The sequence below is a fragment of the Helcobacillus sp. ACRRO genome, from assembly GCF_022347125.1.
Lineage (GTDB): Bacteria > Actinomycetota > Actinomycetes > Actinomycetales > Dermabacteraceae > Helcobacillus > Helcobacillus massiliensis.
Map to the genome: position 1 here is coordinate 1 of NZ_JAKRNG010000012.1, position 57,671 is coordinate 57,671.

Consider the following 57,671-nt stretch of genomic DNA (forward strand, 5'->3'; position numbering starts at 1 on the left):
TCCCTCACCACCCCCACCGGTGAGGACCCCACCGTGGTGGAGCTGCCGAAGGGCGCTGAGATCCTCGGATTCGAAGGCGAGATCGCCCTGGTGATCGGAGAGCGGACCCGCCGCGTCTCCCCCACCGACGCCTGGGGCCGCGTCGCCGCCGTCACCGCCGCGAACGACCTCGGCGCGTTCGACTTCCGCTGGGCCGATAAGGGAGCGAACGTCCGCTCCAAGGGCGGCGACGGCTACGCCCCGATCGGTCCCCGGCTCATCCCCGCGGACCGCCTCGATCCGGCGAACATCGCGATCCGCGTCTGGCTGGACGGCGACCTCGTCCAGGAGGACTCCACGTCCACTCTCCTGTTCCCGCTGCCTCAGATCGTCTCCGACCTCTCGCAGCTGATCACCCTGGAGAAGGGCGATGTCATCCTCACCGGCACGCCCGCCGGCGCCTCCACCTTCGGCCCCGGCCAGGTGGTGGAGGTCGAGGTCACCGCCGGCGGGTCGGAGGACCCCGCCCTCTCCTCCGGCCGCCTCCGCACCCAGGCGGTGCAGGGCACGGTGGACCTCGAGCCGTTCTCCCCGCAGCCGAAGCCCACCGCGCAGCAGTGGGCGGACGCCTCCGGCCGGGACATCAGTGAGTTCTCCGGGGCCGACGGGGGCGCCGGATCCGTCGGCCCGCTCACCGACGACATGCGCGAGCGCATCGAGAAGGTGGCGCTGGCGACCATCTCCTCCGTGATGCGCTCCAAGGGCCTGAACAACGTCTCCATCGACGGGGTGCGCACCACCCAGCCGGGGAAGAAGCTGATCGGCACCGCCCGCACCCTGAGGTACGTGCCGAACCGGGAGGACCTGTTCAAGTCCCACGGCGGCGGCTACAACGCCCAGAAGCGCCTCTTCGACTCCCTGACCAGCGGCGATGTGCTCGTGATGGATGCCCGCGGTGTGGATGACGCCGGCACCCTCGGTGACATCCTCGCCCTGCGCGCGCGTGCTCTCGGCGCCGCCGGCATCGTCACCGACGGCTGCGTCCGCGACCTCGCCGAAGTCACCGAGATCGGCCTGCCCACGTACCACAAGGGCGGGCACCCGGCCGTGCTGGGCCGCCGGCACGTCCCCTGGGGCATCGACGAGACCGTCGCCTGCGGCAGCACGACGGTGCAGCCGGGCGATGTGATCGTCGGCGATGACGACGGCGTCCTCGTGATCCCTCCGTCGATGCTCGAGAACATCATCTCCACGTGCGAGACGAAGGAGGCGGAGGAGGCGTTCATCGCCGCGCGCGTCGCCGAGGGCCACCCGGTGGAGGGCCTGTTCCCGATGAACGCCGAATGGCGGGCGGAGTTCGAGAAGCAGCGATGACCGCCACGAAGTCCGAGCGCGCCTACCGGATGATCCAGCAGCGGATCGTCCAGGGCGACTACCTGCCCGGCGATCGCCTCAAGCTCGAGCACATCGGTGAGGAGATCGGCTCCTCCGTGGTGCCCGTGCGCGAAGCGATCCGCCGCCTGCAGGCCGAAGGGCTCGTGACGTTCGAGAAGTTCGTGGGCGCGCGCGTCGCCGCCATCGACGAGAGCGAGTACGTCCACACGATGGAGACGATGAGCGTCATCGAATCCGCCGCCGTGGCGCTCGCCGCGCCGTCCCTGACGGCCGAACAGGTCGCTGAGGCCCGCGCCGTCAACGAACAGATGCGCGACCTCGCCGCCGCCGGCGACTTCGACGCCGTCGAGTTCACGCACCTGAACGAGCAGTTCCACCGGGCGCTGTCCCACCGGTGTCCGAACCCGCATCTGGTGATGCTGGTGGACCGCGCGTGGAACCGCCTGTCCGCGCTGCGGAACTCCACGTTCAGCTTCGTTCCGGACCGCGCCGCCGCTTCCGTGGAGGAGCACGAGCGGATCCTGCACCTCATCGAGAGCGGCGCCGCCGGCATCGACATCGAACTGGCGATGCGGGAGCACCGCATGACCACCCCGCGCGCCTACCTGGCGCGCATCCACGCCGACCAGCCGCACAGCACGGCCGGCATCGTCCCCGACCGCACAAGACTCGACCGCACGAGACCTGACAGCACGAGCCCCGCGATCACCACCGCGAGCGAAGGAGCACCCGCATGACCACCCGCCCCGAGAACATTCCCGACCTGATCCCCCACTACATCGACGGCGAACGCGTCGAATCGGTCTCCGGGGAGACGTTCGAGGTCCTGGAACCCGTCGGCAACACCGTCTACACCCGCGCCGCCAGCGGCGACAAGGCCGACATCGACCGTGCTGTCGCCGCCGCCGCCCGCGCGTTCGAGGACGGCCCGTGGCCGCGGATGAAGAACCGCGAGCGCGCCCGCGTCCTCAACCGCATCGCCGACATCGTCGAGTCCCGTGACCAGGAGCTCGCCGCCATGGAGTCGTTCGACTCCGGCCTGCCGATCACGCAGGCGAAGGGGCAGGCGCAGCGCGCCGCCGAGAACTTCCGCTTCTTCGCGGACCTGATCGTCGCCCAGCGGGACGACGCCTACAAGGTCCCCGGCATGCAGATGAACTACGTGAACCGCAAGCCCAAGGGCGTGGCCGGTCTCATCACCCCGTGGAACACCCCGTTCATGCTGGAGTCGTGGAAGCTCGGCCCCGCCCTCGCCTCCGGCTGCACCGTGGTGCTGAAGCCCGCCGAGTTCACGCCGCTGAGCGCATCCCTGTGGGCCGGGATCTTCGAAGAGGCGGAACTGCCCGCGGGCGTGTTCAACCTCGTCAACGGCTTCGGTGAGACCGCTGGTGACGCCCTCGTCAAGCACGAGGACGTCCCCCTCATCTCCTTCACCGGCGAGTCCTCCACCGGGCAGCTGATCTTCCGCAACGCCGCCGACCACCTCAAGGGCCTGTCGATGGAGCTCGGCGGCAAGTCCCCCGCCGTGGTGTTCGCCGACGCCGACCTCGACGCCGCCCTGGACTCCACCCTCTTCGGCGTGTTCTCCCTCAACGGTGAGCGCTGCACCGCCTCCAGCCGCATCCTGGTGGAGCGCTCGATCTATGACGAGTTCGTGGAGCGCTACGCCACCCGCGCGAAGGCCGTCATCGTCGGCGACCCGTCCGACCCCGCCACCGAGGTGGGGGCGCTCGTGCACCCCGAGCACTACGACAAGGTGATGAGCTACGTGGAGATCGGCAAGCAGGAGGGACGTCTGGTCGCCGGCGGCGGCCGCCCCGAGGGCTTCAGCGAGGAGGGCAACTTCGTGGCGCCCACGGTGTTCGCCGATGTCCGGCCGGATGCCCGCATCTTCCAGGAGGAGATCTTCGGGCCGGTTGTTGCCATCACCCCGTTCGACACGGAGGAGGAGGCCCTGGAGCTGGCGAACAACACGAAGTACGGCCTCGCCGCCTACATCTGGACCCGGGACGTGCAGCGCGCCCACCTGTTCACCCAGAACGTCAACGCCGGCATGGTGTGGCTGAACAGCCACAACGTGCGCGACCTCCGCTCCCCGTTCGGCGGTGTGAAGGCGTCCGGCCTCGGCCAGGAGGGCGGCTACCGCTCCCTCGACTTCTACTCCGACCAGCAGGCCGTGCACATCACCCTCGGCGATGTGAAGACGAAGCGGTTCGGCGCCAGCGCCTGCTGACGCCGGCACCCGTCGGCCCGCTTCGGCACCCGTCGGCCCCTCCCCCATTCCGCCATCGGCACTCAAAGGAGAGTCCCCATGTCCGCACCCGTCACCGACCTGGCCGCGTCGCGCCGCTTCTACGTGGACGTCCTCGGTCTGCACGTCACCGAGGAAAACGACCAGGTCATCTACCTGCGCTCCTTCGAGGAGTTCATCCACCACAACCTCGTGCTGCGCCAGGGCGATGAGCCGGCCGTCGCCGCCATCTCGTACCGTGTGCGCACCCCCGAGGACGTCGACGCGGCCGAGGCGTACTACCGGGAGATGGGCTGCCGGGTGGAGCGGCGGGCCGACGGGTTCGTGCGCGGCGTCGGCGACACCGTCCGCGTCGAGGACCCGCTCGGCTTCCCGTACGAGTTCTTCCACGAGGTGGAGCACGCCGAGCGCCTCCATATGCGCTACGACCTCATCTCCGCCGGGGAGCTCGTCCGCATCGACCACTTCAACCAGGTCACCCCCGATGTGCCGCGCGGCCGGAAGTACCTCGAGGAGCTCGGCTTCCGCGTCACCGAGGACATCAAGGACGAGGCCGGCACCACCTACGCCGCGTGGATGCACCGCAAGGGCACCGTGCACGACACCGCCCTCACCGGCGGTGACGGGCCCCGCCTGCACCACATCGCGTTCGCCACCCACGAGAAGCACAACATCCTGCAGATCTGCGACAAGCTCGGCGCCCTGCGGCTGTCCGACCAGATCGAACGCGGACCGGGCCGCCACGGCGTCTCCAACGCGTTCTACCTGTACCTGCGGGACCCCGACGGGCACCGCATCGAGGTGTACACGCAGGACTACTACACCGGCGATCCGGACAACCCCGTCATCACCTGGGACGTGCACGACAACCAGCGCCGCGACTGGTGGGGCAACCCCGTGGTGCCGTCCTGGTACACCGACGCCTCCCGCGTCCTCGACCTCGACGGCGCCGTCCAGCCGCTCACCCAGCGCACCGACTCCTCCGAGATGGAGGTGACGATCGGCGCCGACGGGTTCTCCTACACCCGCGAGGGCGACGAGGACGGCACCTACCGGGGCGAGGCGTCCAAGGGCTTCAAACTGGGGAACCAGCTGTGACCGGCGTTCCCCAGACCGGCCGCACCCTCACCGAGGAGCAGACCGTCGCCATCGCGGACGACCTGCTGCGCGCAGCGACCACCGGCGGCACCATCGACCTGATCTCCCCGCGCCACCCCGGCATGACCGTGGAGGACGCCTACGCCGTGCAGCGCGTGTGGCGGCAGCGCCGCGAAGACCAGGGCGGCACTGTGGTGGGCCACAAGATCGGCCTCACCTCGAAGGCGATGCAGGACGCCACCGGCATCACCGAACCGGACTACGGGGTCATCTTCGCCGACCAGGTGATCCGCTCCGGCGAGCGCGTGCGCCACGACCGCTGGTCGAACGTGCGGGTCGAAGTGGAGCTCGCGTTCGTGCTGAAGCACGACCTCGCCGGCACTCCCGGCCGGGAGGACATCGGCGCAGCGGACGTCATCGCCGCCACCGACTACGTGGTGCCGGCGCTGGAGATCCTCGACGCGCACGTGCAGCTGAAGGGCCGCACGATCGTCGACACCATCAGCGACAACGCCGCCCTCGGCGCCATGGTCCTCGGCGGTGAGGACCTCCGCTTCGCGCCGGACGCCCGTGACCTGCGGTGGATCGGTGCTCAGTGCTTCGTCAACGACCAGATCACCGAGACCGGAGTGTCCGGCGGGGTCCTCGGCGACCCGGCGCTGTCCGCGGCGTGGCTGGTCAACAGGATCGCCGGTCACGGCGACGGTCTTCGCGCCGGTGACACCATCCTCGCCGGCTCCTTCACCCGGCCCGTGTGGGCCGAGGTGGGCGATCATTTCCGGGTGGAGTACCAGGACCTGGGGGCAGTGGAGGTGTCCTTCGAATGAGTCACGAGATCAACCGGACCATGGCGGATGCCCGCGCCCGCGGCGTGATCCTGCCGCCGACCTTCCACCAGCGGGTCGATGAGGCCCGCGCCGCCGCCGAGGGGCGGGCCGACGGGTTCCGGCCCCTGGTGGGCCTGTGGAACTCCTCCGGTTCCTCCGTGGCCGGGGAGATCCTCGCCTCCAGCGGGGCGGACTTCCTCATCATCGACGGTGAGCACGGCCCGATGGAGCTCGACGGCATCCTGCGGGTTCTGCAGGCCACCGCCGCCTACCCCGCCACCCCGCTGGTGCGGGTGCCGTGGAACGACACGGTCCGCATCAAGCAGGTGCTGGACATCGGCGCGCAGAACCTCATCATCCCGAAGGTCGGCACCGGTGAGCAGGCCCGCGCCGCTGTTGACGCCGCCCGCTACCCGGGTGAGAAGGGCGGCCGGTACGGCGCCCGCGGCATCGGCGCCGCCCTCGCCCGCTCCTCCCGCTGGGGCCAGGTGCCGGAGTACGTGCACCAGGCCGACCAGCACGTCAACGTGATCGTGCAGATCGAGTCCAGTGCCGGTGTGGAGAACGCCCGTGACATCGCCGGCACCGACGGCGTCTCCGGCATCTTCATCGGTCCCGCCGATCTCGCCGGCTCCATGGGCTACCCGAACAACCCGGGCGCACCCGAGGTGGTGGCCGCGGTGGAGCAGGTGATCGGCATCGCGCAGGAGGCGGGGGTGCCCGTCGGCATCAACGCGTTCGCTCCCGCGGTGGCGGACCGCTGGCGGGACCACGATGTCGACTTCGTGGTGGTGTCCGCAGACGTCACCCTGATGGTGCAGGGCGCGATCGCCGCAGTGGACCGTCACCGCCGCTGGTCCAAGGGCCACCCCGGTGAGCCGCTGGAGCACGCCCCCGGCTCGCCTGACACCCCAGCCGCCTACTGAGACCCCTGCTGCCCACCGGCCGCCCGCCGTCACCCGGCCACCGGCCGCCCCTGTTCACCCGAGAGGACGACCAATGCAGTTCCACCACCACGGGTACGTCATCAGCGACCCCCGCATCGAACCCGCCGCCGGGCGCGGCGTGGACCGCCCGGACGACCTGCCGGACGAGATGGATGTGCTGATCGTCGGCACCGGCCCAGCCGGCATGCTGCTGGCGGCGCAGATGTCGCAGTTCCCAGAGGTCACCTGCCGCATCATCGAGAAGCGCGACCGCCGCCTCGAGATCGGGCAGGCCGACGGGCTCCAGGCCCGCTCCATCGAGACGTTCCAGGCGTTCGGGTTCGCCGACCGCCTCCTGCAGGAGGCGTACGAGATCACCGAGATGTCCTTCTGGCGCCCCTCGAAGGAGAACCGCGACCACATCTACCGCGCCGAGGTCACGAAGGACTCCGCGCATGACCGCGACGGCGTGCTTTCGGAGTTCCCGCACGTCATCTGCAACCAGGCCCGCGTCCAGGACTACTTCGCGGAGTTCGCCGCGAACTCCCCGGCCCGGCTGCGGCCCGACTACGGCTGGGCGCTGGAGCACCTGGAGGTCTCCGCGGACCCGTCGGCCACCCATCCCGTGAAAGCGCACCTGGTCCGCTCCGCCGGCGAGGACGAGGGTGAGAAGCGGACGGTGCGGGCGAAGTACGCCGTGGGCTGCGACGGTGCGCATTCGCAGGTGCGGCGCGACATCGGCGGCAAGATGCACGGCGATTCCCGCAACCACGCGTGGGGCGTCATGGACGTCCTCGCCGACTCCGACTTCCCCGACTACCGCACGAAATGCGCGATCCAGTCCACCTCCGGCTCCATCCTCTACATCCCGCGCGAGGGCAACTCCCTGGTGCGGATCTACGTGGACCTCGGGGAGATCCCGGACGGCGGCAAGGAGAAGGTGCGTGCTACGCCCCTGTCCACGATCGTGGAGACCGCGCAGGCGATCATGCGCCCGTACACCCTGGATGTGCGGCATGTGGCGTGGTGGTCGGTGTACGAGGTGGGGCAGCGCGTCACCGACTCGTTCGATGACGTCCGCCCCGATGAGCGCGGCTCGAAGCATCCGCGCGTGTTCACCGCCGGGGATGCATGCCATACGCATTCGGCGAAGGCGGGGCAGGGCATGAACGTGTCGATGCAGGACGCGTTCAACCTCGGCTGGAAGCTCGGCCATGTCCTCACGGGGCGTGCTGTCCCCGGCCTGCTGGACACGTATTCGCAGGAGCGTCAGGACGTGGCCCGCAAACTCATCGAGTTCGACCGCGAATGGTCCACGCTGATGGGCGCCCGCACGTTCGACCCGGAGCATCCGGAGCTCGGCGGTGTGGACCCCGAGGAGGTCACCGCGCACTATGTGAAGAGCGAGGAGCAGGCGTCCGGGTTCGGGGTGACGTATGTGCGCGGCCAGCTGCTGACGTCGGACCTGTCGGACCAGTCGCTGGCCGACGGGTTCCCGCTCGGCAAGCGCTTCCGCTCCGCACCGGTGCGCCGTCACTGCGACGCGGTGCCGGTGGAGCTCGGTCACCATATGCGGGCCGACGGGCGCTGGCGGATCTACGTGTTCGCGGATTCTGCGCCGGCGGCGTCGGAGGAGTCGGCGGTGCGGGCGTGGGCGCGCTGGTTCGCGGAGGATCCGTCCTCACCGTATGTGCGCACGCAGTCGCCGAACCGCGGTGCCCGCGACGCCGATTGGACGCGTGCCGATGATGCCGGTGCCCTGTTCGACGTCAAGGTCATCTACCAGGACGACCACAACGCATTCGAGCCTCAGGACGTGCCGGATGTGTTCCGTCCCCGGTTCGGCCCGTTCCAGGTGCGGGACCAGGAGCTGGTGTACGCCGCGGAGGAGGGCGATGACATCTTCGACCGCCGCGGTGTGTCGCGTGACGGTGCGGTGATCATCGTGCGGCCGGACATGTACGTGTCGGCGGTGCTGCCGCTGGATCGCCCGGAGCTGGTGGGTGAGTTCTTCGCACCGTTCCTGCTGGATGCGGACGCGCCGGCTGCGGTTGAGGCGCGCCGGGTGCTGGCAGAGGGCCGCGACCTGCTGCGCGAGCGCAGTGCGTCCGGTCAGCCCGCCGGGAAGCCGGGCGGTTTCGGCGGCGGTGCGCATGCGGAGGCGGGGGTCATTTCGACTCTCGGCGGGTCCGCCTCGGACGGCGAGGACGGTGCCGCGCGGGCGGAGATCCGCACCGTGGCCGAGGACGATCAGGTCATCGCAGACATCTGACCCGCGCGGCGCGGGGGCCTGGGCCGGGCGGCGGGCCGTGACCGTCGCCCGACCCCCGGCTCAGGCCGTGGCGGGGCGAGGCGCCGGCTTCCAGGTCTCCCACTCGCCGGACTCTTCGAACTCGGCGTCCAGCGGGATGCCGGGCCGGTCGCGCAGCAGCAGCGCGCCGGTGGTCGCCACCGCGATCGTGACCAGCAGGTACCCGACGATCGCCCACGTGGTGCCGGTCTGCTGCAGAAGGGTCTGCGCGATCGACGGCGCGAACGCACCACCGAGGACCGCACCGATCGCGTACGAGATCGACACGCCGGAGAAGCGGACCGACGCGGGGAACGTCTCGGCGTACCACGCGGACTGCGGTCCGTAGGTGAAGCCGAGGCCCACCGACAGCAGGCAGCAGCCGATGAGGACACCGATCACGCCCATGTCCACGAACAGGAACAGGGGGATGACGGCGGCGGCGAGCAGGGCGTAGCCGATGAGGTAGGTGGGGCGTCGGCCGATGCGGTCGGAGAGGATGCCGGCGATGAAGGTGAAGACCATCCACACCACGGCGGCCACGAGCACCGCCAGCTGGACGTGGGTCGGGTTGTATCCGAGGCCTCCGTCGGACGGCGGGCGGGACGCGAGGCCCTGCACGAAGCCGCCGGTCACCATGTAGCCGACGGCGTTGTTGCCGACGAATACGAGCGCGGCGGTGAGGACGAGCTTCCAGTGGCTCTTCATCAGCACGGCGATCGGCTGGGTCTCGCGCTGCGCGGTCTCACGCATGTGCTCGAACACCGGTGATTCGGACACCTGGGAGCGGATGTACATGCCGACGGCGATCAGCAGGAACGACGCGAGGAACGGCACGCGCCAGCCCCAGGAGAGGAAGGCGTCGCCCGGGGCGATGGTGGTCATGAGGGCGAGGGCGCCGGAGGCGAGGAGCATGCCGGCGGGCACCCCGAGCTGCGGGTACATGCCGAAGCGGCCGCGCTGGCCGGGGCCGGCGTGCTCCACCGACATGAGTGCGGCGCCTCCCCATTCGCCGCCGGCGGCCATGCCCTGCAGGACGCGCAGGAACATCAGCATGATCGGCGCGGCGATGCCGATGGTGGCGTGGGTGGGCAGCAGGCCCACGCAGGTGGTGGCGACGCCCATCAGCAGGAGGGTGATGACGAGCATGGGGCGTCGCCCGATCTTGTCGCCGAAGTGGCCGGTGAGGAACGCGCCGAAGGGTCGGAACAGGAACGACAGGCCGATGGTGAGCAGCGCGAGGACGTGTTTGAGTCCTTCGCCGGCGGGTTCGAAGAAGAGGGTGCCGAACACGAGGTTGGCGGCGAAGGCGTAGATGAAGAAGTCGTACCACTCGATGGTGGTGCCCACGATGGTGGCGCCGATGACGCGTCGGCGCTCCGTGGGGGACACCTCGAAGTGGTCGGGGCTGGTGGTGGCGGCTGCGGCGGACAAGCGGGCCTCCTTGCGGTCCGGGACGCGGGGTCGGGGGTGCGAGCCGAGGGGCCGACGGGTGCCGCCCGTCCACCGCACCGCACACTGAGCGATGTGGTGGCGCTCACATGCGCGGCACTCTACCGGCGTCCGCGGCGGTGCGGGCAGGAATTCGCGGATCGTATATGCCGGCCCGCGGAACCGCGGCCCGCTTCAGTGCGTGCGCGCCCAGATCTGAGGTCGCGGGTCGGGTCGATGCAATCCCCTGGAATGTGACCCAGGCTTCATATACGATCCGAGGAGATCCGCTGCGCCGCCTGCGCCGCGCCACTCAGTGAGGAGAGCGATATGTCCGCCGATTCGAAGCGTCCCGCCGTCACCGAGGAGCGGATCGCCGATCTGCTCGGCCGCATCCCCACCACCTCGTTCGTGGGCGGCGAGTTCATCGAGGCCGGCCGCACGTTCCCGGTGGAGAACCCCGCCACGGAGGAGACCCTCGTGGAGGTGGGCGACGCCGACGCCGCCGAGGTCGGCACCGCCGCACTCGATGCCGCCGTCGCCGCCCAGCGGGACTGGGCGGCCACCGCTCCCCGCACCCGCTCCGACATCCTCCGCCGCGCCTACGACCTCCTCCTGGAGCGCGCTGATGACTTCGCCCTCCTCATGACGCTCGAGATGGGCAAGCCCCTCGAGGAGGCGTACGGCGAGGTCACCTACGGCGCGGAGTTCTTCCGCTGGTACAGCGAGGAGGCAGTGCGCCTGCCCGGGGCGTACGGGCGGGCCCCGTCGGCCGATCACACCATCACGGTGGGCATGCGCCCCGTGGGGCCGGTCCTCGCGATCACGCCGTGGAACTTCCCGCTGTCGATGGGGACGCGGAAGGTGGGGCCGGCGCTGGCCGCGGGCTGCACCGTGGTGGTGAAGCCGGCTGGGCTCACTCCTCTGTCGATGCTGCTGCTGATGCAGACGCTGAAGGACGCGGGCGTGCCCGACGGGGTCGTCAACTGCGTTGTCACGAAGGATTCCGGTGCGCTGTCCTCCACGCTGATGGCGGACCCCCGCCTGCGGAAGGTGTCGTTCACCGGCTCCACGGCTGTGGGCAAGGAGCTGCTGAAGCTGGCGGCCGACGGGGTCCTGAAGTCGTCGATGGAGCTGGGCGGCAATGCGCCGTTCCTCGTGCTGCCCAGTGCGGACATCGACACGGCGGTCGAGGCGGCGATGCCGGCGAAGTTCCGCAACAACGGTGAGGCGTGCACGGCCGCGAACCGGTTCTATGTGCACGCGAGCGTGGCGGAGGAGTTCACGCGCCGCCTCGTGGAGGAGACGAAACACCTCGTGGTGGGCCCCGGCGTGGAGGACGGCACCACGATGGGCCCGATGGTGGAGGCGAAGGCGGTCGACAAGATCGAAGAGCTCGTGCAGGACGCAGTCGACTGCGGCGCTTCTGTTCTCACCGGCGGGGCCCGTGTGGATGGGCCCGGTCACTTCTTCCAGCCGACGGTGCTCGGCGATGTGCCCCGCTCCGCGCGGGTCAACAGGGAGGAGATCTTCGGGCCGGTCGCCCCGATCATCGTGATGGACGATGTTGAGGAGATGATCGCGGCCGCGAACGACACTGAGTTCGGCCTGATGAGCTACGTGATCGGCGAGGACCCCGCCGAGGTCGACGCCGTGGTGCAGAGCATCGAGTCGGGCATGCTGGCGATCAACGTGGGCGTCGCCTCGGATGCGGCGGCGCCGTTCGGCGGTGTGAAGCAGTCCGGCCTGGGGCGCGAGGGCTCGGCTCGGGGTCTCGAGGAGTACCTGGAGCCGTTCTACATGCGGCGCCCCGTCGGCCGCTGAGAAGGAGGCCGACGGGTTCCCTCCCCGGGCCCGTGCCCTGCGCTGTCGCTCGGTTCGCTGTACGGTTGAACAGCAGATCGCCGGCTCGACCCGCGAGCCGCCCCCAGTTGCGAAGCACGGTGAACCGATGACTCCCCCGCACCCGTCCGACCCGTCAGAGCAGTCCACATCAGCCGCCCGCCGCGCCGCTGCGCATCCTGCAGCCCCGGGCACCCCCTCCGCCGGTGCCGCGGCGGCACCCGTCGGCGCCCCCGCCCGGGCGAAACAGGCCGCGGGGCGCTTCTTCAAGGAGATGGACCGCTACCCGCACAACATCCACCCGGCGCTCGTTCCCGGTGTGGATGTGGACGATCAGCGCATCCGCTACGGCATCGACAAGCCGATGCTGATCATCGTGGGCGCCGCCGTCACCGGGTTCGTGCTGTGGGGCGTCATCCAGCCGGACGTGGTGCTCGCCGCGACCACCGCCGCTCTCGGCTGGATCATGACGAACCTCGGCTGGGTGTTCAACAGCCTCGCCATCGGCATGGTGCTGTTCCTGCTGTTCCTTGCGTTCTCGAAGTACGGCCGGATCCCGCTGGGGCTCGAGGGCGACAAGCCGGAGTATTCGACCGTGTCGTGGGCGGCGATGCTGTTCGGCGCGGGCATCGGCATCGGCATCATCTTCTTCGGCCCGTACGAGCCGATGACCTACTACCTGTCTCCGCGACCCGGCGCGTACGAGCCGGCGTCGATGGAGGCGGTGAAGGGTGCGATGGTGCAGGCGGCGCTGCACTGGGGCGTGAACGCGTGGGCAATCTACGCGATCGTCGGCCTCGCGGTCGCCTACGTGTCGTTCCGGCGCGGCCGCGTGCCGCTGATGAGTTCGATCCTCACCCCGCTGTGGGGCGGCGGCACGGACAGTGTGCCGGCGCGCATCATCGACGGACTCGCCATCATCGCCACACTGTTCGGGACGGCCGCCTCGCTCGGCATCGGCGCCCTGCAGATCGGCTCCGGCTTCACGCTCGTGACGGGCTGGTCGCCGGGGGCGAACACTCTCGCGCTGGTGATCATCGTGCTGCTGACGATCGGCACGATCATCTCGGCGGTGTCCGGCGTGGCGAAGGGCATCAAGCGCCTGTCGAACGTGAACCTGATGCTGGCGATGGTGCTGGCGCTGTTCTTCTTCGTGGCGGGGCCGACGGTGTTCCTGGTGAACATCATTCCGGGTGTGATCACGCAGTACTTCTCGCAGCTGCCGGAGATGCTGTCCGCCACGACCGCGGACTCCGAGGAGATGAATGAGTTCCTGTCCACGTGGACCACGTTCTACTGGGCGTGGTGGGTGTCGTGGGCGCCGTTCGTCGGCGTGTTCACCGCGAAGATCTCGAAGGGCCGCACGGTGCGCCAGTTCGTGATCGGTGTGCTGACGATTCCGTCCACGATCATCGTGCTGGCGTTCACGATCCTCGGCGGCACCTCCATCTATCTGCAGCGGCACAACGGGGAGAGGATCGCGCCGGGCAACGACATCGACGCGCTGCCGAAGCCGGAGGACATCTTCTTCGCGGTGCTGGATCAGCTGCCCGGTGCGCAGTTCGTGGCGCCGATCGTGATTGTGATGCTCGCGGTCTTCTTCATCACCACGTCGGATTCGGCGTCGCTGGTGAACTCGCAGCTGTCGCAGAAGGGCAACCCGAACCCGAACCGGTGGGTGACGGCGTTCTGGGCGATCCTGATGGCCGGGATCGCGGTGGTGATCCTGCTGATGGCGGGCAAGGATGCGCTGCAGGGCCTGCAGAACCTGATCACGATCACGGCGCTGCCGTTCGCGGTGGTGCTGGTGCTGATGGCGGTGGCGCTGTTCAAGGAGATGCGCACCGACCCGCTGGTGATCCGCAGCGACTACGAGAAGTCGGCGGTGGCGAACGCGGTGCGGTACGGCATCGAGGAGCACGGCGACAACTTCTCCCTGCGGGTGATCCCGGAGGAGGGCGAGTACGCCGCCGGCGCGGGCTACGACTCGCACGCGGAGGAGCTCACCGACTGGTACGCCCGCACCGATGAGGACGGCAACCCCGTCGCCTACGACTACGAGATCGGTGCCTACCTCGACGAGCACGGCAACCCGGTCGACGAGGACGGCAAGCTGCTGGAAGACGAGGAGCGCCGCGAGCCGCGCGGGGAGGACGGCGAACCGCGCGGCGAGGGGACCGACGGGTCCCACCGCGCCGCGGATTCCGACGCGTAGAACAGTCGCCAGCGCTCGACGGCGAAGCGCGGCGGCTGGGCGCGCCAGCGGCCCGCGGTCAGCTGCGGGTAACGGCCGTGGAGCCCGTGCTCGATCCTCAGACAGTGATGCCGGGGGTGCGCTTCGGGCGCTTCGGCAGCAGGCCGAACGCCTTCCCGGAACCCGAACCGCCGCGCGCAGCGTCATCAGCATCTGCGCCGGCGCCGCCATCGGGGCCGCTGCCCGGCCCCTCCTCCTTGGGCGACTCCTTCAGCTCATGCTTCGAGGCGCGCCCCGGGATCAGCCGCGCCGAGTTCAGGATGAACACCGTCTCGGAGCCCACGTGGATGACCGCCGCAGCGACCGGCGACAGAAGGCCGAAACCGGCGAGGACGATGCCGATGACGTCCACCGCGATCGTGCCGATGAAGTTGGCCATGACGATCGCGCGTGCCCGCTTCGCGATCGCGACAGTGCGGGCCAGATCGTGCAGGTCCGAGCTGATGAGGATGACGTCGGCGCTCTCCTGCGCCACCCCGGTGCCGGACCCCATCGCCACGCCGACGTGCGCGTGGGCGAGCGCGGGCGCGTCGTTGACGCCGTCGCCGATCATGGCGAGGCGGTGCCCCGCTTCCCGCTCCTGACGGATCACCTCGAGCTTCTCGTGCGGCAGCAGTTCGGCGCGCACATCGGTGATGCCGAGTTCGCGGGCCACGGCGCGGGCCGTGGGTTCGGTGTCGCCGGTGATGATGAGCGTGCGGATGCCGCGGCGGGTGAGGTCGCTGATCATCGTCTTCGCGGAGTCGCGGATCGTGTCGGCGAGCAGCACCGTGCCGATGCAGCGCCCGTCGACCGCCACGTGCACCGCGGTCGCCTCCCCCTGGTCGCGGACCACCCGCGGGGCGTCGGGGATGAGGCGGCGGGAGCCGACGGTGACCTCGTGACCATTGATGCGGGCGGCGATGCCGGAGCCGACGCGGTACTCGAAGTCGTCGGCGGGCATGAGGGCGATGCCGAGCTTGCGCGCCAGGTCGACGATCGGTGCGGCGAGGGGATGCTCAGAGAACTGTTCGGCGCTGGCGGCGGTCAGCAGCAGATGCTTTTCGCTGACCCCGTCGGCGGGGCGGAGGCCCACCACGCGCGGGGTGCCGGTGGTGAGGGTGCCGGTCTTGTCGAAGGCGACCACGTCCACCTCGGACAGGGCCTCGAGGTGGGCGCCGCCCTTGACGAACGCGCCGGTGCGGGCGATGCGGGCGATCGCGGCGACCACGGCGAGCGGGGTGCCGGCGGCGACGCCGCACGCCCCGGCCACGATGATCACGGCGATGGTGGAGCGCGGGTCCTGCGTGATGAGGAAGGTGATGACCGCGCCGCCGAGCGCGAGGTACACGAGGTACGAGGCGAGCCGGTCGGCGAGGCGCTGCACGGGCGGCGCCTGCTCCTGTGCGTCCTGCACGGCGGTGACGATCCGGCCGTAGGAGGAGTCGGCGCCGACCTTCTCGGCGCGCACTTCGAGGGCACCGACCTGGTTGATGGAGCCGGCGAACACTTCGCTGCCGGGTACGAGGTCCACGGGGACGGATTCGCCGGTGATGGACGCTTGGTCGGCGGTGGATTCGCCGGCGGTGACGACGCCGTCCACGGCGATGCGCTCACCGGGGGTGACGATGACGGTGTCGCCTTCGGCCAGCTGGTCCAGGGGGATGGTGCGGATGTGGCCGTCGCGGCGCACCTGGACGTCGTCCGGCAGGAACTCCATCAGAGAGGTGAGGGCGCCGCGGCCGCGCTCGAGGGCGAGGTCTTCGAGGATCTCGGCGGCGAGCACGAACACGGTGATGACGAGGGCGGTGGTCCATTCGCCGATCGCTGCGGCGGCGACGATGGCGATCAGCATGGACAGCTCCATGCTCATGCGGCGCCCGCGGATGTCCTGCCACGCTTCGGTGAGGATCGGCCACAGCCCTACGCCGAGGCCGATGACGGCGACGGCGGGGACGGGGGCGGGCCAGCGCAGGCCGGCGAACACGAGGACCGCGCACAGCACCACGAATCCGACTCGGAGGGCGTCCGTCCGGTCGATCTTCTGCCAGACCGTGGGTGCTGTGGTGCTCATGGTTTCAGCGTAGAACACGCTGGTGAGACCGGCTGAGCGTTCCGGGACCGATGCCCCCATGGGGTATGCGCGGGGTTTGCTAGGGTGACGCTATGAATGAGTCCCGCCGCGCTGTTCTGGGGGCCGTGCCGCTGGTCGCGGCCGTCGGCCTGCTCGCCGCATGCTCCCGGAGCGCCACCCCGATGGCGACGGATCCGTCGGCGCCGGCGGACGGGGAGGCCGACGGATCCGTGCTCGCCCCGTTCCGCGGCCGCGATGCGCGCGAGGTCATCGACGAGCTGGAGTCGACGCCCGTGTCGGACCGCTCCCGGGACTTCCTGGCGCAGGTTCAGCACGATCAGCTGCTGCTGACGGATGCGGCAACGGAGGAGACGCTCGCGCTGCCTCTGCCGGAGGGGATGTTCTACGTGTCGGTGGCGCCGTACGCGGCCCAGACGCACGACTGCTTCCTGCATTCGCTGACCACCTGCCGGGGCGAGATGGCGAGCGAGGAGCTGACGGTGACGGTGGAGGCGGCCGACGGGGCCGCGCCGTCCGGTGAGCTGCCGAGCGGTGAGAAGGTCACCACGCATGACAACGGGTTCTTCGGCCTGTGGCTGCCCGCCGGGATGCAGAAGGCGACTCTGCGGATCGAGCATGGGGCGTCCGGGAGGTCCGCGGAGCTGCCGATCTCGACGATGCCGGATTCGCCGACATGTGTGACCACCGCGCAGCTGGAGGGGTGATCGTCAGTTGCGGAGGCTGATCCTCAGCGACGAGGGATGAGCGCGAGCGCTGTCCGATAGCCCCATGCCTTCATTGTTGGAGCGCCGCGCCGGGCACGCCAGGTCATCCGAACGGTCTCCCACCACGGGACCCCGGTGGCTCTGGCTCGGATCGCCAGCTCCCATAGCACCCGCAGCACCCGCGCGTCGAGATCCCGGTCGCGGCCGAGAGCATGCGCGAGGCTCACGTACTGTGCCCGGATGAAGCGCGCGCTCCTCGGGTCGAAGCCGACGGCACCGATCGAGGTCTCCAAGCGGCGCACCGTCACCAGCGGTTCGGCAGTGACAGCGAAGCTGTGGTGCCGAGCCAGCCGCATCAGCAGTTCGAAGTCCTCGTAGAAGAGGTCCTCGTTGTAGCCTCCGCAGCGCCGGAGCTCCGCGGTGCGCATGAACATGGACGCCGCCGGGATCCAGTTCGCCGCCACCAACTGGTCCAGCACGCCCGTTGTGCGACCGTCACCGTCGGGCCACGGGAACTCCTCGCTCGACAGTCCCAGCACGTTCCCCTCGCCGTCCACGACAGTGGCGTCGCTGTAAGCCAACGGCACACCCGCCTCCGCGCTCGCCAGCAGGTCCTCGTGCTTCTCGATGCGGTCCGTGCGCATGAAATCGTCGGCGGCGATGTAGGTGACGAACTCGGTCTCCACCAGCGCCAGCATGCGGTTGAGCGTCCGGGTGAGGCCGATGTTCACCTCGTTGGGATGGAACTCCGCGAAACCGGGATGCTCTGCGCAGTACCGGCGGATCCTGCCCTGGGTGTCGTCCCCGGGCGAGCAGTCATCCGCGATCAGCACCCGGGCGGCCGGCCGGGTCTGATGCAGGATGCTGTCGAGGCATTCTTCGACGAACTGCTCGTGGTTGTACGCCACCACGATGACCGTGGTTCCGGGCAGGGGCGTCGTCTGCCGCGGCGGGGCTCCGAGGAGGGAACGGGCGCGCCGCGGACCGGGGGCGAACCCGCCGGTCACGTGACCGAGGCCGACGGCTGCCGCCACCGCCGCTCGGGTCCCCACCGCCCACCAGTCCTGCTCGGCGCGCGGGCGCAGTGCCATGCGACCTGCTGCCGCACCGGTTCGAGCGAGCGCGGACGGCCAGTTTCGGAAGTGCGACCGGTCCCAGAGGCCGAACCGATTGGCGAGCAGTGCGTGGGTCCGGGCAGCTCGGACGGCGTCCTTCGCCCTGTCTCGGGAGTTCTGCCGCTGGCGGTAGGCGACCCGGGCGACCTTGCAGGAGACGGCCGGGTAGCCGGCGCGAACGGCACGGATGGCGAAGTCGTTGTCCTCACCGCCGGCGGGAATAGTGACGTCGAACCCGCCGATGCGGCGCAGCGCCTCAGCGGTCGCGCCGAAGTCCCCGCCCATCAGGATGGGGAATGAGGTGTGGTCCTGTTCCCGGACGGACGGGATCCATTCCGGGGAGTCGCCGATCATGTCCCGCACCGCATTCACACCGCGGCCGAAGTCGGCATCGGGCACCGGGAGGCAGGATCCGCTCCAGACATCTGCCTCTCGGAACGCCTGGATCCCGTGCGCCACCCACCAGCGGGACACAACATCGTCGGCGTCGCAGAACATCAGCAGGTCAGCCCGAGCAGCAGCCATCCCGACGTTGCGGGCGTAGCCGGCGCCGCCGATGGCGTCAGCATGGACGAGGTGAAGGCTGACTCCTGGCGGGGGCGAGGCCGCTGCGACGACAGCGCCGAGGTCATCGGTGGATCGGTTGTCGACCACGATGATCTCGAACGGCGGCGCGTCCTCCTGGGTGAAGAGCGCCTCCAGCTGCATCGGCAGGGTGGCGGCCGCGTTGAAGCAGGGGATGATGACGCTGACCTCCGGCGTCCGGTCCAGGTGCCCCACTGCAGTCGGAGACGTGGGGTCATCCAGCCAGGTGACGGGCAGACTCTTCCACGACGCGGGGAACCAGGTGGGGGCGTTCCCGTCGGGGCCGCGCTCGTGCTCGGCCGGTCCGATGACCTGAGCGGCAGGGTTGAGGGTGGAGGCGATGAACCCGCCCCAGTAGGAGAAGGTGGAGTTCCCGAGCACGAGGCGCTGTGCTGCAGCGACGGCGGCGAGGTCGTCGAACATGCTCTCGCCCGCCGACCCGTACTCCACCGGGACACCGGGCACCAGGTCGGTGAGGTGCTCGCGGCACCAGGCGACGTCATCCGAGACGAACCGAACGCCGTTGATGGGGCCGTACTGGCGGTGCAGAGCCAGTGCCCGCTCCACGTAGCTGCGGACATCAATGCCGAAGCGTCCCCGGAACTGCGGGGTTTAGTAGTCACCGCGACGGACGTTCACCAGCACCTCCCCCTCGGTGCGCACTGCGTCCGCAGCCGCGAGACGGCGCTGGAAGTGGGGTGATGTGAGCAGGCGGCGGCGGCTGAAGTCGGTGAGGTCCCGTTCGCTGAAGTCGATGCCGATCTTCATCGACCAGAACGGCCAGCGCTCAGCATCGCTCGCCTCACCGGTTCCCGAACCAGTGGTCAGGTCCTGCAGGGCGGGGGAACTCTGCGAGCCAGGCTTCCCTGTTGTCGCGATGTTCCACGACGATCGTCCGCAGCGGGCTCTGGTGGCTGTGCGCCCAGAGCCAGAGGTACAGGTAGTTGCCGCCGCGGACCGCGTCGGGCGCCACCAGGTGAAGGAGGCGCAAGCTGCCGAAGCGCAGCACCTGGTTCCGTTTGGCGATACCGGCTCGGAGGCGCAGTGAGTCGACGGTTGAGCGAATACCCATGGTTGCTCCGATCTGCGGCGGCGGAGCGGGGTTCGGTCAGACGAGCTTCCCGAGCCGAACGAGTTCAGCGAAGTGGTCGTTGACCTCAGCAACATGCTCGAAGGGCCCTTCGGCCACGAGCCGGCCATTGTCCATGAACACGACGGAGTCGACGTTCCGGATCGTACTGAGACGATGCGCGACGAGGATGATGGTGAGTTCTCCGGAGAGCGCTTCGATGGTTTCGGTGATGCGCTTCTCGGTGATGTTGTCGAGGGCGGAGGTGGCTTCGTCCAGGACGAGGAACGCCGGATCGCGGTACAGGGCACGGGCGATCCCGATGCGCTGGCGCTGACCTCCCGAGATCCGCACCCCGCGTTCACCGAGCCGGGTGTCGAGCCCGTCGGGCAGGTCGTCGAGGAGGGAACCGAGTTGGGCGCGGTGCACGGCGTCGAGGATCTTCGCGTCGTCGACGCTGTCCGGCGACTGCCCGAATGCGATGTTGGCGCGGACCGTGTCGTTGACGAGGTAGACGTCCTGACTGACGACACCGACCGACTGCATCCAGGCGCCGGGGGATGCGTGGATCCGGTGGCCGTTCGCGAGCACCTCCCCCTCGGTGGGGTCGAACAGGCCGAGGAGGATGTCCAGCAGGGTCGACTTGCCCGCTCCGGACGCACCGACGAATGCGACGGACGACCCGTAGGCGATGGTGGTGCTGACGTCCTTGACCGAGAACTCCTCCGTGTCGGGGTAATGGAAGCCGACCCCGCGCAGTTCGATGTCGCCGACGAGCTCATCAGCAGGCGCTTCGTCTGGGACGCTGACAAGATCCGCATGCCGGAAGGTGGGAAGAAGGCCCTCCAGCTGGTCGATGCCGACTTCGCTGGACCGAATCGAGCCGAGGGAGGTGCCCAGACGCTGCAGAGTGGGCAGCATGCGGGCAGCCGCTGCGGTGAACACGCCGAGGATCGCGATGATGGTGCCGCCGGAGGACGTCACCGTGAGGATCCCTGCGATCACGCCGATGCCGGCGATCAGGGCGACTTCGAGGACGTACCGGGGCAGCTCGGTGAGGACCAACAGGTTGCGCTGCGCGGCGCTCTGCTCGAGTTTGGCGCGGCGGAAGCTCTGCACATAGTTCTGTTCAGCGCGGGAGAGGCGGACTTCGCGGAAACCGTCAACGATGGGGATCAGCGCACTCCAGGAATCCTTCGCGTGCTCGGAGATGACCTCGCCGGCGCGGCGCTGCTCCCGCCGCACCAGCATCTGCGTGCCTGCGACAGCTCCGCCGAACACGACGAAGGCGGCAAGGGTTGCCCACGGGGAGACGACGACCAGGACGACCAGCGTGAGCAGGAGGGTGAGGATGTCCACAACCAAGGTGATGAAGGCGGCGATGACCCCGGTGAACACCTGCATGACCGACGTGTTGATCTGACGGTGCATGTCCGCTGCGTCGCGTGTGCGGTGAACGGAGTAGGAGGACAGCGCGTACTGCTCGAGCAGACGAGCCGATGCGAGCGCGTTGAGGCGCTCCGACTTGCCGACCACCCAATAGCGGAAGGCGATGGTGAGCACGGATTTGAGGATGAAGATGCAGCCGACCAGCGCCGCGAGGGCGATCAGAGACCCTCCGAGGCTGGTCACGCCGAACGGCTCCAGGACGGCGCTCGTGAGTGTCCCCGGCGGTGCTCCGGTGGCCAGCAGCATCAGCGGCATGGTGGCGGCAACGCCGACCATGTCGAGCGCGGCGACGAGGAGGGAGCCGACCATGGCGAGATACAGCCAACGGGTGCTCTCGGCGGGGAGGATCGCTCGATGGATCCCCATGGCCCTGCGGAAAGTCGTCAGCATACGGCGAACCTAGCAGAATCTGAGGCGCCGCTGATTCAGTTCGACCAACAGAGTGGTCAGTTACGCAGAGGTGGACCCGCCTTTGTCCAGTTCCCGGATGGGCCGGGCGGGAACCCCGGCGATCACCGTGTTCGCCGGCGCATCCTTCGTGACCACCGCTCCAGCACCGACGATGCTGCCGGGGCCGATGGTGACGCCCGGGAAGATGATCGCGCCGGCGCCGATCCAGGTGCCCGCACCCATATGGATGGGCCGGTGTGCTCCGTCGGCTGCGCGGCGGGTAGCGGGGCCGGATGCGACATGAGCAAGCGTCTCCCGGACGCGGTCGCGCAGAACATGGAGGAAGCGAGGCATCACAGAGTCGTCCTTCTAGGAAACAGGCGGTACTGGACCATCCCCTCGAGCGCCCCGATGTGTGCTCTGAGCAGGTAGGCCCACCGGAGCCGCTGGGCTCGTGTGCGCAGCCGGACTGGCGCCGTCAGCACAAGGTGGGCGACGGCGGGCAGGGACGCCTTCAGGCTGGGACCGTTCATTCCGCGGTCCCGGTGGCGGATCCACAGCAGGATCCGCGCGCGCTGCTGGATGCGCTGTTGCCGGAGCGGGCCCCGCATCGTGGTCTGCAGGTCGTAGGCGACCATCGCCCGGCCGCACATCACAACTCGATGCCCGGCTTCTTGGGCTCGCCACGCGAAGTCGGTCTCCTCGGCGCCGCCGGGATAAGAAGGGTCCATCCCGCCAACGGCGAAATAGTCCTGCCGGAGCATCGCGAAGTTTCCACCGGCAACTGTGGGCAGGTATCCAGCGAACCCGCTCGTCGATTCTCTGACGACGGGTTCGTCTGCGGGTGGGTCGAAAGGAGGGTCAGTGGACGGGTCGATGCCGTAGGCGAAGAGAACGTCCGCGTCGTTGTGTCGGGTGTGGTTGAGAAGTCCGCCGGAGATCGCGCCGCCGGATTGCTCGACGGCGCGACGGTGAGCATCGACCCACCCGGGGCTGGTCTCATCGTCGGCGTCGCAGAATGCGAGGATCCTGCCCTCGGCGGCGCTGGCACCCACGTTCCGCGCGTGGGACGCGGAGGCCGGACCAGATGCTTCCACCCACCGCACGGGCAACTCCCCACTGAGGGAGCGGACAACCGCGGCGGTGGCATCGGTGCTGCCGTTGTCGGCAAGAGACGTCAACCGTGCTCACTTATCCGTCTCCGTTCCGGTCATGCCCCGCTGGGTGAGAGCACTGAGTCGGGCGAGGTCGGAGCGCAGCTCATCTGTTTCGGGAAGGCCGATCACAGCGGCGATCGTCCGGACTCGATACCTCCAGTCGATGGCGGCTCGCGCCTGCCTCTGCGTCTCCGCCGCCTTCTGCGGAGTCCACGCGGCGGCGTACTGGGCGATCTGCTCCATGCCGCTCTCGAGGTCGAACGGGTCGACGTCGAGGCACGCGTCGTCCCACAGCGTCCATGAGGCGGCTGCTGGGGCGCGGCCCACCACGGGGGTTCCGGCCGCGAGGGCAGCCATCCACCGACCGGTGATGTATTCGCGGGTGGGGTGTGTATACGTGGAATCGTCGACGAGGTTCGTGTGGGCGAGGGCGAACTTGGCTGCGCGCAGCGCATCCGTGAGCGCCTGTTGGTTCGCGGCGGGGTCCTCGTGGAAGGGAGGCCGCCCGGCGAATACAAGGCCCTGCCGGCGGGCGGCGTCCGCGGTGGCGGCATCGTCATCCCAGGCGGCAGGCTGGCGCCCCGTGCGCAGCAGGTCCACAGGGCGGTCAGCCGACGGATCCGCGGTGGGGACGGCGAGGCAGTCGGCACCCCAGGGGAGCCATGTGACTGTGCCAACGGCATCCTGCCACTCGCCGAGCAGGTCCCGATCGGTGATGAAGACATGGTCGAACCGGCCGGTTCGCCGCGCGAAGCGGGAGATCCGGTCGGTCCAGAAGCTGTCGATCACCCAGGCCGAGACGGATTCATAGCCACGGATCCACAAGTCGCGGCTGCTGGTGTAGACGAGCTGGCCGGGAACCGACGCGAGGACGAGCAGGTGGCGACCGTTCCGCCTTCGAGTCGCCGGCAGGAGGCACGACAGCTGCCGGAGTCGTCCAGGGCGGCCGACGTCGGCGACAACGGTCAAGTTCGCTGGGAGGAGCCTGGCGATGAGGTCCGCGAGCTGGTCAATGGGCCCCCAGCCCACTCCCCCGGTCCGCAGATAGAGCAGATCCACCTGCTGTTCATCAGCTCTCATGCCGCGATCCTACCCGCCGGACCGCCCGCTCAGTCCTCGATCCGGCGCGCCCGTTTGCCGTGCGCGGCCCCGTCGGCCGGTGCGCTCTCGTCCACCCCGCTGGCGGTGGCGTCCCCGTCGGCCTCCCGCAGCCGGCGGCGCTCCCCGAAGCCCTCGGTGATGCGGTACAGCACCGGCACGATCACCAGGGTGAGGACCGTGGAGGAGACGAGGCCGCCGATGACGACCACGGCGAGCGGCTGCGAGATGAAGCCGCCTTCGCCAGTGATGCCGAACGCCATCGGCACGAGCGCGAAGATCGTCGCGGCGGCGGTCATAAGGATCGGCCGCAGACGCTTCTGCGCACCGTCAAGGATCGCCTCCTCGAGGCCCATGCCGTCGCGTCGGCGCTGGTTGACGAGGTCGATCAGCACGATCGCGTTGGTGACCACGATGCCCACGAGCATCAGCAGGCCGATCATGGACGGCAGACCCAACGGCACCTGCGTGAGGATCAGCAGCCCGAACGCGCCGACGGCGGCGAACGGGATGGAGATCAGCAGGATCAGCGGCTGGATCAGCGACTTGAAGATCCACACCAGCAGCACGTACACCAGCAGGATCGCGGCGAGGATCGCGATGCCGAGCTGGGTGAAGGTGTCGTCGATCTCGGCGGAGGCGCCGCCGATCTGGGCGCGGGCCGTCTCCGGCAGGTCGTCCTTGGTGGCGTCGATCGCAGCCTGGGCGCGGGCCACCGCGTCGCGGGTGTCATCGCCCGACGGGGTCACGGAGATCGTCACCGTGTCCTGATTGTCCTTCGAGGAGATCGTGGGCGGAATGTTCTCCTCACGGATCTCAGCGAAGTCGGTGATCGGCTTGCCGGCGATCTCGATCTTCTTCAGATCCTCCAGCGTCTCCGCCTTCTTCTGGTCGGCAAGCTGGATCTCCAGGTCCGCGTCGGCCGTGGAGAGGGTGCCGATGCCCTGCGGCACCAGCTGCTGCGCCACCATCCCGACGATCGCGGAGTCGCTCATGCCCGCCTCAGCGGCCTTCTTCCGGTCCACCGCGACCACGGCGGTCGGCTGGTCGGCTTCGAGGTCACTGGTGACGCGGTCGATGCCGGCCGGCATCTTCCCCTTCGTCAGCTCCTTCATGAGGATGTCGTTCGCCCGCTGACGCTCCTTCGCGGTGGCGGCGGAGATCTCGATGGTGACGTCGTTGGAGCCGGTGGGGCCGCCCATGGCGGTCTCTTCGATCTCCCCGGCGTCCGGCACGGACTGCATCGCCTTCAGAATGTCCTTGCGCAGAGCCTCCTGGTCGGCGTCCACATCGGTGGTGATGGAGTAGGACACTTCGTTCGCGGCGCCGCCCATACCGAAGTCGGAGGCGCCGATGGTGGTCTGCACGGTCTCCACACCGTCAACAGCCATCACCTTCTTCTCCACCTCGCTGGCCTTCTTGCCGGTCGCCTCCAGGCTGGTGCCGTTGGGCAGGGTCTGCGAGTAGGAGGCCATGTTCTGGCCGGAGTCGGACAGCAGGTTGATCTTCATCAGCGGCATCAGGAAGCCGGTGCCGACCAGCACCGCGAGCGCGAGCACCACGGTGATGATGGTGTGCCGCTGCGTCCACACGAGGACGGCGCGGTAGATGCGGGACAGCAGCGGGTCGCGGCGGGTGCCGTCGGCCGGCGCCCCCTCCGGCGTCTCCGCCGCCTGCGCGCTCTGCGCGGCCCGTTCCGCCTTCTTCCGCCCGCGGCGCGACGGGCGCAGGAACCAGTACGCCAGCACCGGCACGATCGTCAGCGACACGAACAGGGAGGCGAGCATCGCGATGGCGACGGTGAGCGCGAACGGGCGGAACAGCTCGCCCGCCATGCCGCTGACCACGGCGACGGGGAGGAACACCAGCACGGTGGCGAGGGTGGATGCGGTGATGGCACCGCCAACCTCGCGCACCGCCACGCCGATGGCGCGCATCCGCTGCGCCGGCGTCGGCTTCTCGGGGCCCTCGTCGAGGTGGCGGGTGATGTTCTCGATGACCACGATGGAGTCGTCGACCACGCGGCCGATGGAGATGGTCAGCGCAGCCATCGTCAGCATGTTGAGCGTGTAGCCGGAGACCATCATCCCGACGAATGCCATCAGCAGCGACAGCGGGATCGAGATGGCGGTGACGATCGTGGGCCGGATCGCCAGCAGGAACAGCAGGATCACCGCGATTGCGAACACCAGGCCGAGCAGGCCCTCTTCAGCGAGCGACGCGATGGACTGCTGAATGAACGGCGCCTGGTCGAACACGGTGGAGATCTCAGCGTCGCCGCCGATGTCGCCGCGCAGGCGGTCCATCGTCGCGTTGACGTCGGTGGACACCTGCACGAGGTTCGCGTCGGAGGTCGGCATCACCATCATGACGAGGGAGTCGCGGCCGTTGGTGCGCGAGATGTTCTCGGCGGTCTTCGTGGTCTCCTCGACCTTCCCGATCTCGGACAGCGCGACCGGCTCAGCGGGTGCCTGCGGGTCCTGACCCGCCTGACCCTGCTGGCCGTCCTGACCCATCTGGCCGTCCTGGCCGGGCTGGCCCTGCTGGCCGTCGGGGCCCGCCGCGCCGCCACCGGCCGACGGGGTCACGGGGATCTCCTTGAGCTTGTCGACCGAATCGATGCTCTCGCCGACCGTCACGTCAAGGGTGCGGGACCCGTCGGCCACCTGCCCGCCGGGGATGGAGAGGCCGTTGTCGTCGATGGCCTTCTGGATGTCACCTGTGGTGAGGCCGTGTTCGTCGAGCTTCGGCTGGTCGGGGGTGATGCGGACGATCCGCTCGGGCCCGCCGACCACCACGACGGAGGCGACGCCGTCGATCCGCTCCAGCTCCGGGATCACCTGCGAGGACAGGCGCGCATTCAGCTTCGCCGGGTCCAGCTCAGAGGACACGGCGAGGATTCCCGCAGGGATGTCACCGGAACCGCCGGCCACCACCTGCGTGTCCATGCCCTCCGGCAGCTGGTCCTTGATCCGGTTGAGGTTCGCCTCCACCTGGTTCGCGGACCGCGCCACGTCCGTGCCGTACTCGAGGTCGATCGTGATGCGGGTCAGCGACGACTGCGACGTGGACGACGTGCCCTCCACGTTCTCCAGCGCCTGCACCGACTGCTCGATCGGCTGCGCGCCCCGCTCCCGCATCTGCTTCGAGGTGGCGCCCGGCTCCGTCGCGATCACCTGCACCTGCGGCAGCTCCACCGACGGGATCAGCTCCTGCCGCATCGTGAGCATCGCGAGGATGCCGAGAATGGTGACGACCACGCCGACCAGCGCGGTGAACGGACGGTTGCGCAGGCTGATGTGGGACAGAAGATGCACGTGTTCTCCCCGAATGCTCGATCTCTGCTCTTACCCTCGCACACGGCGCCCTTCCGGGCCCATGAACAGAAGTCGGTGAGCGCAATTCCACACGCGCAGAACGGCTCGCTGCCCGGTTCCCGTCGGCCGTTACCATGAGCGGCATGCCCGCCTCCCCCGCGCCTGTCGCCGCGCCGCCGTCCAGCCGCATGATCCTCGGCCTCGCCGTGCCCGCTCTCGGCGCCCTCGTCGCCGAGCCCCTGTTCGTGCTCGTGGACTCCGCGTTCGTGGCGTACGTGTCCACGCCGTCCCTTGCCGGCCTCGGTCTCGCGTCCACTGTCCTCACCACGATCGTGGGCCTCGCGATCTTCCTCGCGTACGCGACGACCGCTGATGTGGCGCGCGCGGTCGGCGCCGGGGACATGCGCCGCGCCATCGCGAAGGGCGTGGACGCTTCGTGGCTGGCGCTTCTGATCGGCGCGGTGTGCCTCATCGGCCTGGTGGTGGGCGGCCCGGCGCTGCTGGGCCTGTTCGGGCCGTCGGACGCAGTCATGCGGGAGGCGACCACGTATCTGCGGATCTCGGCGTTCGGGCTGCCGGCGATGCTGATGATCCAGGCGGCGAGCGGGCTGGTGCGCGGCCTGCAGAACACGACGATCACGCTGATCATCGCCGTGGCGGGCGCGGTGGCCAACATTCCGCTGAACTGGGTGCTGATCTTCGCTTTGGATCTCGGCATCGCGGGGTCCGCGGTCGGCACGGTGGTGTGCCAGTGGCTGATGGCCGCGGCGTACATCGTAATCGTGGTGCGCGGCGCCCGGCGCCATGCGTCCCCGCTGCGGCCGCATCTGGGTGGGGTGCGGTCGGTGTGGTCGTCGGCCCGGTGGCTGTTCATCCGGACGCTGACGCTGCGGATCGTGGTGCTCGCGACCACGGCGGCTGCGCTGAAGCTCGGTGATGTGCAACTAGCGGCGCACCAGCTGATGAACACGGTGTTCATGCTGACGTCGTTGGCTCTGGATTCGCTGGCGATTGCTGCGCAGGCGCTGACGGGCAAGTATTTGGGGGCGCGGGATCGGGCGTCGGTCACGACGGTGATGCGGACGCTGATCCGCTGGTCGGTGCTGGGCGGTGCGGTGGTGTCGCTGCTGCTTGCGGCGGCGGTGTTCGTGGTGCCGGGCGTGTTCACGCCGGATCCGGAGGTGCAGGTGGTGCTGTTCTGGACGATGGTGGTGCTCCTTCTGGCGCAGCCGCTGGCGGGGTACGTGTTCGTGCTGGACGGTGTGTTCATGGGCGCGGGCGACGCGAAGTACCTGGCGAAGGCCGGTGTGATCACGATGTGCGCGTATCTGCCGTTCGCTGCGGCGATCTGGTGGGCGGCGTCCGTCGGCGGCGGCGGGGGTTCGTGGGTGTTCGCGGAGGTGTCGGGGGTGCCGATCGGCCTGCCGCTGCTGTGGGCGGCGTTCACGGTGGTGTTCCTGGGTGCCCGCGCGGTGACGCTGTGGTGGCGCACCCGCACGGACGACTGGATGCACCTGGACGACCCGCCGGAGGGCGCGGGCGCGCAGGGCTGAGACGCGGGGGTGCGCTGGTCAGAACGGCGGCGGGCCGAGCTCTTCCGGCGGCACGGGGGTGCGCCGGGCACGTTTCGTCGGCGTCGCTTCCTCAGTCGGCTTCGTGGGGTCCCTCGGCTTCGCTGGTTTGTTCTTCTTCGCCTCCTCGGTCGGCTCCGCTTCGCTGTTCTCCTCGGCCGGTGCGTGCCGTTCGGGCTGTTCGGGCGTCCTGGATTCGGGCGGCTTCGGAGGCGGCGGGACGGGCCCGATCTTCTTGCCGGTGCGGTACTGCTCCGCTTCCCACGCCTTCCACATCGTGGTGGTGAAGGCGGCGGTGAGCAGATCCCGGTCCTGGGGCACGCTGACGCGGACCCCTCCCCCGAGGTCCCAGTCGGTGATGCCGCTGCCGGCCGACGGGTGCCGGCGACTTTCTGCGCGCCGGCTCGGGCGGCAGTGCTTCGCTGTCTTCAGCTGGTGGTGCCTGCGGCAGAGCAGGTGCAGGTTGTCGAGCTCCGTGCGGCCGCCGCGGTGCGGGTCCTCATGGTCAAACTCGATGATGTGGTCGGCTTCGGAGACCTTGTGAGTGCGTTTGCTGCAGCCGGGGAAGGCGCAGACCGGGTTGCGGGTGCGCAGGTGCTCCAGCATGGCGGCGCTGGGCGTATAGCGGGTAGGGGCGACGGGCGCGATGGCACCGGTGGCCGGGTCGGTGAGCAGCCGGTACCAGGTGTCGTGGCCGGCGGCGAGTTCGCGTGCGTAGTCCGCGGGGATGGGAGTGATGCCGTCGATCGTGGCGGGCAGCTGGCTCCGGCCGGCGAGGGTCAGCATCGGCACGAGGATGTTCAGGCGGAAGCGGTCGCGGTTGATGTCGACACCGTCGGTGCTGAACTCGGCGGTGGCGGCGAGGCGGCCGCGGATCTCGTCCATGGTCATCGGCTCGCCGGTCCGGGCGACCTCGCCATCCGGATCGAAGGGGATGTCGCGGTTCTCCTTCAGCGCCCGGACCTGGGCTTTCTTGACGGCGCGGGCGGCCTCGTCGAGCCGTTTGGAGAATCCGAGCATCTCAGGGATCTCGCCGGTCATGACGATCGACATCGACCCGGGCGCCTGCGGGTCCGGTCCCTCCACGCGCACGCTGTACGCCGGCGCTTCAGCTGTCTCCGCAGCCTGTTCCTCGAGCGACATGAGGTAGCGGACGAGTAGGCGGACCTCACGGCGGAACGAGTCCGGGGACATGCCGAAGTCCCACTCCTGCATCAGTTCATCCGCCGTGTTCAGGGACTCGATCGTGAGCTGGTCGCTGACGCGCAGCACGTACTCGAACATCTCCACGGTGAGCGCGCCGATCTCCAATTGGTCGAGCAGCTGCGGGAAGCCGACGACCGCGCGGTGGCCGTTCTCGATCCGGCGTTCGGCGCGCTGAACGGTGTCGCGCATGGCGACACCGGCTCGGGCGGCTTCGATTTCTGCGCCATCACCCACGGCAGCGCCTCGCGCGTCAGGGTCCACCATCCACAGGCCGGCGAGTGCGCGGTATTCACGCACCTGGAGGGCGGCGCGTTCGGCCTGGATATCCCACAGCTCCCGGTAGCGGCGGCCGAGAGTGGGCGTGAACTCGCCGCCGCGCGCCTGCTCGAGGCGGGAGTCAAGAGTGTCCCTGCGGATGGGCAGGCGGGGAGTGATCGGCGTCGGCGGCTTGCCCGACTTGGGTTCTGACTTCTCCGTGGGCTCGGGCGTGCTGTCGGGCGCTGACCGGCCCGGCCGCGGCGGGTGCGGGTGCGGGTGCGGGTGCACGGTCCGGTCTTCCGAGTGCTCGGAGTCATCGTCGGACGGGTCGGGCATAGCCAGCAGCGACACTGCGCTCACCCCCTCGGTCATCAGCAGTGCCGGGCCGAATCATCGTCGATCAGGCCGCTTCTTCGAATCTATGTTCGATTTTACCCCTGCAACCGTTCGCGATCAAGTCGTCTTAGAACATTTGTTTCCACATCTTCGGTGCGGACAGTTGTCCACAAGCGTGCCGCTGACAGGCGCAGGGAGGGCGCGTGGACCAGGAGCGCAGAGCGCGCCCAGCGGGGACGTTCATCACCCCGCAGTCACCGCGCACTTACACGTCGGCCCCGTCGGCCCGTAGAGTTCCCCCGTGCACGAATCCCCCTCCTCCGAAACCGAGACCGCCGCAGCCGAAACCGTCGCAGCCGCGCCCGCGCAGCCCGACGACACCGCCCGCAACCGCCGCGTCATCACCCTGCTGATCGTCGCCGCGTTCACGGTCATCCTCAACGAAACGATCCTGTCCGTCGCCCTGCCGAACATCATGGGCGACCTGCGGATCGTGGAGACCACCGCGCAGTGGCTCCAGACCGCCTTCATGCTGACGATGGCGATCGTCATCCCCACCACCGGCTTCCTGCTGCAGCGGCTCACCACGCGCACCGTGTTCCTGCTGGCCATGGGCCTGTTCACCGCCGGCACCGCCATCAGCGCCCTCTCCCCCGGCTTCACCCCGCTGCTGCTGGGCCGCATCGTGCAGGCCTCCGGCACCGCGATCATGATGCCGCTGCTGATGACCACCGTGCTGAACCTCGTGCCCCCGCACCGCCGCGGCGCTGTCATGGGCAACATCTCCATCGTCATCTCCGTGGCACCCGCGATCGGCCCCACCATCTCGGGCCTCGTGCTGCAGGTGGCGCCGTGGCGGTTCCTGTTCCTCGTGGTCCTGCCGATCGCGGCGCTCATGCTCGCCGCCGGCGCCCGCTGGGTGGAGAACGTGTCCGAAACCAGCCGCACCCGCATCGACCTCGTCTCGGTGATCCTCTCGGCGTTCGGCTTCGGCGGGCTGATCTACGGGCTCGGCACCATCGCCGCCCCGCGGGCCGACGGATCCCTGCCCGTCGCCCCGGTCATTGCGCTCGTGATCGGCGTGCTCGCCCTGGCCGTGTTCATCAGGCGTCAGCTGCGCCTCCAGCGCACCGACTCGGCGCTGCTGGACCTGCGCACCTTCACCTATTCGCGGTTCCGGCTCGCTCTGATCGTCATGATCCTCGCGATGGGCGCCATGTTCGGCGTGATCATCCTGCTGCCGATGTTCCTGCAGCGTGCCCTCGGCTACGAAACCCTCCAGGTGGGGCTGATGCTGCTGCCGGGCGGTCTGCTGATGGGGCTGCTGTCCCGCTCCGTGGGCCGCGCCTACGACGCGGTGGGGCCGCGCCCCCTCGTGATCCCCGGCGCGATCCTGCTGGCCGCATCACTGCTGGCGCTGTCGCGGATCAGCCTGGACACCGGCCCCCTCTACGTCCTCACCGCGCACATCGTGATGAGCCTGGGGCTGGCGCTGCTGTTCACGCCGCTGTTCACCACCGCGCTGGGGACGCTGCCGCCGCACCTGTACTCGCACGGCTCAGCGGCCGTCGGCACGCTGCAGCAGGTGGCGGCCGGCGCCGGCACGGCGCTGATGGTGATGCTGATGGCGCTGCGGTCCGAGGCCGCGGCGAACTCCGGCGCCGAGCCCGCTGAGGCACTGACCGCAGGTGTGGGCTTCGCGCTGCTGGTCGCCGGCTGCGCGGCGCTGCTGGCGCTGCTCCCGGCGTCGATGCTGACGGCGAACCCGTCGGCCGGTGGGGAGGACGGGCAGGGCCCGGCCCCGTCGGCCCCCGAGGAGCCCGACGCGCACTAGCGGCGGCGCAGCCGCACCCCCATCAGCCGGCCGAGCAGGCCGGTGCGGCGCCCGTACGGCGGGAAGATCATGCTGAGCGTCTCCGGCTTCAGCGGCTTCTTCACCACCGGTTTCGGGTGCGTGAGCGCCTCGATGCTGGCGCGGCCGTGGTAGGTGCCCATCCCGGATTCGCCGACGCCGCCGAACGGCATCAGCGAACTGCCCGCGTGCGCAAGCGCGACGTTGACGGCGAGCGAGCCGCTGGAGGTCTGCTCGGTGAAGGCTCGCTCCACTTCCGGGTCGTCGGTGAACACCATCGCGGTGAGGGGCTTGTCGCCACTGGTGACGATGCCGATCGCTTCGCTGACGCCGGTGACGGGGATCAGCGGCAGCAGCGGCCCGAAGATCTCCTCGCCCATGATGGGGGTCTCGAGGGCGCCCTCGGAGGCCGACGGGAGCCGCAGCAGAGTCGGTTCGATGAAGCGGTCGGCGCGGTCGGTGCCGCCGCCGTGGACGACACGGTCGCGGGAGGCATCGAGGAGGCCGCTGAGGCGGTCGAACTGCTTGTCACTGACGATGCGGCCGTACTGCCCGCTGGTCTGCGGGTCCTCGCCGTACATGTGCGCGATCTGCCGCTGGATCTCGCCGGCGAGGTCGGTGACGACGGCGCTCTCGCCCATCACGTAGTCGGGAGCCACGCAGGTCTGCCCGGCGTTGGTGAACTTCGCCCAGGTCAGGCGGGCCGCGACCGCCTTCAGGTCCATGCCGCGGTCCACATAGACGGGGGATTTGCCGCCGAGTTCGAGCGTTGTAGGGGTGAGGTGCTCGGCGGCGGCGCGCGCCACCACGCGGCCCACCGTGCCGTTGCCGGTGAACACGATGTGGTCGAAGCGCTGGCGGAGGATGTGGGTGGTCTCGTCGATGCCGCCTTCGACGACCCGCACCCAGCGCTCGTCCATGTGCTCGGAGACGAAGCGGGCGAGGGCGGCGGAGCAGTGCGGGGTGATCTCCGACGGCTTCAGCAGAACCGTGTTGCCGGCGGCGATCGCACCGATCACGGGCATGAGGCTGAGCTGCATCGGGTAGTTCCACGGTGCGATGACGAGGACCGTGCCGAGGGGTTCGCGGTGGATGTGCCCGGAGGCGGGCATGAGCAGCGTGCCGAGGCCGAACGCGGAGGGCTGCAGCCAGGACGCCAGGTTGTGGCGGATGTGGGAGAGCTCCTGGGTGAGGGTGCCGAGTTCGGTGATGAGGGATTCGGCGCGGGGTTTGCCGAGGTCGGCTGCGAGGGCGTCGGCGAGGAGATCGCCGTCGCGTTCGATGCCGCGCTGGAGGCGGGCGAGCTGCGCGAGGCGGGCGTCGACGGGCCGGGTGATGCCGCTGGCGAAGCCGTCGCGGAGGGCGGCGAGGGCGCGGTCGATGTCGGCGTGGGAGGTCACGTGTTCCTCACTTCCTCGTGAGCGGGTGCGGGGGCGGGCGCGACGCGGGTGCAATAGGCTGGGCGCATGGCCGAATCCTCAGCCGGCGCTCCTGTGACCCAGGCTACGGGAGTCCGCCGAATCCTGGTTGTGTGCACCGGAAACATCTGCCGATCACCGTTCGGCGAGATCGTTCTGCGCGAACGCCTCGCCGGCACCGGCATCGACGTGTCCTCCGCCGGCATCGGCGCTCTGGAGGGGCACCCGGTGGAGCCGGCGATGGTGGTCGAACTCGAGAAGAGGGGGATGCGGGCCGACGGGTTCCGCGCCCACCAGATCGACGCGTTCGATGTGCAGGACGCGGACCTCATCCTCGTGATGTCGCGCCGCCAGCGCCGCTTCATCACCGAAGAGTGGCCGCGGGCCGCGAAGAAGACCGTGCTGATGGGCGCGGCGCCCTCGATCGCGGACGAGCTCGACGGGCCCGACCCGGCGAGCGCGGTGCAGACCGTGGCGCGGCGCGGCAACGCCGAGGTCATGGAGGTGGAGGACCCGTACCGGAAGGATCCGGGGGTGTTCTCCCGCGTGGCCGACGAGATCGACGCCGCCGCCACCGCGCTCGCTGACGCGCTGATCCGCGCGGGCCGCCGCGCATGACGAGCGCCGCGATGACGGGCACTGCCGTCGCGAGCGCCGCGATGGCGAGCGCCGCCGGGTTCGGCATGCTGCTGAGCTTCGTGTTCGCCCTGTCCGGCGCGGCGAAGCTGCTGGACCTGCCGGGGACGCGTTCGGCGCTGATCTCCCTGCGGATCCCGGCGCGGCCCCTGCACCCGGCGATCGCGGTGGCAGTGCCGGTGCTGGAGCTGGTGGCCGCGGCGGCGCTGTGGGTGCCGGTGCGGTGGGTCGCGATCGCGGGCGCAGGGCTGGCGCTGGTGCTGATGCTGGCGTTCACCGCGGTGATCGCGGGGGCGCTGCGGCGCGGCGATGCCGTCTCCTGCTCCTGCTTCGGCACGCTCGGCTCCCCGGAGGTGACGAGCGGGACGCTGGTGCGCAATGTGCTGCTGTCGGCGATCGCCGTGGTGGCCGGTGGTGCGGCATGGCTGGGTGCCGCGCCGGGCCTGCTCGCGGCGGTGGCTCCGTCGGCGGCGATCGTGCTGGCCGCGGTCGTGGGCGCGTCGGCCGCGGTGGCGGTGCTGATCGCCGGGTCGAGCAACCGCCTCGCCGGTGAGGCGCCGACGGGGCCGAGCGCGAACGGCGGGCCGACGGGGGCTGCTGCGCCTGGCGCGCACAGCGGTGACGACCCGGATGCCGAGCTCGGCGACTACGTGCGCCTCCCCACTCCGTACGTCGCCTTGACGATGCCGGACGGGACGCGGCCTCCGCTGCGGACCCTGACGCAGACGCAGGCGCTGCTGCTGATCTTCCTCAACCCGGGTTGCGGGCCGTGCGTGCGACTGATGCCGATGATCCGGGAGTGGTCCGAGCAGCTGCATCCGCTGGTTCGGGTGCTGGCGGTGCTGCCGACGGATCCCGGCGGGATGGATGAGGGGACCGCGCAGCACCTCGACGGACTCGACGCGTACGACCCGGACAACGAGATCGGCCAGATGATGGACCTCATGGGCCGCCCCTCCGCGGTGCTGCTCGGCGCGGACGACTACCTCGCCGGCGGGCCTGTCGCCGGGTCGGACACCGTCATCGAGTTCGTGCAGGACATCCGCGCGCAACTGGAGGAGGAGCAGGCCACGGCCGCCTCCGCGGCAGATCCGGCAAGCGCCGAGTAGTTCCGCTCACACCAGCAGCGCGTGGCTGCGCAGCAGCGCGAGCACCTCGGTGAGGACCGTCTCGGAGTCCGGGTGGTCGCCGATCTCGACGCGCAGCAGCGCCAGCAGGTCCGCCTCGGTGAGATCAGCGGGGGCGTCGGCGTCCTCGTCGGCCTCCAGCAGCAGGCTCCACAGGAGCGCACTGAGGCCCTCCAGCACCACGGCCGTGGAGGCGTCGCCGCCGGTGAGGACCACGCAGCCGTCGGCTGTCCACACCGCCTGGTGGAAGGGCAGCAAGCGCAGCGGAGCCCCGGCGGTTCCCGTAGCGCAGTCGCTCCCAAGGACCGACGGGTCCGGTGCCTCGGCCGGCCGCAGATGCGCCGGCGGGTCCACGATGTCGCACTCGAATGACGCCCCGGTCGGGGCGTCTGCCGGTGCGTCATCGGCGGCGCGCAGATGCTCCGCCAGCGCGGCCGGCAGGTCCGCAGACTCGGCGTAGGTGGCGCGCAGCAGGCCGCCGGTCTGCTGCAGCAGGCGCACCAGGGTGCCGAGCGGGTTCGGGATCAACCAGATGGAGGAGGACTGGCCGCTGATCTCCGCAACCGACTCCACCAGGCGCATCGTCTCGAACGTGACGCCGTCGGCGTCCTGATCCCGGTTCACCAGGAGGAACACGGACGGCGCGCCGACGCGGCCGGTCAGCACCCGGTCGATGCCGACCTCCGCCATGGTGAAGTCGCGCTTGCCGATTCTGGCCCCGTCGATCGTGTACACGTGAGAGAGGGGCTTCGGGTAGGCGTCGATCTGCAGGGAGCGCGGGTCAAGGATGGTGAGCTCGTCGGTGATGTAGCCGCCGCTGGCGGCGAGGACCGTGGTGGCGGTGGACTTACCCGCGCCGGAGGCGCCGGTGACCATCACGATGCCCACGCCCGGCAGGTCGACCGCGCCGGCGTGCAGGAGCAGCCGCTCGCCGATGAAGTGTTCGATGAGGGCCTGGGTGACTCGGCCGGAGACGATGTAGGACGAGTCGGCGTGCTCCGGCGGCAGCTGGATCGTGTCCGCGCCGTCGGCGTCGTCGCCGGTTTCGCCGGTGATGCCGACCCGCAGGGTGATGCCGGCGGGTGCGGGATCTCGCGGCGAGCGTGTGACCAGCGGCTCCCACAGCTCGGCGAGCTGCGCGGCGATCGCGGCGGTGCCGCGGTCGGGCTCGGCGGCGGGCGCGAAGCGCAGCACCACCGGCAGGTCCGCGACCTCCAGGTGCAGCGGCGCGGGGGTCGTGCTCATGCGGTGTCCACCAGCCCGTCGGCGGCGAACTCCTCCAGCACAGTGCGCAGCTGCTCGGCGGCATGGGCCGGCATATCGGGCATGTCGCGGCGCATCCGGTCAGCGACCTCGTCGGCCGTGAGGGCCTCCCCCGCCTCCTCCAACGTCAGCAGCATCAGCAGAGCCGTCGCGTTGACATGGATGTAGGGGCCGGAGGGGAAGATCCCCACCCAGGCGTCCTCCCCACCGGGGTCGATGTCGAAGCCGAACGGCCGGGCACGGTAGCGGACTCCCCGGTCCGCTCCCCCGCCCGTTCCGGCGGGATCGCCCATCACTGCACGGTCGTTCATCACGGCACGCTCGCCTGCACGATCCGACCATGGCCGCCGACAGCAACCGCGCCGTCATCAGCGCTGACGAACACGGCATCGCCGGGGCGGACCCGCGCACGGCCCGAGGCGGACTGCAGCAGCACGTCCCCGTCGATGCACAGCAGGATCCGCGGCCCCTGCCCCGGCACCCGGATCGACGGGTAGAAGCTGGCGCCGTCCGGCAGCGTGGTGATGGACAGTTCGAAGTCGTCGATCGGGGAGAAGTACGCAGCGGTGTTCTCCGTCAGCTTCTCCGGGCCGATGCGGATCGGCGGCGCCGCCGCCACCGACGCGCACTGCAGCAGTTCGTTCGCATCCACCTTCTTCGAGGTGAGGCCGGCGCGCAGAACATTGTCGCTGGAGGCCATGATCTCGATGCCGAGACCGGACTGGTAGGAGTGGATGATGCCGTCGGGCACGAACATCGCCTCCCCCGGCTGCAGCGACACCGGGTTCATCAGCAGCGCCGCCGCCACCCCCGGGTCCCCCGGGTGCACGGACTGCAGGGTCGCCACAGTCGCGTCGATGCGCGGGGACGGCGACTCTCCGCTGTCCAGCCTCCGTCGGCAGGCCTCCGCGAGCGCCCCCACCTCCTCGGCCGACGGGGACAGCGCCGGCGTGACCAGGCGGCGGAAGGCGGCGCGCATCCCGTGGGCCGACGGGTGCTCCGTGATCAGCTGCGTCAGCTGCTCCGACAGGGGCGTGTCCAGCCCCCGCACGATGGAGAGGGCTTTGCGGGGGGTGCGGAATCCGCAGAGGGCCTCGAACGGGGTGAGCGCCATCAGCATTTCCGGCTTGTGGTTGGCATCGCGGTAGTTGCGGCCGTGGGAGTCGAGGGGGATGCCGGCGGCGTTCTCCGCCGCGAACGACTCCTGCGCGTGCTCCTTCGACGGGTGCACCTGCAGGGACAGCGGCTGCGCAGGGGCGATCAGCTTCAGCAGGAACGGCAGAGCGGGCCCGAAGGCGCGCATCACGGAGTCGCCGAGCATGCGGCGCGGGGCGGCGGCGATGACCGCGTCCAGGCCGCGGGCGCCGTCGGCGATGGTGGAGGGGGCGAGCGGGTGCGCGCCGAACCAGATCTCCGCCCACGGCTGCCCGTCGGCGGGGCGGGACAGGAACTGGGGCAGAACATCGGTGGATCCCCAGGCGTAATGCTGGACGAAGCCGTCGATCCTCAGCATCGGTCACCATCCTCGGTGGTCGGGCGGGCAGTAGCATGGGCGGCATGGAGGAGCTGTCGACCAACGCACCGGTGGAGCCGCGCCTGCGCATCACGCACGCGCTGCTGCAGGACCTCGCCGACGGCTGCGGCGCGGACGTCCTGCACATCAAGGGCAGCGCCATCCACCCGGAGCTGGCGGAGGGCCGCGGCGTCTCCTCGGACTGCGACGTCCTGGTTCGGCCCGCGCATGTGGCGGCGTACCTCGCCGCCATGAAGGCGACCGGGTGGGAGATGCGCACCAGCTTCGAGCAGGGCTCCGTGTTCGGACACGCGGCAACGCTGTACCACCCGGTGTGGGGCACCACCGATCTGCACCGCTCCTACCCCGGTCTCGCCGCCGAGGCGGCCGACGTGTTCACGGCCCTGTGGGCCCAGCGCGACGGCATGGACCTGGGCGGCCGCACCGTGCAGGTGCCGAGCCGCAGCGACCAGGCCCTGCTGCTGCTGATGCATGCGGCGCGCTCCGACGGCCCGAAGGCCGAGCACGACTTCGACCGCACGTGGACCTCCGCGACCGCGCAGGAGCGGGCGGCGCTGGAGGCGCGCGCCGGTGAGCTGCAGGGCCTGGCGGCGCTGCTGGTCCTCACCGATGAGGGCGACGGGGTGCGGCGCGAGCGCGCCCGCAGCATGCAGGACTTCCACCTGTGGGATGCGGTGATCTCCGGCGCGAACCCCACGGAGGTGTGGTCGGCGCGGCTTCAGGACGCGCGCGGTGTGCGCGGAAAGCTGGCGGTGGCGTGGAGCGCGGCTCATATCAATCGTGACCATCTCGCTCTGCGCCTGGGGCATCAGCCGAGCGACCGTGAGGTGCGGCAGGAATGGCTGGATCGTCTGCGGCGCGGTGGGCGGCGCCTGCTGCAGATGGTGCGGCGCCGGTCCTGAGCGCGCGCTGCACCACCGCCCGGCCGGTGAGGACGCCGATGGCGCCGCCGAGGGTGTTGGTGACGACGTCGCCGATGCTGGCGATGCGGGTGCCCATGGAGAACTGATACGTCTCGACCGCGATGGACGCCATCGCGAGGGCGAGGATCCACCAGCGGGTGCGGATCAGCAGATGGAGGGCGAAGCCGATCGGGATGAACAGCACGATGTTCATGAGAGCGGCGAAGGCCTCCGGGGTGATGAACCGAGTGAGGCCGACGGGCCCCAGCAGTGCCTGCCAGACGGCGACGTTCAGCCGGTTCACGCCCCAGCCGTCCGCCGTGGTGAGGAGCGAGCCGACGGCGACGACGGTCGCGAGCAGAATGAGCGCGCCGAGAATGCGCAGGCGGGCGCTCAGGGAGGCGGGCCGGGTGCTCATCAGTACGCCCCTTCGGAGGCGATGACAGCGCGGACCGTGCGGACCAGGATCGACATGTCCTGTGCGAACGACCAGTTGTCCACGTAGAACAGGTCGAGGCGGACCGTCTCGTCCCAGGAGAGGTCGGAGCGGCCGCTGACCTGCCACAGGCCGGTGATGCCGGGCCGCACCGACAGGCGCCGGTGCGCATCGTCGTGGTACGACTCGACCTCGCTGGGCAGGGCGGGGCGCGGCCCGATGAGGGACATGTCGCCGCGCAGCACGTTCCACAGCTGCGGCAGCTCATCCAGTGAGTAGCGGCGCAGAACACGGCCCACGCGGGTGATGCGCGGATCGTCGGCCATCTTGAACATGACGGCGTTGCCGCGGTCGCGGTCGGCGTTCTCCAGCATCTGGGCGCGCACCTTCTCCGCGTCCGGCACCATGGAGCGGAACTTCAGGAAGCTGAACAGCTGCCCGTCGCGGCCCACGCGCTGCTGGGTGAAGAGGACGGGACCGCCGTCGCCGAGCTTCACCGCGAGCGCGATGGCGAGCAGCAGCGGGGAGATGAGGATCAGGCCGGCGGCGGTGGAGACGATGTCGAAGGCGCGCTTGGACCAGCTGAGGGAGGCGCGGGCGCGCGGCGGCTCCAGGTGCACGAGCGGCAGGCCCGCAACGGGGCGCATCATGACGCGGTCCGCTGCGATCTCACTCATGCCCGGCACCACGATGACGTCGAGGTCGAACGCTTCGAGGTCCCAGGCGATGCGGCGGAACTCGTCGCTGGTCATCATGGAGCCGGCGGTGAACAGCAGCACGGAGGGGCGGTGCTCGCGGACGATGTCGGCGAGGTGGTCGGTGGTGCCGAGGGCGTCGATGCCGAGGCGGGAGCGGCGGCGCGGGTCGTGCGGTGGAGTGATGGCGCCGACGATGTCATACCCGAGCCAGGTCTCGCGGGTGATGGTGCGGGCGATCGCATCCACGTGCGGCAGGGATCCGACCAGCACCACGCGGGACTGCAGGTGTCCACGGGCGCGCATCCCGTTGATGACGCGGCGGATCACGAACCGGCTGGCCAGGAGGAACACCGGCCCGATCATGAAGAAGATCGTGAAGAACACGCGGCTCAGCGGCTGCCCGGTGAGGAACAGGGCGATGCCGGAGAAGCCGGCGGCCACCACGGTGGCGCGCAGGATCGCGGAGTAGATCTCGGTGCCGGTGGTGGCGAAGCGGGGGTTGTAGCCGCCCATCAGCGCGATGGCGATGAGCCATCCGAGGGCGAGCGCCCACACACCGTCCCCAAGATGGTTGGAGAGGTCGTTGGCGTGCTCCACACCGGGGACGGACTGGCGGATGAGATAGGCGATGACGAGGGCAAGGCCGAGGCCGAGCAGGTCGGCGGTGACCTGGACGATGCGGTAGATGCAGCGACCCCGTGAGGCGGTCGGCTGCACTGTGGCGGCGCGAGTCGCGTCGACCGTGCTCATCAGCACCTCCTCCTCGGTCGTCATCACGTCGTTTCGCACGCTTTACCCTACCGTGTGGTCGAGGCCGTGGGGAATCAGCCGATCGGGCGCGCAGGAACTCCAGCCACCACAGCGCCGGCGGGGACGTCGCGGGTCACCACCGCACCGGCGCCGACGGTTGCTCCCGCACCGATGGTGACGCCGCCGAGGACGATGACACGCTGACCGAGGAAGACTCCGTCGCCGATGGTGATGGGGCCTGTGGGACGCACTTGAGAACGATCCCTGCGGTCGTGGTCACCACTGTTGATGAAGACCCCATCGGCAAACATGCATCTGTTCCCGATCGTCACCGGACTGAGTGCGTGGATGTGGACGTCATGCCCGATGTACACGTCATCCCCGATCCGCAAGGGGGCCCCCTCACTTCCGAGCCATACACCTTCGTAGACGGCCCCGCGCGATCCGATGCTGATGCGATCGGTTCCGGTGAGACGCCGTGGGGAAGCGATGACCGTTCCTTCCCCAATGGCGGCGAAGGCGCGTCTGTACAGGGCGCGGGTCAGCAGTGCACCTGTGTGCCAGCGCAGTGATGCGGGTGCATTGACCAGACGGTTCATCAGAGCGGACATCGTGGCCCCCTTCTCAGCAGGTGAATGCGGCGGCGAGCTGTTCGGCTCGGTGGACAAGGGTGTGCTCGGCAAGGGTCCGGCGCTCGCCGGCTTCTCTGATCGTGCGGGCCCAGGAGGGGTCGGTGACGATGCGCTGCGCCTGATCCACTGCTTCGTCTGCACTGCTGGCGACCAGCAGTTCGCGGCCCGGTTCGTACAGGCCCTCGACGTCCGCTCGGTCGATGATCTGAACGGCTCCCACACCGCACGCTTCGAAGGTGCGCATGGTGAAGCCGTCCTGGTCGCCGTGGATGTTCAGGGTCGCCGCACCGTCCCGCATCACCTGGTAGGCGTCAGCGCGCCGGAGATCGCGTCCCCATGGCAGGGCAGGGCGGGAAGAGCCCCAGGTCCGCAGCACATCACGGGGGTCCTTGGACCAGTCACGGCCGTAGACCCGCACGGGGATCCCCGCATCGGCGAGGCGGGTCATCACCGTCTCCCGGTTCGGATACCGCGCACCAATGAAGGTGAACTCCCCCGTCCGAGTACCTGCCGGCCGCACCTGCATCAGATGGTCGAACCCCAACGGCACATGATGGGCGTTCATCCCCGCTTCCCGCAGCTCATCGGTGTCGTGAGCGGAGTAGCTCGCCACAAAGGGGATGCCGGCAAGGGCGCTGCGGTCCCACCGGGTACGGCGGAGTTCGTCATAGAGCCAAAGTGCCCGGGGGATCCCCATGGCGTCCAGCTCCGACCAGACATCGTCGGCGAGGACGTCCCCTTTGATCACGAGGACAGCCTGAGGCTTCACAGAACGGATCGCACGGATCGCCGAGTCGGTGATAGCTCGCGTGCGCTGTTCGGTGGTGTCCCTTCCGAGCCTCTCCGGGAGTTCGTGCAGGAGCTTGGTTCGCGCCTTCGCTGCGACAGTGGCGTTGTGGTCATAGAGGTGCACCATGACCTGGTAGCCCAGCTGCTCGAATGCGGCGCTGAACGCCCGATCGTAGTCGTGGAAGGCGGGGCTGAGGATCAGCAGTCGTGCCCCTCTCACGAGGTGAGCCCCTTGTCCTGCAGTTCATCGAGCGCATCATCCCACACCGTCGAGTCAGCACCGGGCTGCTGCCAGGACGACTGGATGAAGTCGGCGACCGCGTCCCGGGGGCTCACAGCGGGCATCGGACCGCCGAGCTCGCGCAGACGGGTGAGGTCAGCAGCCGCATCCTGGATGTCGCCGGCGCGCTCCACATCCACGTGTTCGATCGCTACGTCGGTGCGCCCAGAGGCGTCGATGGCGAAATGGGCGAGGTCCAACAGAGTGATGCGCTCGCCGCTTCCGGTGTTGACCACAATGCCCTCCCCGGTGTCGGCGCAGTGCTGCAGTGCCCAGGCGATCACCCGGGCCACATCGCTCACGTGGACGAAGTCCCGTGTCTGCAGACCGTCACCATAGATGGAGATCGCCCGGCCCTCACGCAGGCGGGCCAGGAACGCCGCGAGTACGCCGGTGTACGGGTTATGGAGGGCCTGGCCGTACCCGATGACGTTCTGGGGGCGGATGATCGCGGAAGGGACGCGGTTCGCGGTGGTCTTGGAGAGGACTGCCTCCGCCTCCGACTTGGTCTCACCGTACACGGAGACTGGGTGGTGCTCATCGCTCTCCCGGGAGGCCTCGGCGACGGCGCCGGGGCCCCGGCGCTCGCCGAAGACGATCCCCCGGTCGGGCCACAATGTGCGGCCCTCGCCATACACGGCACGAGAGCTCAGGGACACGATCGGGATGTCGTGCTCCACGGCGAACTGCGCTGCCCGCCGAGTGCCGTCCACGTTCACGCGCCGGTACCGGTCCTGTTCGTACATGGACTGGCCGGTACCGGTCTCCGCCGCCAGGTGGATGAGCCCTTCCGCTTCACCGAGCTCAGCCCAGGCTGACTCGTCGAGGATGTCCCCCTTCACGACCCTGCCGGGAAAGGCATCAGCATCAGCCATGGGGTCTGCGTGGACCTGGTCGAGCAGACTGTCCAGGGCGATGACGGTGTGCCCTGCATCGACGAGCTGGGCGGCAACGTGACGGCCGATGAAGCCGGCGCCTCCGGTGATCGCAATGTGCATAGCTGTTCCTTCTGTCGGTCTGATTCTCTGGTCAGGGGGTGCTGGAGGGGGCGAGCTGGTCGGCGAGTCTGTGGAGTTCGCGGATGAACCGCTCTTCGGAGAAGGTCTCGGCGTGGGCGCGGATCCCGTCGACCCCGAACGGCGGGTGCTGCTCGAACCGGTCCACGGCGTCGCGGATGGCGGTGGGGGTCGGCTCCTCGAAGAAGAGGCCGTTGGTGCCTTCGCGGATCGTATCGAGATAGCCGCCGGCGCGCAGCGCGATGGTGGGGATGCCGTGCGCTCCCGCTTCGAGGGGGGTGAGGCCGAAGTCCTCGTGACTGGCGGCGATGAGGGCGCGGGCGTGGGCGTATGCCCAGCGCATCTCGGCGTCGGTGAGGTCTTCGAGGAGGCGTACGTTCGCGGGCGCGTCGGAGCGCAGCTGGTCGCGGAGGGGGCCGCGGCCGATCACGATGAGGCGGCGCTCCGGAGTGTCGCGGAACGCCGCGATGACGCGGTCCACGTGCTTGTAGGGCTGCAGGCGGGACACCACGAGGTAGTGGCCGCCGTCCTCACCCCAGCCGGTGACGCCGGCGGGCATAGTCTGCTCACCGTCGGCGACGGACGGGGAGAACGGCGGGAACAGGGTGGGGGCGTCGATGCCGTAGACGCGGCGGATGCGCTCGCGCACCACGGTGGAGTTGCCGCGGTAGGTGTCCGCGGCGCGGGCGGCGCGCTGGTCCCACGCCTTCAGCGGGGCGGTGAGGACGGCGAGGGCGAGGCGCTGCGGGGAGAGGCGGCCGGCGGAGCCGAGGTAGTCCTTGGCGACGTACAGCCAGCGAGCCGGGCTGTGGCAGTACACGGCCATGCGCCCGGTGCGGCCGAACGCGTGCGCCCAGCCGGAGGAGGAGGCGATGACGAGGTCGGCGTCGATCCGCAGGGCGGAGGCGGCCGGTGCGAGCAGCGGCAGGGCCAGGCGCGGATCGCGGCGGAACAGCCCGATGCGGTTCAGCGGGGAGGTGCGGATCCTGACGTCGCGGTATTCGGGGTAGGTCTGGTCCGGTTCGTAGAAGAGGGTGTGGACCTCGGCGTCGGGGAAGGCGCGCACGATCGACAGCACGAGGCGTTCGGCGCCGCCGCGCTGGGTGAGGTAGTCGTGGGCGATGGCGATGCGGGGGCGGCGGGCCCTGGCGTGATCGGTGGTTGCCAGGGCGGTGCGCTCAGCATGCCGATGGCCGGCGAGGGCGGCGCCCTCCACACTGACGGCGATGACTTTGCGCGCGACCGGCGCGGGCAGAACGCGGGCTGCGCGGTCGGCCATTGCGGGCAGGGCGCCGGGGCCGCGGCGCATCGTGCGGGCCGCGAGGTCCACAGCCCTTCCCCACAGGCCCGGCGGGGTGGTCGGGGTGGGCAGCGGGGCCGACGGATGCCGCCGGTGGAACAGAGCGCGGGCGCTGCCGGAGTCGAACGCCTTCGCGGACCGCGCCGCTGCGGAGCGGGCGGGCCCGTGATGCTCGGCGTCGGCTCCACCGGCGATGACGATGGGGATGCCGGCGTCGTGCAAGCGCCACCCGTAGTCGATGTCTTCCCATCCGTAGGAGGTGTACGCGCTGGAGTAGCCGCCGAGACGGTCGTGGACGGCGCGGGGCACGGAACAGCTGGCGGCCCACAGGGTCCAGCGCTGGTCCGCGGGAAGGGCGCCGGCGCGGCGAGCGGAGGCCACGGCGGCGGCTCGGCCGTAGGCGCGGGCGTAAGCGGAGTCGTCGTGGATGTCGCGGGTCAGGCCCACCGCGGCGCACTCCCCTTCCCCGGCGTGGGCGCGGACATGAGCACTGATGTAGCCGGGCGGGACGACGAGATCGTCATCGCAGCGGATGAGGACATCACCGCGGGCGGCGTCGAAGCCGGCGTTCAGGGCGGCGACCCGTCCGCGGTTCTCGGGGAACACGATAGCGCGGGCATCGATGCGGGTCTCAGCATCGACGATCGCGGGGGTGCCGTCGTCCACGCCGTCGACCACCACGATCACCTCGAACGGCGGCGTGCCGTCCTGCTGGGCCGCGAGGGAGTCGAGGAGGGCGGGCACGCGGTCCGCGCCTCGGTAGGAGGGGACGATGACGGAGGCGACGGGCGCGTCGACGCGGTCGCGGTGGGCGGCTCGTGCGGTGGGATCAGACATGCGCTATTCCGGGGTTGAGGAGGAGGCGGCGGAGGCGGCGGTGGCCGGCGCGCGGGGAGAACATCTCCTCCCAGCGGTCGCGGCCCTCCTGCACCATCGCCGTGTGCTGGACGGGGGTGGCGCTGACGGCGCCGCGGATGGCGTCGGCGAGGGCGGAGGCGTCACCGGATCGGGCGATCCACGGGTGCATCTCCCCCATCACCTCGGGCAGGGCGCCGGCGTCGGAGACGACGACCGGCAGACCCATGGCGAGGGCTTCGGCCGCGACCAGGCCGAACGATTCGGGTGCGACTGAGGGGATCACAGCGAGGTCCACGCGCGTGCGGAACTCCTCCCGGCTGAGGCGCCCGGCGAGTTCCACCCGGTCACCGAGGGCGCTCAGCTGTCGCTGCAGGGAGCGGAAGTCGGCGTCGTCGCCGATGTCGTCACCGGCGATGACGAGCCGGTAGTCGCCGCCGAGGCGGTCGTTCAGGATGTGGACGGCGTCCAGGAGGACATCGAGACCCTTCTCGGGCGTGAGGCGGCCCATGAAGCCGAGGGTGAGGGGGCCGTCGGCCGGCAGCTCCCGCGGCATGAACGGCAGGTCCTCCGTCCAGTTCATCATCACGTGGCCGCCGGGGATGCGGGCCGCCATGAAGGCGGAGGGGACGATGACGCGGTCTGCTCCGACGGTGACGATGCGCGCCTGGGCCCCGGACATCGTGACCGGCAGGTCCTGCATCTCAATGATGCGGCGCCCCATCCCGATGGTGGCGGCGGCCGGCACGGGGCCGTTGCACCAGAGGGGGATGCGGAGGTTGCGCAGGCGCCAGGCGGCGAGCCCACGCTGGTAGGCGCGCGTTGTGGCGGCGGGCACGGGGTGGGTGTCGAAGCCGTGTGCGGCTGCGCGGTCCACGAGCTCGGAGGGGGAGGCGGGGCCGATCACCAGGGGGCGGTGGCCGAGGACTCGCATGCCGTCGGCGATGGCGAGCAGCATCGTCTCCGCACCGCTGATGGTGCCGGCATTGCTCGCTATGGCGATGGTCGGTGTGGGGGTCATCGGCGCTCAGCCGCTCCTCGCCCATGTCAGGTCGGTCAGGAGCTCTCGAAGCCGGCGGGTGCCCGCCTCTGGTGAGAAGTCCTCCTCGTACCTCCGGCGGGCCCTGCGCAGAAGCGATGCATGGTCATCGCCGAGCTCGTCGATCGCCTTCAGGATAACCCGCGCCAGGTCGGAATCGTTACCGTTTCGTGCCCTGAAGGGGTGCTCGGGACCGGCCACTTCTGGAAGAGCACCCGCGTCACTGATGATGAACGGCATCCCCGCCGCCATCGCCTCCGCGACGACGAGGCCGAACGTCTCCTCCGCCCTCGAGGGGAACACGCACAGGTCCACCTGGGCGAACAGCTCCTCGCGCGGCACCCAGCCGAGGACGCGCACGTCCTCGGTGTGGTCGATGAGGCCCTGGATGACGCGGTCGTCCTCGCTGGTGCCGAAGCGGTTCTCCCCGCCGAGCACGAGTTCGACTGGGCGGGGGCTCTGCTGCTGGACGGTCCGGAAGGCGTGCAGGAGGACGTCGACGCCCTTGTCGCGGGTGAGCCGGCCGAGGAAGCCGATGCGAATGGGTGCGCCGGGATCCGGCACGTTCGGCTGCTCTCCCGCGCCACCGTCCCGCGCCGGCGCGAAGCCGGGATCCTCCACCCAGTTCCACAGCACTCGGGCACGCGGGAAACGTGTCTTCATGAAGCGGGACGGGACCACGAGCGGGGCGGAGTCGGCCAGCGCCACCGCAGCGGCGAAGCGGTTGACGCCGGCGGGCAGGGCATGCAGTTCGAGCAGGCGGGGCCCCTGGCCAACGGTGGCGAGCGACGGCACGAGCCCGTTGCACCACAGGGGCAGAGCCCGGCCCCCGGAGCGGCGGTTCCGCAGACGCCACAGCGCGAGGCCGGCCATATAGGCGGGGCGAGAAGACGAGGGGATCGCGTGGGTCGCGAATCCGCGGTCAGCGGCGGCGTCGATGATCTCGGAGGGCTCCGTCGGCCCGAGGACCAGAGGGCGGTGACCGAGTTCCCGCAGCGCTTCGGCGATGGCCAGCAGCATGACCTCACCGCCGCCGATGTCGCCGTTGTTCGCGGCGATCGCGATCGTGGGGGCGCTCGTCATCGTCACCGATCCTGCTCCGGAATCAGCCTACAAGAAGGAAGACCCGTCACACGGTGGCGCATGGCTGCGCATGTGCGCCCCGCATTCTCGACGACCGTCGATGCTGTCTGTCTGTCGAGGTACCGATGTCGGACGAGGCCGTATGCCAGAGCTCCGGCCGACTGCAGAAGCTCACGAACAGTGGTCCATGGGGTGTAGCGCGATGAGTCGTACCGCGGATACCGGTGAGCCATCAGAACCCGTCCCTGCCCCAGCAGGAAACGTTTGCGCACACTCGCGGCTGTGTCGGAAAGGGTGAAGTCCACCTCGGCTCCAGGTGCGTAGACCAGCGGGAACCCCGCTTCCTGGACACGCCAGGAGAAGTCAACGTCGTCGAACCCGTAGGGAGGCAGGGACTCATCGAACCCGCCCACAGCCAGAAGGGTTGACCGTGCAACCGCACAGTTCGCTGCGCCCACTGTGGGCAGGTAGGAAGTCGCGATCAACCCCGACCCGAATTCCTTGTGGACTCGTTCGCCGGCCGTGTTCCACAGAACGAGGCGACCGCCGACCAACTCTCTGCTTGTCACAGCCGCTGACATCGCTGCCACCCAGTGCGGCCGCACTGCATCGTCGGCGTCACAGAACGCGATGACCCGTCCCGAGCATTCGAGCACCCGATATTGCGCGCGTGAGGGATACCCGGTGCGGGGCCGGATGACACCAGGGTGATCCGCTCGGCCGCATGCACCGGTTGGCCGACCCACTGTCGAACGAGGTCAGCGGTGCCGTCGGCTGACCCATTGTCCACAACGACCACTTCGAACGGCGGATGCTCGATCTGCGCATCAAGCGCGTCCAATTGTCGCTGAATCGTGGCCGCTCCGTTGCGCACACAGACCACCACGGAGACATCAATGGCGTTGCTCATGAGGATCACCCGTCCCTTCCATGCTCGGCGGCTGGATCCGCAGCGTGCTCGCTGCTCGCCCAGCCCGGCCCAGGGTCGCTGACCTCGCGTTGTATGCGCGCCTTCTGCTGCGCATAGATGGCGAACGCCATCGCGACCATCCACATCGGTGTGTAGAACACTTCGCCGAGACGCCACGCGCAGACGAGGATGGCAACGCCGAGCGCCTGCGCGTACACCTCGTCCGGGGTGGGGTGCTGCCGGAACGGCTGCACCATCACGATCACGCTGACCGCCACCACGAAGATCAGCCACGGCCAGCCGCCCTCCACCAGCGCCGTCAGATACGAGGAGTGGAAGAACCAGGTGTTGCCCTCCATGGACACGACCGCGTCCCCGAGCCCGTTGCCGACGAACCGCGCATCCTCCGCCTTCAGCTCGGAGGCGGCGTCGATGCGGGCGCGCAGCAGGTCCGAACCCTCACGATCGGAGAACACCCCGACCTGCGAATAGTCCTCCGAGATCCGGTTCACCACGAACGCGATGATGACAGCGAGCAGCCAGCGGCCCACCACCGGCAGCTTCGGCGCGAGGAACACCCAGCCGAGCGCCGCCGCATACGCCGCAAGCGAGGTGCGCGAACCCGTCAGCCACAGCGCACCGGTAAAGAACAGGAAGGTGAGGGCGCGCGGCCCCGGCCGCTTCACGTAGTGCAGCGCCATCAGCCCGACGATGCAGTACGTCAGCCCCGCCACGTTCTTATCGCCCAGCCAGCCCGTCAGGTACTTGCCGTAGTCCGCGGACACCAGCCCCATGAAGAACAGGGGCACGTTGATGGCCAGCGCGGTGGTCATCCCGGCGATGCCGGAGCGCAGGTCGATCCGCCCGGAGGCGAGGAAGAACAGGGCCGCTGTGAAGGCGCTGAACTTGATGAGGCGGCCCTGCCAGTCCGCCGCGATGGCAGCGTCCTGCACGCCCCACATGGACACGAGGAACAGGTACAGCATCGCCAGGATCAGCGCCGCGATCAGCAGCTCCTGGTTCTTCAGCTCCACGCGCGGCCGCCGCATGAACGCGAGCACGCACAGCACCGGCACGATCAGGGTGTACGAATAGACCCCGCCGCCCAGCGGGCCGAGACCGGAGATCAGCAGGAAGAACAGCACGAATTCGGCGATGCGGATGCTGCCGGTCTCACGGGCGTACTCGCCGAGGCGGTCGCGCACCGCGGTGGCGGTCTCGGCGGCGCGGTCGCGGCGTCCGGGAAGCACGGGATGATGGTCGTGGGTCACCGGCGGCTCACCTCCCTGATCGGCCGGTCGGTCAGGACCCGACGGTACACGGCGGAGATCTGCTCCACCATCCCCTGCACGGAGGGAATCGTCTCCGCGAGCGCGGGCCGCTCCGACGGCTGCAGGCACTGCTGCTGGAGGGCGCGGGCCACCGCGGGGGCGTCCGACGGGTCCTGGGTCAGCCCGGCGCCGCCGGTGATCTCCGCGTTGCCGCCCACATCGGTGGCGACGATGCCGAGCCCGCGGGCTGCGGCATCCAGCAGCGTGTACGACAGGTTCTCCCACGCGGACAGCTGCACCACCACGTCATGGACGGCAAGCGCTGAATCAGAGTCGACGACGCCGGGCATGGTGACGGCGTCATCGAGTCCGAGGCTTGCGATGAGGTCCGCGCAGGCGCCGCGTTCGGGGCCGTCCCCGGCGAGGGTGAGCCGCGCCTCCGGGTGGATGCGGTGCAGTTCGGCGAAGCCGCGCAGCACACAGTCGAGGCGCTTCTCCGGGGCGAGGCGGGACAGGGACAGGATCCGCAGACCCGCCGCCGGGGCGACTGGCGAGCCCGGCCGGTCAATGCCGTTGCGGATCACCGTGATGGGGGCGCCGCTCCCCCATTGCCGCTGGATCTGCTTCCGGGTGGACTCGCTGACCGCGATGACGTGGTCCGTTCGCCTCAGCCGCGCCGAGTGCAGGCGCGCCTTCACGCGGGCCGCGGCGGCGGAGCGCTGGTAGAGGCGGGAGTCCGCGGCGATGCCGTGCTCCGTCGAGACGCGCCGCACGTCGATGCCGGCGGTGGCGGCGCTGACGGCGAGGTCCGCGAACGCCAAATGGGTGTGCACGATCTGCGGGCGAAGCGCGGACACGATGCGGCGCAGCGCCGGGACGGCGATGCGTGCCCCGTCGGCCGCCCCGATCGGGCCCGTCACCACAGCGGCCCCCGCCGCGCGCAGCTGCCCGGCGAGCGGCCCCTCCGGCACCGCGAACACGAGCCGGTGGCCGGGAATGCCGGCGCGGGCGACGTCCAGCAGGTGGCGCGCCGCCCCGCCGGCCTCCGCCACCGGCGCCGCCCACAGCACGAGCGGACGCGCGGCGGGCGCGGGTGTGCCCCTCACATCCACTGCTGCAGGCGGTCCAGGGCCGTGAAGAAGCCTTCGCCGTTGTTGACGTGGCCCATCCAGATCTCCGGGATGAACGGGGCCGACGGGTTCAGGCGGTCGATCCGCTCCGCGAAGTCGCGCCAGTCCACCTCGCCCTCGCCGACCTGGACGCCCTCGCCGTCCACGCCGACGGAGTCCACCACGTGCAGGTGGTCGGAGATCGGCACCATCGCGTCCACGTACTCACTGAACGGGCGGTGCGCGAAGTTCGCGGCGAGCTTCGAATGGGACACATCGAACGTGAGGCGGCGGCCGTACTTCTCGTAGAACCAGACGGTGTCTTCCGGATCCATGAACAGGTTGTGGAACTGCTGCCCGCCCATCAGCCACGGGAACGGCGGCAGGGTCTGCGCGGTCAGGCGCACGCCCTCCTCGTCCACGCGCTCGAGGCCCTGCTGGATCCGTTCATACATCGGCATGCGCTCCTCGGGGCGCACATGCCGGTCCGGGAGGAACCCGCCCATGGTGACGATGACGATGGGGTCGTCCTTCACCTGGAAGAAGCGGCGCATGTCGCGGGTCATGTCGATGACCTTCTGCACCTCCCGGATGGAGCGCTCGAAGATCTCCTCGTCATCGGAGGCGAGGTTGATGAGGAAGTCCCCGGCGTACAGGTCGGGGGCGTGGGCGGTGAAGAAGCCCGGCAGCGTCTCGTCCGCGGCGAAGAAGTCCAACGGGTCCAGGTCCATGTCCTTCGAGGAGTGGTGGAACTCCAGGAAGTCCGGCTCCGACACCTTCAGCAGGTCCCGGAAGTCGTGGAACCGCACCGGCAGACCCCACGGGCGGCGGAACGCGTACGTGCGGTGCTCCTGCGCCTGCCCGGCAAGATCACCCGGGTAGAAGAAGTCCCCGGCGGGCACGTCACGGTGCAGGGTGGTGCCGATGAGGGCGTCGCGACGGTTCGGCTGCAGGCCCCGCCCGGGTGACTTCACGTCGACGTCGGCGGCGGTGACCGTGTCACCGGCGCGCAGGTCACGGGCCGCGACCAGGGACTTCGCGAGGTTCACGCGGTTCATCAGCTCACCGGTGGACAGCTCCCGCGGCTGCGCGGAGCCGAGCGCCTCCTCCACGTCGCGGATCTCGCGGACCATGCGCTCCAGTTCATCGGGGAGCAGCGACACCTTGTGGTCGTTGCCCTCGAGGGACTTGTCGATCGTGACGTGCTTCTCGATGATGGCGGCGCCGCGCGCCACCGCCGCCACGGGCACGTGCCAGCCGCGCTCATGCCCGGAGTAGCCGACGAGGCAGTCCCCCAGCTCAGCGAGGCGGTCCATGTACTTCAGGTTCACGTCCTTGAACGGCGCCGGGTACGTGGACTGGGTCTGCAGCAGGGCGTAGGGGGCGCCGTGGCCGCGGAGGATGTCGACGGCGCCGGTGATCTCCTGCTCCGTGGACATGCCGGTGGAGACGATCATCGGCCGATGGAAGTCGGCCACGTGGCCGAGCAGCTCATCGTTGGTGAGGTCCGCGGAGGCGATCTTGTAACCGGGCAGGCCGTAGCGTTCGAGAGCGTCGGCGGAGACGATGTCCCACGGAGTGCAGATGGCGTCCACGCCGCGGTCCGCGCAGTGGTCGAACACGCGGAACATGTCATCCGCGCTGAGGGAGTACTTCGCCAGCAGGTTCATCGTGTACTGCGGGCCGAGGTCCTCCCCGTGGGAGTGGCCGCCGCCGGAGCGGTACAGCGAAGCCATGTCCCGCAGCTGGAACTTCACCGTGTCCACACCGGCGCGGACGCATTCGTCCACGAGGCGCTTGGCGAGCTCCACATCGCCCTGATGGTTGTTGCCGATCTCGCCGATGATCAGGGCGGGGCGGCCCGGGCCGATGGTGCGCGATCCGATGGTGAGGGTGTCGTCGCCGGCGGAGCCGACGGACACGAGGCGGCCGGCGGCGTCCAGCACGGGGATGCGGTCCACCCCGGGGCGCAGCAGCGCCTCGATCTGCGGGACCGGGGTGCCGTAGCGGGCGTGCACGAAGTCGCGGTTCGCGATGGACAGAGCCGGCTGCTGCAGGTCCGGAGTGGTCTGGGTGACAAGCCAGCGGCGCACGTCCCCGTCGGTCAGGGACCCCTGCACCGCGCCGTGCTCATCGGCGACGAACACGACCCGGCTGCGGTTCTCCGAGATGCGGGCCAGTGCGTCCAGGATCGAGTCCTGGTCGGTTACGAGGTAGGGGGCGGTTGAGCGGTCGAGAATCATGTGAGTGTCCATCCGATCCGGGCGAGCATCTGCTCGGCAGCTGCGACGTCGGCAATGGTGTCGATGTCCACGCCTTCGACCTCGTCGAGGATGAAGAGGGAGATCGTGCCGCCGATGCGGTTGCCGGTGTCACGGTAGATATGGGGTGCCGTCAGGTACAGGCTGCCGTTCTCGAAGTAGAACATCTCCTGCGGCTGCAGGTCCTGTCGGCGGGGCCGGTTGCGCCAGTCGTAGTCGGCGCGGGCCGACGGGTCCTGCCCCGTCGGCGGGTGCCAGAAGAACGGCGACTGGGGCGTCACGCCCACGAGGCTGTCCGCGCCGGTGGTGCGGAACTGGTCGATGGCGCGGCGGATCGTGTCCGGGTGCCGCACGGGGCTGGTGGCCTGAAGCAGCATCACTCCCTCCAGCTCCATGCCGTCCTTCTCCACCTCGTCCATGGCGTGCAGGATCACCGGTTCGGTGGGGGCGGTGTCCACGGCGAGCTCCGCGGGACGGTCGATGATGTGAGCGCCGTAGGAGGCGGCGACCTCCGCGATCTCGGCGTCCTCCGTGGAGACGACCACGTGGACGTCCTCACCGGCGCCGATGGCCTGAGCGATGGTCCACGCGATGAGGGGCTGGCCGCCCACTTCGAGGAGGTTCTTGCGGGGGATCCCCTTGGATCCGCCGCGGGCGGGGATGACGGCGAGGATGCTCACGCGGCACCGCCGAGGGCAGGGGCGATCAGGGTCGCGGGTTCGGCGTCGATGAGCGCGGGGGGCGCCGTCGGCTCCGAGGACCCCCACGTGGCCATGCCGTAGCGGCGCCAGAACTCCACCACCCACATGGGCGGCCGCTCGGCGTACACCCAGCCGGGGATGCCGCGCACGGACGCTTCGAGGACGCCGGTGGAGAACACGGCGACGACCTGGTTCGGCACCTGCGACAGGGGCACGCTGGTGTCCGCGAACTCGATGCCGGCCTTCTTCATCGTCCAGTGCTGGGCGCGGGACAGGGCATCCTCCTCCCGCGGGTGCGGGCGGTAGAGGGCGCCGGTGGAGCGGCAGAAGCGGACGGCGGCGCCGCCGGACACGGTGCGCGGCAGTTCGGCGCCGTGCAGCTGACCGAGGAACACGGGGCGTTCGTCGATGTCGTCCTCGAGGGGGTTCTGGGCGGCTTCCCACAGGTGCTGGCTGCCCACCGTGGTGGCGGTGAGGTCGCTGCGGGAGGAGGTCCAGAAGTCGGCGTCGGCATCGGTCCAGGCGAGCAGATGCGCCTCCCGCGGCAGCGGCGGCGCAAACGGGGTGAGGGCGCCGTGCTGCACAACGTACTGCGAGATTCCAGCACGCCGACTGACCTCATCAGCAACTGCGCCCGCAACCAGGTGCGTGGAAGTGGTGAGAACCGCGGTGGGCGCATCGTTGACGAGTTGCGCTGCTACCACATCGGGGTCCGACGGGCAGTCCAGCGCTCGCTGGACGAAACCGGCGCCAAGGACACTCGTGAGATCCAGCGCCGCAGGATGCAGCACAGCCACCGACATTGAGACATACGGCAGGACACTCAGACAGGCATTCAGTGAGGTCGCGGAAAGCGTGTCGATGGGGATCAGGAGGCGTCCCGACGTGGTGCCGGCGCGTTCGGTGAGGGTGAGCGCCGGGGCGGCGGGTGCTTCGGGGGCGCGGCCGCGGTTCCTGATCCGGCCGGTGACGGCGGCCTTCGCGATCTGGAGGCGGCGCTGGGAGTCCTGCCACTGCTGCCAGTCGCTGAGGGACTCGGGGTGTGCGAGCCCCGTGTGGCGAGCGCGGCGCGGGGTCGTCTCTGCTCGGCGCTTGCGGATCATGTCAGCGGGTCCTTCCGGTGCGGGTGCGCTCAGCGGTGAAGGCCCGCGCGGTGCGCAGCAGGCCCATTTCGAAGCGGAAGTTCTCCAGCGGTCGCACGTCCCGGCCGGCGGCGCGGCGGGCACTGTTCCAGCCGAGGTTGATGACGCTGGCGGCGGTGAGGCCGGCGCGGAGCCGACGGGTGCTGAGGTGGCGCGCGGCGTACAGGTCGCGGGCGCTGGTCAGCCAGCCCCGTCGGCGCTCCTCCCCGCCCGAACTGCCGCCGCCGGCGTGCACCACGGTGAGGTCGGCGTCCAGGAGACGGGCGATGCCGCGCTCCGCGAGGCGCTTCTGCAGGTCCACTTCTTCGGTGTACATGAAGAAGTCCTCCTCGAGGCCGCCGGCCGCCATCACCTCGGCAACGGGCAGCAGCATGACGGCGCCGCTCACCCAGTCCACGGGGATCATGCCGGTGCCGGCTTCGGCGTCCATGTCGTGGCCCACGGCGGTGTGCAGGATCCGTCGGTGCCGCTGGGAGGCAAGGGGGTGCAGCCATTCCACCACCTGGTGGCCGACGGTCGGGAAGTGCCGGGCGGCGTACCCGCTGTGCCCGTCCTCGGTCTCGTTGCGGCAGCCGATGACGGCGGGCTGCCACGGTTCGGCGTGCTCGAGCAGGTCCGGGAGGAAGTTCGGCGGGAGCTGCAGGTCGGAGTTGAGGACGAGGGCGAGGTCGATGCCGTCCTCGTCGAGGATGCGCAGTCCCGTGTTGACGGCGGCGCCGAAACCGCCGTTCTCCTCGCGGCGGATCAGTTCGGCTCGGCCCGGCAGGACGCTTTCGTCGATGCCGCCGGGGAAGGCGTCGTCGATCACGAGGATGCGCTGCGGGGCGGCTGGAGCGGTCCGTGCTGCCGGGGCGGTGTCGGCGAGGTCAGCCAGCACGCGGGCCGCGTCATCGAGCGGTCCGTAGCTGGGGATGATGACGCCGACGCTGCGCCGCGAGGAGCCCATCAGTTCTGCTCGTTCGATCCGAGGGAGCGGGCGCGGCGGCCGAGGCGGGAGCGGCGCACGGGTCCGGTCGCCGGTTCGTCAGCATCCGTCGGCCGAACAGCGGTCGCGGCCGGCGCCGACGGCGCAGGGCGCTCGGCTGCGGGCGCAGGGCGCTCGGCTGCAGGGGCGGGGCTCGCTGCCGCGGGAGCAGGCTTGGCGGCAGCTGCCGGCGCCGCAGCGATCGCGGCCGACGCGGGCACACCGGCGGGGCGGATCTCCGCATCCTCACCGATGCCGTGCTCCGGCGCCTCGAGGTCCTCCTCGAGCTTGCGCTTGCGGCGGCGCACCTTGTTGCCCTTGCGGTCCTCCGTGTACGTGTACGTGGTCGCCGCGTAGCCGTACGCCGAGTAGCCGTACTCCGCGTCACCGTAGGCGAGACGGGTGATGAGGTTGCCGGAGGCACGGTTCATGACCGCGCCGAGCACGGTGCCGCCGACGGCGCGCACCGACTCGATGGAGCGGCTCAGCCCCTCCACGCGGGTGCGGCCCGGGACCGCGACGATCAGGGCGCCGTCCGTGTGGCGGCTGAGCAGAACAGCGTCGGTGACGGCGAGGATCGGCGGGGCGTCGATCACCACGAAGTGGTCCGCGGACAGGCGCGACACGATGTCCGCCATGCGGTTGGAGCCCAGCAGCTCCGACGGGTTCGGCGGAATCTGGCCCGCCGGCAGGATGGACAGGCCGCGCACTCCCGACGGCTGCAGCGCGTCCTCGAGGTCCACGGAACCGGCGATCAGCTGCGACAGGCCAACCGCGCCGTCCACCTGGAACGCCTTCGCGACCGTGGGGCGGCGCAGGTCGGCGTCGATCAGGATGACCTTCTCACCGGAGCGGGCGATGACGCGCGCCAGGTTCGCCGCCACGGTCGACTTGCCCTCACCGGGCGCGGACGACGACACCACGATGGAGCGCGGCGGGTTGTCCACGTTGGCGAAGCGGAGGTTCGTGCGCAGCTTGCGCAGCGCCTCCTTCGAGTGGAACTCCTTCGGCTCCGGCAGCTCCCCGGACTTCGAACGAGTGAGGTCGCGGGAGTCCGGCAGCACGCCGAGCGCCGTGACGG

The 57,671-nt window shown here is 69.9% G+C and carries 45 protein-coding genes and 1 pseudogene (1 of these 46 running past the window's edge); 16 read left to right on the plus strand and 30 right to left on the minus strand.

Annotation, left to right across the window (positions count from 1 at the left end; all coding sequences use genetic code 11):
• The 7 genes from MHY20_RS05850 to MHY20_RS05880 all read left to right on the plus strand — a co-directional run.
• A partial coding sequence (locus MHY20_RS05850) for a fumarylacetoacetate hydrolase family protein (RefSeq protein ID WP_239375580.1) occupies positions 1 to 1,353 on the plus strand: 1,353 nt, incomplete at its 5' end.
• Entirely contained in the window at positions 1,350 to 2,111 is a 762-nt protein-coding gene (locus MHY20_RS05855; RefSeq protein ID WP_183377306.1) for a GntR family transcriptional regulator, read from the plus strand. The genes MHY20_RS05850 and MHY20_RS05855, both read left to right, overlap by 4 nt.
• On the plus strand, positions 2,108 to 3,607 hold the full coding sequence (gene hpaE, locus MHY20_RS05860) for a 5-carboxymethyl-2-hydroxymuconate semialdehyde dehydrogenase (protein WP_239375581.1): 1,500 nt from the start codon (positions 2,108 to 2,110) through the stop codon (positions 3,605 to 3,607). Before MHY20_RS05855 ends, hpaE begins: the two co-directional genes overlap by 4 nt.
• A gap of 78 nt (positions 3,608 to 3,685) precedes the next feature.
• Positions 3,686 to 4,723, plus strand: coding sequence for a 3,4-dihydroxyphenylacetate 2,3-dioxygenase (hpaD, locus tag MHY20_RS05865; protein WP_239375582.1), 1,038 nt, complete (start codon positions 3,686 to 3,688; stop codon positions 4,721 to 4,723).
• Positions 4,720 to 5,550, plus strand: coding sequence for a fumarylacetoacetate hydrolase family protein (locus MHY20_RS05870; protein WP_239375583.1), 831 nt, complete (start codon positions 4,720 to 4,722; stop codon positions 5,548 to 5,550). Before hpaD ends, MHY20_RS05870 begins: the two co-directional genes overlap by 4 nt.
• The gene (locus tag MHY20_RS05875; protein WP_239375584.1) at positions 5,547 to 6,476 is read left to right on the plus strand and encodes an aldolase/citrate lyase family protein; all 930 of its coding nucleotides are present in this window, start codon (positions 5,547 to 5,549) and stop codon (positions 6,474 to 6,476) included. The genes MHY20_RS05870 and MHY20_RS05875 overlap by 4 nt, the downstream gene beginning before the upstream one ends.
• A gap of 73 nt (positions 6,477 to 6,549) precedes the next feature.
• Entirely contained in the window at positions 6,550 to 8,748 is a 2,199-nt protein-coding gene (locus MHY20_RS05880; protein ID WP_239375586.1) for an FAD-dependent monooxygenase, read from the plus strand.
• A 60-nt stretch (positions 8,749 to 8,808) separates the two neighbouring features.
• On the opposite strand, the gene MHY20_RS05885 is transcribed toward MHY20_RS05880, so the two are convergent.
• Positions 8,809 to 10,200, minus strand: a complete 1,392-nt coding sequence (locus MHY20_RS05885) for an MFS transporter (protein WP_239375588.1) — start codon at positions 10,198 to 10,200, stop codon at positions 8,809 to 8,811.
• Positions 10,201 to 10,527: 327 nt separating this feature from the next.
• Here MHY20_RS05885 and MHY20_RS05890 point away from each other — a divergent pair, with 327 nt between their 5' ends.
• Together MHY20_RS05890 and MHY20_RS05895 are read left to right on the plus strand one after the other, a co-directional pair.
• Positions 10,528 to 12,021, plus strand: a complete 1,494-nt coding sequence (locus MHY20_RS05890) for an NAD-dependent succinate-semialdehyde dehydrogenase (protein WP_239375590.1) — start codon at positions 10,528 to 10,530, stop codon at positions 12,019 to 12,021.
• Positions 12,022 to 12,313: 292 nt separating this feature from the next.
• Positions 12,314 to 14,254, plus strand: coding sequence for a BCCT family transporter (locus MHY20_RS05895; RefSeq protein ID WP_183376805.1), 1,941 nt, complete (start codon positions 12,314 to 12,316; stop codon positions 14,252 to 14,254).
• Positions 14,255 to 14,351: 97 nt separating this feature from the next.
• On the opposite strand, the gene MHY20_RS05900 is transcribed toward MHY20_RS05895, so the two are convergent.
• Positions 14,352 to 16,346, minus strand: coding sequence for a cation-translocating P-type ATPase (locus MHY20_RS05900; protein WP_239375592.1), 1,995 nt, complete (start codon positions 16,344 to 16,346; stop codon positions 14,352 to 14,354).
• Between the two features lie 92 nt (positions 16,347 to 16,438).
• Here MHY20_RS05900 and MHY20_RS05905 point away from each other — a divergent pair, with 92 nt between their 5' ends.
• Positions 16,439 to 17,071: a CueP family metal-binding protein gene (locus tag MHY20_RS05905; RefSeq protein WP_239375594.1), complete on the plus strand. Its 633-nt coding sequence runs from the start codon at positions 16,439 to 16,441 to the stop codon at positions 17,069 to 17,071.
• 23 nt (positions 17,072 to 17,094) lie between these two features.
• Here MHY20_RS05905 and MHY20_RS05910 read toward each other — a convergent pair whose 3' ends face one another.
• Positions 17,095 to 19,338: a glycosyltransferase gene (locus tag MHY20_RS05910; protein WP_239375596.1), complete on the minus strand. Its 2,244-nt coding sequence runs from the start codon at positions 19,336 to 19,338 to the stop codon at positions 17,095 to 17,097.
• A 45-nt stretch (positions 19,339 to 19,383) separates the two neighbouring features.
• A complete protein-coding gene (locus MHY20_RS05915; protein ID WP_239375597.1) occupies positions 19,384 to 19,539 on the minus strand; it encodes a hypothetical protein in 156 nt (51 codons plus the stop codon).
• On the opposite strand from MHY20_RS05915, the gene MHY20_RS05920 reads away from it, so the two are divergent.
• On the plus strand, positions 19,526 to 19,819 hold the full coding sequence (locus tag MHY20_RS05920; protein WP_183376778.1) for a hypothetical protein: 294 nt from the start codon (positions 19,526 to 19,528) through the stop codon (positions 19,817 to 19,819). The two genes, MHY20_RS05915 and MHY20_RS05920, sit on opposite strands and share 14 nt — an antisense overlap.
• 60 nt (positions 19,820 to 19,879) lie before the next feature.
• Here MHY20_RS05920 and MHY20_RS05925 read toward each other — a convergent pair whose 3' ends face one another.
• The 5 genes from MHY20_RS05925 to MHY20_RS05945 are packed head-to-tail and all read right to left on the minus strand — an operon-like array spanning position 19,880 to position 27,251.
• On the minus strand, positions 19,880 to 21,679 hold the full coding sequence (locus MHY20_RS05925; protein ID WP_239375599.1) for an ABC transporter ATP-binding protein: 1,800 nt from the start codon (positions 21,677 to 21,679) through the stop codon (positions 19,880 to 19,882).
• 60 nt (positions 21,680 to 21,739) lie between these two features.
• Complete coding sequence (locus MHY20_RS05930) at positions 21,740 to 22,033, minus strand: DapH/DapD/GlmU-related protein (RefSeq protein ID WP_311199359.1); 294 nt, start codon at positions 22,031 to 22,033, stop codon at positions 21,740 to 21,742.
• Complete coding sequence (locus MHY20_RS05935; protein ID WP_183376775.1) at positions 22,033 to 22,860, minus strand: glycosyltransferase family A protein; 828 nt, start codon at positions 22,858 to 22,860, stop codon at positions 22,033 to 22,035. Before MHY20_RS05935 ends, MHY20_RS05930 begins: the two co-directional genes overlap by 1 nt.
• Before the next feature lie 6 nt (positions 22,861 to 22,866).
• A complete protein-coding gene (locus tag MHY20_RS05940) occupies positions 22,867 to 23,916 on the minus strand; it encodes a glycosyltransferase family 1 protein (RefSeq protein ID WP_239375601.1) in 1,050 nt (349 codons plus the stop codon).
• A gap of 29 nt (positions 23,917 to 23,945) precedes the next feature.
• Entirely contained in the window at positions 23,946 to 27,251 is a 3,306-nt protein-coding gene (locus MHY20_RS05945) for an efflux RND transporter permease subunit (RefSeq protein ID WP_239375603.1), read from the minus strand.
• 143 nt (positions 27,252 to 27,394) lie between these two features.
• Between MHY20_RS05945 and MHY20_RS05950 the strand changes: the two genes are divergently transcribed.
• Positions 27,395 to 28,804, plus strand: coding sequence for an MATE family efflux transporter (locus tag MHY20_RS05950; protein WP_239375604.1), 1,410 nt, complete (start codon positions 27,395 to 27,397; stop codon positions 28,802 to 28,804).
• Positions 28,805 to 28,822: 18 nt separating this feature from the next.
• On the opposite strand, the gene MHY20_RS11740 is transcribed toward MHY20_RS05950, so the two are convergent.
• Positions 28,823 to 30,646, minus strand: coding sequence for an HNH endonuclease signature motif containing protein (locus MHY20_RS11740; RefSeq protein WP_239375605.1), 1,824 nt, complete (start codon positions 30,644 to 30,646; stop codon positions 28,823 to 28,825).
• 277 nt (positions 30,647 to 30,923) lie between these two features.
• Here MHY20_RS11740 and MHY20_RS05960 point away from each other — a divergent pair, with 277 nt between their 5' ends.
• Positions 30,924 to 32,456, plus strand: coding sequence for a DHA2 family efflux MFS transporter permease subunit (locus tag MHY20_RS05960; RefSeq protein ID WP_239375606.1), 1,533 nt, complete (start codon positions 30,924 to 30,926; stop codon positions 32,454 to 32,456).
• Here the strand turns inward: MHY20_RS05960 and MHY20_RS05965 are convergent.
• On the minus strand, positions 32,453 to 33,874 hold the full coding sequence (locus MHY20_RS05965) for an aldehyde dehydrogenase family protein (RefSeq protein ID WP_239375607.1): 1,422 nt from the start codon (positions 33,872 to 33,874) through the stop codon (positions 32,453 to 32,455). The genes MHY20_RS05960 and MHY20_RS05965 overlap by 4 nt on opposite strands.
• A gap of 129 nt (positions 33,875 to 34,003) precedes the next feature.
• Between MHY20_RS05965 and MHY20_RS05970 the strand changes: the two genes are divergently transcribed.
• Together MHY20_RS05970 and MHY20_RS05975 are read left to right on the plus strand one after the other, a co-directional pair.
• Positions 34,004 to 34,510: a hypothetical protein gene (locus tag MHY20_RS05970; RefSeq protein ID WP_343217734.1), complete on the plus strand. Its 507-nt coding sequence runs from the start codon at positions 34,004 to 34,006 to the stop codon at positions 34,508 to 34,510.
• Between the two features lie 11 nt (positions 34,511 to 34,521).
• Positions 34,522 to 35,637, plus strand: a complete 1,116-nt coding sequence (locus MHY20_RS05975; protein WP_239375609.1) for a thioredoxin family protein — start codon at positions 34,522 to 34,524, stop codon at positions 35,635 to 35,637.
• 6 nt (positions 35,638 to 35,643) lie between these two features.
• On the opposite strand, the gene MHY20_RS05980 is transcribed toward MHY20_RS05975, so the two are convergent.
• Genes MHY20_RS05980 through manA form a run of 3 tightly spaced genes read right to left on the minus strand, consistent with a single transcriptional unit; the run spans position 35,644 to position 38,431 of the window.
• Positions 35,644 to 36,900, minus strand: coding sequence for a hypothetical protein (locus tag MHY20_RS05980; protein ID WP_239375610.1), 1,257 nt, complete (start codon positions 36,898 to 36,900; stop codon positions 35,644 to 35,646).
• Positions 36,897 to 37,229 (minus strand): hypothetical protein, encoded by a 333-nt coding sequence (locus tag MHY20_RS05985; RefSeq protein WP_239375611.1) that lies wholly within the window; start codon positions 37,227 to 37,229, stop codon positions 36,897 to 36,899. Before MHY20_RS05985 ends, MHY20_RS05980 begins: the two co-directional genes overlap by 4 nt.
• Positions 37,229 to 38,431: a mannose-6-phosphate isomerase, class I gene (manA, locus tag MHY20_RS05990; protein ID WP_239375612.1), complete on the minus strand. Its 1,203-nt coding sequence runs from the start codon at positions 38,429 to 38,431 to the stop codon at positions 37,229 to 37,231. Before manA ends, MHY20_RS05985 begins: the two co-directional genes overlap by 1 nt.
• Before the next feature lie 44 nt (positions 38,432 to 38,475).
• Between manA and MHY20_RS05995 the strand changes: the two genes are divergently transcribed.
• Entirely contained in the window at positions 38,476 to 39,354 is an 879-nt protein-coding gene (locus MHY20_RS05995) for a nucleotidyltransferase family protein (protein WP_239375613.1), read from the plus strand.
• A 37-nt stretch (positions 39,355 to 39,391) separates the two neighbouring features.
• Here the strand turns inward: MHY20_RS05995 and MHY20_RS11620 are convergent.
• From MHY20_RS11620 to MHY20_RS06080, 16 genes and pseudogenes are all read right to left on the minus strand, one after another.
• Positions 39,392 to 39,772, minus strand: a pseudogene (locus tag MHY20_RS11620) (VanZ family protein); the annotation flags it as partial.
• Complete coding sequence (locus tag MHY20_RS06005; RefSeq protein ID WP_239375614.1) at positions 39,772 to 41,238, minus strand: sugar transferase; 1,467 nt, start codon at positions 41,236 to 41,238, stop codon at positions 39,772 to 39,774. The gene MHY20_RS06005 and the pseudogene MHY20_RS11620, both read right to left, overlap by 1 nt.
• Before the next feature lie 74 nt (positions 41,239 to 41,312).
• Positions 41,313 to 41,849, minus strand: a complete 537-nt coding sequence (locus MHY20_RS11625) for an acyltransferase (protein ID WP_183376748.1) — start codon at positions 41,847 to 41,849, stop codon at positions 41,313 to 41,315.
• A 13-nt stretch (positions 41,850 to 41,862) separates the two neighbouring features.
• On the minus strand, positions 41,863 to 42,879 hold the full coding sequence (locus MHY20_RS11745) for a glycosyltransferase (RefSeq protein WP_239375615.1): 1,017 nt from the start codon (positions 42,877 to 42,879) through the stop codon (positions 41,863 to 41,865).
• Complete coding sequence (locus tag MHY20_RS06025) at positions 42,876 to 43,937, minus strand: NAD(P)-dependent oxidoreductase (protein WP_239375616.1); 1,062 nt, start codon at positions 43,935 to 43,937, stop codon at positions 42,876 to 42,878. Before MHY20_RS06025 ends, MHY20_RS11745 begins: the two co-directional genes overlap by 4 nt.
• A gap of 31 nt (positions 43,938 to 43,968) precedes the next feature.
• Positions 43,969 to 46,092 (minus strand): glycosyltransferase, encoded by a 2,124-nt coding sequence (locus MHY20_RS06030; RefSeq protein WP_239375617.1) that lies wholly within the window; start codon positions 46,090 to 46,092, stop codon positions 43,969 to 43,971.
• Entirely contained in the window at positions 46,085 to 47,131 is a 1,047-nt protein-coding gene (locus tag MHY20_RS06035; RefSeq protein ID WP_183376740.1) for a glycosyltransferase family 4 protein, read from the minus strand. Before MHY20_RS06035 ends, MHY20_RS06030 begins: the two co-directional genes overlap by 8 nt.
• Positions 47,132 to 47,137: 6 nt before the next feature.
• A complete protein-coding gene (locus tag MHY20_RS06040; protein WP_239375619.1) occupies positions 47,138 to 48,232 on the minus strand; it encodes a glycosyltransferase family 4 protein in 1,095 nt (364 codons plus the stop codon).
• 565 nt (positions 48,233 to 48,797) lie between these two features.
• On the minus strand, positions 48,798 to 49,142 hold the full coding sequence (locus MHY20_RS06045) for a glycosyltransferase family A protein (protein ID WP_239375621.1): 345 nt from the start codon (positions 49,140 to 49,142) through the stop codon (positions 48,798 to 48,800).
• A 5-nt stretch (positions 49,143 to 49,147) separates the two neighbouring features.
• Positions 49,148 to 50,392, minus strand: coding sequence for an ABC transporter permease (locus MHY20_RS06050; protein WP_239375623.1), 1,245 nt, complete (start codon positions 50,390 to 50,392; stop codon positions 49,148 to 49,150).
• A 17-nt stretch (positions 50,393 to 50,409) separates the two neighbouring features.
• Positions 50,410 to 51,519 (minus strand): glycosyltransferase, encoded by a 1,110-nt coding sequence (locus tag MHY20_RS06055; RefSeq protein ID WP_239375624.1) that lies wholly within the window; start codon positions 51,517 to 51,519, stop codon positions 50,410 to 50,412.
• Positions 51,516 to 53,765 (minus strand): N-acetylneuraminate synthase family protein, encoded by a 2,250-nt coding sequence (locus MHY20_RS06060; protein ID WP_239375625.1) that lies wholly within the window; start codon positions 53,763 to 53,765, stop codon positions 51,516 to 51,518. The genes MHY20_RS06055 and MHY20_RS06060 overlap by 4 nt, the downstream gene beginning before the upstream one ends.
• On the minus strand, positions 53,762 to 54,463 hold the full coding sequence (locus MHY20_RS06065) for an acylneuraminate cytidylyltransferase family protein (protein ID WP_239375626.1): 702 nt from the start codon (positions 54,461 to 54,463) through the stop codon (positions 53,762 to 53,764). Before MHY20_RS06065 ends, MHY20_RS06060 begins: the two co-directional genes overlap by 4 nt.
• Positions 54,460 to 55,587 (minus strand): hypothetical protein, encoded by a 1,128-nt coding sequence (locus MHY20_RS06070; protein WP_239375627.1) that lies wholly within the window; start codon positions 55,585 to 55,587, stop codon positions 54,460 to 54,462. The genes MHY20_RS06065 and MHY20_RS06070 overlap by 4 nt, the downstream gene beginning before the upstream one ends.
• Position 55,588: 1 nt before the next feature.
• Entirely contained in the window at positions 55,589 to 56,572 is a 984-nt protein-coding gene (locus MHY20_RS06075) for a glycosyltransferase (protein WP_239375628.1), read from the minus strand.
• A protein-coding gene (locus MHY20_RS06080; protein ID WP_239375629.1) for a polysaccharide biosynthesis tyrosine autokinase crosses the window boundary here: on the minus strand, positions 56,572 to 57,671 show its 3' portion. It continues 673 nt past the right edge of the window; only the last 1,100 of its 1,773 coding nucleotides appear in the window; the start codon falls outside the window, past its right edge — the gene reads right to left on this strand; it ends in the stop codon at positions 56,572 to 56,574. The genes MHY20_RS06075 and MHY20_RS06080 overlap by 1 nt, the downstream gene beginning before the upstream one ends.

Bases quoted from the DNA above. Each gene is read 5' to 3' on its own strand.
- manA (WP_239375612.1), bottom strand. From the start codon at position 38,431: ATGCTGAGGATCGACGGCTTCGTCCAGCATTACGCCTGGGGATCCACC.
- MHY20_RS06035 (WP_183376740.1), bottom strand. From the start codon at position 47,131: ATGACCCCCACACCGACCATCGCCATAGCGAGCAATGCCGGCACCATC.
- MHY20_RS05925 (WP_239375599.1), bottom strand. From the start codon at position 21,679: ATGCTGACGACTTTCCGCAGGGCCATGGGGATCCATCGAGCGATCCTC.
- MHY20_RS06045 (WP_239375621.1), bottom strand. From the start codon at position 49,142: ATGAGCAACGCCATTGATGTCTCCGTGGTGGTCTGTGTGCGCAACGGA.
- MHY20_RS06025 (WP_239375616.1), bottom strand. From the start codon at position 43,937: ATGCACATTGCGATCACCGGAGGCGCCGGCTTCATCGGCCGTCACGTT.
- hpaE (WP_239375581.1), top strand. From the start codon at position 2,108: ATGACCACCCGCCCCGAGAACATTCCCGACCTGATCCCCCACTACATC.
- hpaD (WP_239375582.1), top strand. From the start codon at position 3,686: ATGTCCGCACCCGTCACCGACCTGGCCGCGTCGCGCCGCTTCTACGTG.
- MHY20_RS06040 (WP_239375619.1), bottom strand. From the start codon at position 48,232: ATGACGAGCGCCCCCACGATCGCGATCGCCGCGAACAACGGCGACATC.
- MHY20_RS05905 (WP_239375594.1), top strand. From the start codon at position 16,439: ATGAATGAGTCCCGCCGCGCTGTTCTGGGGGCCGTGCCGCTGGTCGCG.
- MHY20_RS06070 (WP_239375627.1), bottom strand. From the start codon at position 55,587: ATGATCCGCAAGCGCCGAGCAGAGACGACCCCGCGCCGCGCTCGCCAC.
- MHY20_RS05920 (WP_183376778.1), top strand. From the start codon at position 19,526: ATGCCGATCTTCATCGACCAGAACGGCCAGCGCTCAGCATCGCTCGCC.
- MHY20_RS11625 (WP_183376748.1), bottom strand. From the start codon at position 41,849: ATGTCCGCTCTGATGAACCGTCTGGTCAATGCACCCGCATCACTGCGC.
- MHY20_RS05940 (WP_239375601.1), bottom strand. From the start codon at position 23,916: ATGAGAGCTGATGAACAGCAGGTGGATCTGCTCTATCTGCGGACCGGG.
- MHY20_RS05895 (WP_183376805.1), top strand. From the start codon at position 12,314: ATGGACCGCTACCCGCACAACATCCACCCGGCGCTCGTTCCCGGTGTG.
- MHY20_RS05855 (WP_183377306.1), top strand. From the start codon at position 1,350: ATGACCGCCACGAAGTCCGAGCGCGCCTACCGGATGATCCAGCAGCGG.
- MHY20_RS05980 (WP_239375610.1), bottom strand. From the start codon at position 36,900: ATGAGCACGACCCCCGCGCCGCTGCACCTGGAGGTCGCGGACCTGCCG.
- MHY20_RS05875 (WP_239375584.1), top strand. From the start codon at position 5,547: ATGAGTCACGAGATCAACCGGACCATGGCGGATGCCCGCGCCCGCGGC.
- MHY20_RS05950 (WP_239375604.1), top strand. From the start codon at position 27,395: ATGCCCGCCTCCCCCGCGCCTGTCGCCGCGCCGCCGTCCAGCCGCATG.
- MHY20_RS05880 (WP_239375586.1), top strand. From the start codon at position 6,550: ATGCAGTTCCACCACCACGGGTACGTCATCAGCGACCCCCGCATCGAA.
- MHY20_RS06075 (WP_239375628.1), bottom strand. From the start codon at position 56,572: ATGGGCTCCTCGCGGCGCAGCGTCGGCGTCATCATCCCCAGCTACGGA.
- MHY20_RS06005 (WP_239375614.1), bottom strand. From the start codon at position 41,238: ATGAGCACGGTCGACGCGACTCGCGCCGCCACAGTGCAGCCGACCGCC.
- MHY20_RS05890 (WP_239375590.1), top strand. From the start codon at position 10,528: ATGTCCGCCGATTCGAAGCGTCCCGCCGTCACCGAGGAGCGGATCGCC.
- MHY20_RS06030 (WP_239375617.1), bottom strand. From the start codon at position 46,092: ATGTCTGATCCCACCGCACGAGCCGCCCACCGCGACCGCGTCGACGCG.
- MHY20_RS06060 (WP_239375625.1), bottom strand. From the start codon at position 53,765: ATGATTCTCGACCGCTCAACCGCCCCCTACCTCGTAACCGACCAGGAC.
- MHY20_RS05900 (WP_239375592.1), bottom strand. From the start codon at position 16,346: ATGAGCACCACAGCACCCACGGTCTGGCAGAAGATCGACCGGACGGAC.
- MHY20_RS05930 (WP_311199359.1), bottom strand. From the start codon at position 22,033: ATGCCTCGCTTCCTCCATGTTCTGCGCGACCGCGTCCGGGAGACGCTT.
- MHY20_RS05975 (WP_239375609.1), top strand. From the start codon at position 34,522: ATGACGGGCACTGCCGTCGCGAGCGCCGCGATGGCGAGCGCCGCCGGG.
- MHY20_RS05995 (WP_239375613.1), top strand. From the start codon at position 38,476: ATGGAGGAGCTGTCGACCAACGCACCGGTGGAGCCGCGCCTGCGCATC.
- MHY20_RS05985 (WP_239375611.1), bottom strand. From the start codon at position 37,229: ATGAACGACCGTGCAGTGATGGGCGATCCCGCCGGAACGGGCGGGGGA.
- MHY20_RS05915 (WP_239375597.1), bottom strand. From the start codon at position 19,539: ATGAAGATCGGCATCGACTTCAGCGAACGGGACCTCACCGACTTCAGC.